The sequence below is a fragment of the Yokenella regensburgei ATCC 49455 genome (assembly GCF_000735455.1).
Lineage (GTDB): Bacteria > Pseudomonadota > Gammaproteobacteria > Enterobacterales > Enterobacteriaceae > Yokenella > Yokenella regensburgei.
In genome coordinates this window covers 1-57141 of the sequence record NZ_JMPS01000009.1, presented here as the reverse complement: position 1 = coordinate 57141, position 57141 = coordinate 1, and the positions used below count along the sequence as shown (strand labels likewise).

The 57141-nt window shown below is 53.2% G+C and carries 54 protein-coding genes, 1 tRNA gene and 1 pseudogene (1 of these 56 only partly in view); 27 read left to right on the top strand and 29 right to left on the bottom strand.

The genetic code is table 11. The annotated features are described in order from the left end of the window. Positions 1-620, bottom strand: the 5' end (the start) of a protein-coding gene (gene hpaG / locus GYRE_RS01390) for a 4-hydroxyphenylacetate degradation bifunctional isomerase/decarboxylase (protein ID WP_006816972.1). 682 nt of this gene lie to the left of the window's left edge; the window shows 620 of its 1302 coding nt (coding positions 1-620); the start codon lies at positions 618-620; its stop codon lies beyond the left edge, outside the window. A 274-nt stretch (positions 621-894) separates the two neighbouring features. On the opposite strand from hpaG, the gene hpaR reads away from it, so the two are divergent. After that, positions 895-1344 (top strand): homoprotocatechuate degradation operon regulator HpaR, encoded by a 450-nt coding sequence (gene hpaR / locus GYRE_RS01385; protein WP_006816973.1) that lies wholly within the window; start codon positions 895-897, stop codon positions 1342-1344. Here the strand turns inward: hpaR and GYRE_RS01380 are convergent. The 3 genes from GYRE_RS01380 to GYRE_RS01370 are packed head-to-tail and all read right to left on the bottom strand — an operon-like array spanning position 1341 to position 3510. Continuing rightward, positions 1341-1586: a putative Se/S carrier protein gene (locus GYRE_RS01380; protein WP_006816974.1), complete on the bottom strand. Its 246-nt coding sequence runs from the start codon at positions 1584-1586 to the stop codon at positions 1341-1343. The two genes, hpaR and GYRE_RS01380, sit on opposite strands and share 4 nt — an antisense overlap. Continuing rightward, positions 1586-2350 (bottom strand): putative 2-hydroxyacyl-CoA dehydratase activator YjiL, encoded by a 765-nt coding sequence (yjiL, locus tag GYRE_RS01375; protein ID WP_038252378.1) that lies wholly within the window; start codon positions 2348-2350, stop codon positions 1586-1588. Before yjiL ends, GYRE_RS01380 begins: the two co-directional genes overlap by 1 nt. Before the next feature lie 2 nt (positions 2351-2352). Beyond that, on the bottom strand, positions 2353-3510 hold the full coding sequence (locus GYRE_RS01370) for a double-cubane-cluster-containing anaerobic reductase (protein WP_038252376.1): 1158 nt from the start codon (positions 3508-3510) through the stop codon (positions 2353-2355). Positions 3511-4089: 579 nt separating this feature from the next. Between GYRE_RS01370 and GYRE_RS24360 the strand changes: the two genes are divergently transcribed. After that, a complete protein-coding gene (locus GYRE_RS24360; protein WP_156102660.1) occupies positions 4090-4248 on the top strand; it encodes a hypothetical protein in 159 nt (52 codons plus the stop codon). A gap of 40 nt (positions 4249-4288) precedes the next feature. Here GYRE_RS24360 and GYRE_RS01365 read toward each other — a convergent pair whose 3' ends face one another. Beyond that, positions 4289-4528, bottom strand: coding sequence for a DUF2164 domain-containing protein (locus tag GYRE_RS01365; RefSeq protein WP_038252375.1), 240 nt, complete (start codon positions 4526-4528; stop codon positions 4289-4291). Between the two features lie 4 nt (positions 4529-4532). After that, on the bottom strand, positions 4533-5423 hold the full coding sequence (locus GYRE_RS01360; RefSeq protein ID WP_006816979.1) for a LysR substrate-binding domain-containing protein: 891 nt from the start codon (positions 5421-5423) through the stop codon (positions 4533-4535). Between the two features lie 228 nt (positions 5424-5651). Between GYRE_RS01360 and btuC the strand changes: the two genes are divergently transcribed. The 15 genes and pseudogenes from btuC to cobO all read left to right on the top strand — a co-directional run bounded on the left by btuC (position 5652) and on the right by cobO (position 21698). Beyond that, a complete protein-coding gene (gene btuC / locus GYRE_RS01355) occupies positions 5652-6695 on the top strand; it encodes a vitamin B12 ABC transporter permease BtuC (protein WP_081874613.1) in 1044 nt (347 codons plus the stop codon). Next, positions 6692-7030 (top strand): ATP-binding cassette domain-containing protein, encoded by a 339-nt coding sequence (locus GYRE_RS24880; protein WP_248782254.1) that lies wholly within the window; start codon positions 6692-6694, stop codon positions 7028-7030. The genes btuC and GYRE_RS24880 overlap by 4 nt, the downstream gene beginning before the upstream one ends. Then, positions 6994-7449, top strand: coding sequence for an ATP-binding cassette domain-containing protein (locus GYRE_RS24875; protein ID WP_248782253.1), 456 nt, complete (start codon positions 6994-6996; stop codon positions 7447-7449). Before GYRE_RS24880 ends, GYRE_RS24875 begins: the two co-directional genes overlap by 37 nt. Positions 7450-7534: 85 nt before the next feature. Beyond that, positions 7535-9352 (top strand): TonB-dependent vitamin B12 receptor BtuB, encoded by a 1818-nt coding sequence (gene btuB / locus GYRE_RS01345; RefSeq protein WP_038252371.1) that lies wholly within the window; start codon positions 7535-7537, stop codon positions 9350-9352. Positions 9353-9411: 59 nt separating this feature from the next. Next, positions 9412-10233: a vitamin B12 ABC transporter substrate-binding protein BtuF gene (gene btuF / locus GYRE_RS01340; protein ID WP_051860901.1), complete on the top strand. Its 822-nt coding sequence runs from the start codon at positions 9412-9414 to the stop codon at positions 10231-10233. A gap of 297 nt (positions 10234-10530) precedes the next feature. Further along, positions 10531-10971 carry a methylaspartate mutase subunit S gene (gene glmS / locus GYRE_RS01335; protein ID WP_006816985.1) on the top strand — a complete coding sequence of 147 codons (441 nt, stop codon included), beginning with the start codon at positions 10531-10533 and terminating at the stop codon, positions 10969-10971. Beyond that, positions 10971-12380 carry a methylaspartate mutase accessory protein GlmL gene (glmL, locus tag GYRE_RS01330; RefSeq protein ID WP_006816986.1) on the top strand — a complete coding sequence of 470 codons (1410 nt, stop codon included), beginning with the start codon at positions 10971-10973 and terminating at the stop codon, positions 12378-12380. The genes glmS and glmL overlap by 1 nt, the downstream gene beginning before the upstream one ends. Beyond that, positions 12370-13817 (top strand): annotated as a pseudogene (locus GYRE_RS01325) (methylaspartate mutase subunit E). Before glmL ends, GYRE_RS01325 begins: the two are co-directional and overlap by 11 nt. Next, positions 13814-15064 carry a methylaspartate ammonia-lyase gene (locus GYRE_RS01320; protein ID WP_006816988.1) on the top strand — a complete coding sequence of 417 codons (1251 nt, stop codon included), beginning with the start codon at positions 13814-13816 and terminating at the stop codon, positions 15062-15064. The pseudogene GYRE_RS01325 and the gene GYRE_RS01320 overlap by 4 nt, the downstream one beginning before the upstream one ends. Continuing rightward, on the top strand, positions 15057-16421 hold the full coding sequence (locus GYRE_RS01315) for an acyclic terpene utilization AtuA family protein (protein ID WP_006816989.1): 1365 nt from the start codon (positions 15057-15059) through the stop codon (positions 16419-16421). The genes GYRE_RS01320 and GYRE_RS01315 overlap by 8 nt, the downstream gene beginning before the upstream one ends. Then, positions 16418-16738, top strand: a complete 321-nt coding sequence (locus GYRE_RS01310) for a DUF4387 domain-containing protein (protein WP_006816990.1) — start codon at positions 16418-16420, stop codon at positions 16736-16738. The genes GYRE_RS01315 and GYRE_RS01310 overlap by 4 nt, the downstream gene beginning before the upstream one ends. A gap of 55 nt (positions 16739-16793) precedes the next feature. Continuing rightward, positions 16794-18092, top strand: a complete 1299-nt coding sequence (locus GYRE_RS01305; protein ID WP_006816991.1) for a dicarboxylate/amino acid:cation symporter — start codon at positions 16794-16796, stop codon at positions 18090-18092. Positions 18093-18271: 179 nt separating this feature from the next. Beyond that, on the top strand, positions 18272-19285 hold the full coding sequence (gene glsA, locus GYRE_RS01300; RefSeq protein ID WP_038252369.1) for a glutaminase A: 1014 nt from the start codon (positions 18272-18274) through the stop codon (positions 19283-19285). A gap of 154 nt (positions 19286-19439) precedes the next feature. Beyond that, on the top strand, positions 19440-21089 hold the full coding sequence (locus GYRE_RS01295) for a FumA C-terminus/TtdB family hydratase beta subunit (protein WP_038252368.1): 1650 nt from the start codon (positions 19440-19442) through the stop codon (positions 21087-21089). A 6-nt stretch (positions 21090-21095) separates the two neighbouring features. Then, a complete protein-coding gene (cobO, locus tag GYRE_RS01290) occupies positions 21096-21698 on the top strand; it encodes a cob(I)yrinic acid a,c-diamide adenosyltransferase (RefSeq protein WP_038252366.1) in 603 nt (200 codons plus the stop codon). A gap of 46 nt (positions 21699-21744) precedes the next feature. On the opposite strand, the gene mdtM is transcribed toward cobO, so the two are convergent. The 7 genes from mdtM to GYRE_RS01255 form a co-directional block, all read right to left on the bottom strand. Further along, on the bottom strand, positions 21745-22986 hold the full coding sequence (mdtM, locus tag GYRE_RS01285; protein WP_038252364.1) for a multidrug efflux MFS transporter MdtM: 1242 nt from the start codon (positions 22984-22986) through the stop codon (positions 21745-21747). 297 nt (positions 22987-23283) lie between these two features. Beyond that, positions 23284-24564 (bottom strand): DUF445 domain-containing protein, encoded by a 1281-nt coding sequence (locus tag GYRE_RS01280; protein WP_038252362.1) that lies wholly within the window; start codon positions 24562-24564, stop codon positions 23284-23286. Positions 24565-24594: 30 nt separating this feature from the next. Continuing rightward, positions 24595-24930, bottom strand: a complete 336-nt coding sequence (locus GYRE_RS01275) for a SymE family type I addiction module toxin (RefSeq protein ID WP_038252360.1) — start codon at positions 24928-24930, stop codon at positions 24595-24597. A gap of 234 nt (positions 24931-25164) precedes the next feature. Beyond that, positions 25165-28413 carry a type I restriction endonuclease subunit R gene (locus tag GYRE_RS01270; protein WP_038252359.1) on the bottom strand — a complete coding sequence of 1083 codons (3249 nt, stop codon included), beginning with the start codon at positions 28411-28413 and terminating at the stop codon, positions 25165-25167. Further along, complete coding sequence (locus GYRE_RS24785; protein ID WP_038252358.1) at positions 28410-29702, bottom strand: restriction endonuclease subunit S; 1293 nt, start codon at positions 29700-29702, stop codon at positions 28410-28412. The genes GYRE_RS01270 and GYRE_RS24785 overlap by 4 nt, the downstream gene beginning before the upstream one ends. Then, positions 29702-32065: a type I restriction-modification system subunit M gene (locus GYRE_RS01260; protein WP_038252357.1), complete on the bottom strand. Its 2364-nt coding sequence runs from the start codon at positions 32063-32065 to the stop codon at positions 29702-29704. Before GYRE_RS01260 ends, GYRE_RS24785 begins: the two co-directional genes overlap by 1 nt. Before the next feature lie 105 nt (positions 32066-32170). Further along, complete coding sequence (locus GYRE_RS01255; RefSeq protein ID WP_038252356.1) at positions 32171-33340, bottom strand: restriction endonuclease; 1170 nt, start codon at positions 33338-33340, stop codon at positions 32171-32173. A 156-nt stretch (positions 33341-33496) separates the two neighbouring features. Here GYRE_RS01255 and GYRE_RS01250 point away from each other — a divergent pair, with 156 nt between their 5' ends. Continuing rightward, complete coding sequence (locus GYRE_RS01250; protein ID WP_038252355.1) at positions 33497-34855, top strand: esterase-like activity of phytase family protein; 1359 nt, start codon at positions 33497-33499, stop codon at positions 34853-34855. A 106-nt stretch (positions 34856-34961) separates the two neighbouring features. On the opposite strand, the gene yjiA is transcribed toward GYRE_RS01250, so the two are convergent. From yjiA to btsT, 3 genes are all read right to left on the bottom strand, one after another. Next, positions 34962-35915 (bottom strand): GTPase, encoded by a 954-nt coding sequence (yjiA, locus tag GYRE_RS01245; RefSeq protein ID WP_038252354.1) that lies wholly within the window; start codon positions 35913-35915, stop codon positions 34962-34964. A gap of 10 nt (positions 35916-35925) precedes the next feature. Continuing rightward, positions 35926-36129, bottom strand: a complete 204-nt coding sequence (locus GYRE_RS01240; RefSeq protein ID WP_006817000.1) for a YbdD/YjiX family protein — start codon at positions 36127-36129, stop codon at positions 35926-35928. 93 nt (positions 36130-36222) lie between these two features. Beyond that, entirely contained in the window at positions 36223-38376 is a 2154-nt protein-coding gene (btsT, locus tag GYRE_RS01235; RefSeq protein WP_038252352.1) for a pyruvate/proton symporter BtsT, read from the bottom strand. A gap of 390 nt (positions 38377-38766) precedes the next feature. Between btsT and GYRE_RS01230 the strand changes: the two genes are divergently transcribed. After that, on the top strand, positions 38767-39594 hold the full coding sequence (locus GYRE_RS01230) for a LysR family transcriptional regulator (RefSeq protein WP_072009024.1): 828 nt from the start codon (positions 38767-38769) through the stop codon (positions 39592-39594). Here the strand turns inward: GYRE_RS01230 and GYRE_RS24355 are convergent. Next, positions 39578-39868 carry a hypothetical protein gene (locus GYRE_RS24355; protein ID WP_006817005.1) on the bottom strand — a complete coding sequence of 97 codons (291 nt, stop codon included), beginning with the start codon at positions 39866-39868 and terminating at the stop codon, positions 39578-39580. The genes GYRE_RS01230 and GYRE_RS24355 overlap by 17 nt on opposite strands. Before the next feature lie 499 nt (positions 39869-40367). Here GYRE_RS24355 and GYRE_RS01225 point away from each other — a divergent pair, with 499 nt between their 5' ends. From GYRE_RS01225 to tsr, 3 genes are all read left to right on the top strand, one after another. Next, positions 40368-40751 carry a putative holin gene (locus GYRE_RS01225; RefSeq protein WP_006817006.1) on the top strand — a complete coding sequence of 128 codons (384 nt, stop codon included), beginning with the start codon at positions 40368-40370 and terminating at the stop codon, positions 40749-40751. Positions 40752-40767: 16 nt separating this feature from the next. Continuing rightward, positions 40768-41160: a M15 family metallopeptidase gene (locus tag GYRE_RS01220; protein WP_373896529.1), complete on the top strand. Its 393-nt coding sequence runs from the start codon at positions 40768-40770 to the stop codon at positions 41158-41160. A gap of 142 nt (positions 41161-41302) precedes the next feature. Then, positions 41303-42967, top strand: coding sequence for a methyl-accepting chemotaxis protein (gene tsr / locus GYRE_RS01215; RefSeq protein WP_038252343.1), 1665 nt, complete (start codon positions 41303-41305; stop codon positions 42965-42967). A gap of 39 nt (positions 42968-43006) precedes the next feature. On the opposite strand, the gene GYRE_RS01210 is transcribed toward tsr, so the two are convergent. Then, positions 43007-43540, bottom strand: coding sequence for a GNAT family N-acetyltransferase (locus GYRE_RS01210; RefSeq protein ID WP_038252340.1), 534 nt, complete (start codon positions 43538-43540; stop codon positions 43007-43009). A gap of 34 nt (positions 43541-43574) precedes the next feature. Here GYRE_RS01210 and GYRE_RS01205 point away from each other — a divergent pair, with 34 nt between their 5' ends. Continuing rightward, the gene (locus GYRE_RS01205; protein ID WP_038252338.1) at positions 43575-44387 is read left to right on the top strand and encodes a GNAT family N-acetyltransferase; all 813 of its coding nucleotides are present in this window, start codon (positions 43575-43577) and stop codon (positions 44385-44387) included. Between the two features lie 29 nt (positions 44388-44416). On the opposite strand, the gene opgB is transcribed toward GYRE_RS01205, so the two are convergent. The 7 genes from opgB to GYRE_RS01170 form a co-directional block, all read right to left on the bottom strand. Beyond that, entirely contained in the window at positions 44417-46708 is a 2292-nt protein-coding gene (opgB, locus tag GYRE_RS01200) for a phosphatidylglycerol--membrane-oligosaccharide glycerophosphotransferase (RefSeq protein ID WP_038252582.1), read from the bottom strand. A gap of 253 nt (positions 46709-46961) precedes the next feature. Beyond that, positions 46962-47462, bottom strand: a complete 501-nt coding sequence (locus GYRE_RS01195) for a YjjA family protein (RefSeq protein ID WP_006817012.1) — start codon at positions 47460-47462, stop codon at positions 46962-46964. Between the two features lie 70 nt (positions 47463-47532). After that, on the bottom strand, positions 47533-48270 hold the full coding sequence (gene dnaC, locus GYRE_RS01190; RefSeq protein ID WP_038252336.1) for a replicative helicase loader DnaC: 738 nt from the start codon (positions 48268-48270) through the stop codon (positions 47533-47535). Continuing rightward, positions 48267-48815, bottom strand: coding sequence for a primosomal protein DnaT (gene dnaT, locus GYRE_RS01185; protein ID WP_038252333.1), 549 nt, complete (start codon positions 48813-48815; stop codon positions 48267-48269). Before dnaT ends, dnaC begins: the two co-directional genes overlap by 4 nt. Positions 48816-48945: 130 nt before the next feature. Beyond that, positions 48946-49374, bottom strand: coding sequence for an organic hydroperoxide resistance protein (locus GYRE_RS01180; RefSeq protein ID WP_006817015.1), 429 nt, complete (start codon positions 49372-49374; stop codon positions 48946-48948). 84 nt (positions 49375-49458) lie between these two features. After that, complete coding sequence (locus GYRE_RS01175) at positions 49459-49932, bottom strand: threonine/serine exporter (RefSeq protein ID WP_038252331.1); 474 nt, start codon at positions 49930-49932, stop codon at positions 49459-49461. After that, complete coding sequence (locus GYRE_RS01170; RefSeq protein WP_006817017.1) at positions 49923-50699, bottom strand: threonine/serine exporter family protein; 777 nt, start codon at positions 50697-50699, stop codon at positions 49923-49925. The genes GYRE_RS01175 and GYRE_RS01170 overlap by 10 nt, the downstream gene beginning before the upstream one ends. Positions 50700-51034: 335 nt before the next feature. On the opposite strand from GYRE_RS01170, the gene GYRE_RS01165 reads away from it, so the two are divergent. Both GYRE_RS01165 and bglJ read left to right on the top strand, forming a co-directional pair. After that, positions 51035-51754, top strand: a complete 720-nt coding sequence (locus GYRE_RS01165) for a helix-turn-helix transcriptional regulator (protein ID WP_038252328.1) — start codon at positions 51035-51037, stop codon at positions 51752-51754. After that, on the top strand, positions 51715-52398 hold the full coding sequence (bglJ, locus tag GYRE_RS01160) for a DNA-binding transcriptional activator BglJ (RefSeq protein ID WP_050812332.1): 684 nt from the start codon (positions 51715-51717) through the stop codon (positions 52396-52398). Before GYRE_RS01165 ends, bglJ begins: the two co-directional genes overlap by 40 nt. Positions 52399-52434: 36 nt before the next feature. Here the strand turns inward: bglJ and GYRE_RS01155 are convergent, their stop codons facing one another. Next, positions 52435-52893 carry a YbaK/EbsC family protein gene (locus GYRE_RS01155; protein WP_038252325.1) on the bottom strand — a complete coding sequence of 153 codons (459 nt, stop codon included), beginning with the start codon at positions 52891-52893 and terminating at the stop codon, positions 52435-52437. A gap of 224 nt (positions 52894-53117) precedes the next feature. On the opposite strand from GYRE_RS01155, the gene GYRE_RS01150 reads away from it, so the two are divergent. Then, complete coding sequence (locus GYRE_RS01150) at positions 53118-54461, top strand: PTS sugar transporter subunit IIC (RefSeq protein ID WP_038252324.1); 1344 nt, start codon at positions 53118-53120, stop codon at positions 54459-54461. A 49-nt stretch (positions 54462-54510) separates the two neighbouring features. Here GYRE_RS01150 and fhuF read toward each other — a convergent pair whose 3' ends face one another. Both fhuF and GYRE_RS01140 read right to left on the bottom strand, forming a co-directional pair. Next, complete coding sequence (gene fhuF, locus GYRE_RS01145) at positions 54511-55299, bottom strand: siderophore-iron reductase FhuF (protein WP_038252321.1); 789 nt, start codon at positions 55297-55299, stop codon at positions 54511-54513. Positions 55300-55408: 109 nt separating this feature from the next. Further along, a complete protein-coding gene (locus tag GYRE_RS01140) occupies positions 55409-56473 on the bottom strand; it encodes a GGDEF domain-containing protein (RefSeq protein WP_038252319.1) in 1065 nt (354 codons plus the stop codon). Between the two features lie 212 nt (positions 56474-56685). Between GYRE_RS01140 and GYRE_RS24350 the strand changes: the two genes are divergently transcribed. After that, positions 56686-56964 (top strand): DUF1435 domain-containing protein, encoded by a 279-nt coding sequence (locus GYRE_RS24350; RefSeq protein ID WP_038252576.1) that lies wholly within the window; start codon positions 56686-56688, stop codon positions 56962-56964. 43 nt (positions 56965-57007) lie between these two features. On the opposite strand, the gene GYRE_RS01130 is transcribed toward GYRE_RS24350, so the two are convergent. After that, positions 57008-57091 (bottom strand) — tRNA-Leu (locus GYRE_RS01130). Positions 57092-57141: the final 50 nt, after the last annotated feature.

Here is a 57141-nt window from a genome sequence, read left to right as displayed (position 1 = left end):
CGCTCGGCGACCACGCGGTTTTCAAGTGGCGGAAAACCTTCAGCGAGAACGCGGACGTGGTCTCCTGGCTGAAGCGTGACCCGCTGCTGTGGCGTACCCAGCAGAATGACGTCGCCGGGCTGCAGCGTAGCGAATTCACTCAACGCGCAGAGCAGCTCGGCGGCGCTACGTTGTAAATCGGCGGTGCTCCAGCGGTCTGCCTCGCGGCCGTTGATGTCGGTGATGATAGTCAGATTATCGACGTGGCTGAGCGGAACCAGCTCCCCCAACGGGCAGAAGCCATCGCGGCACTTGGCTTTGATAGCCGGGCGATAAAAGCTCTCTTCCGGCAGACTGACCTCGTTTGCCAGTGCAAAACCGGCGATATAGTCTGCGGCTTCCGCCACGCTGACGCGGCTTGCTGTTTTACCCACGACAAGCGCCACCGTAGCCCCGCTCAGCAGCGTTTCTTCTTCCGGGTGAGGGATGGCCTCACCGTCACGGATCACGGTGTTGCGCGGCTTAATAAACCACACCGCCGTTTTCGGTGGTGTGTTGTAGGGGGCTTGCTGGAATGCCTGGTGCCAGGCGTCGATTTGGCTGCGATGGTTGAGCGCAACGGCGAAAACAGTGCCTTTCATTCACCACTCCTCAGATCCGCTGTGGGATTTCATTAATATGTTAATGATCATCTTTTATGCTGCTGGGGGATGTTTGGCAAATTTTGGTGAATGATTTGTGATCTAATTAACGATAATTTTACATTTATTTAAAATATCTATTTATTATCAATGTGTTAATGATTTTGTGTTAACTCTGTTAGAATTTATGCCGCAGAAACCGGTTGCTGAATAATTCATCAATGTTAAATTATTCACTTATTAATGATTGGCAGGATGTACGGGAAGGGCAGCAATGCATGATTCGTTAACCATCGCGCTGTTACAGGCGCGGGAAGCGGCGATGGGCTATTTTCGGCCGATCGTGAAACGACACAACCTGACGGAGCAGCAGTGGCGAATAGTCCGCGTGCTGGCAGATAACCCGTCGATGGATTTTCATGACCTGGCGTTTCGTACCTGCATTTTGCGCCCAAGCCTGACCGGGATCCTGACCCGCATGGAGCGCGACGGTCTGGTGCTGCGGCTAAAGCCGATTAGCGACCAGCGTAAACTCTATGTCTCGCTAACGCCCGCCGGTGTCGCGCTCTACGAGCACGCACAGGCGCAGGTGGAAGAGGCGTACCGGCAGATTGAGGTTGAGTTTACGCCTGAGAAAATGCAGCAGCTGACAGCGCTGCTGGAAGAGTTTATTGTGCTGGGCAATCGCCATATCGCCAGCCGTGGCGATGCGGATACCGACTAGCCCGCCGGGTAGCGGGCGACCGGCTGGTAGCCATCGACATCAACGCGGTAAATACTTTCCGTCAGCCCCGGCAGCACCCAGCGTTCCGGGCGCTCGCACTCCAGATGAATACACAACCCGCAGCCGCCGCGCAGCGCGCGTGGGATATCGGCAACCGTGAACGGTTCGCCCGCCGCCTGCAGCGTCCGGCGGGTTTGTACCACGCCAAGCGTCGAGTGAAACAGCAAGATGTAGTGCGCCACTATCGCCTCCGTTGCCGCTGGCCGATGAGCGCCGCGCCGATGGCCCCGGCAAACTGGGCATCGGGATGCGTCAGCACCGGTGCGCCGAGATGACAGGAAAGCATCTGCGAGAAGGTCTGGCAGTGGCTGACGCCGCCGGTAAACAGCACCGGGCCTTCGGTGGTCAGGCGTGAGATGAAATGCGCGCTGCGCCGGGCCATGGCGTTAATCACCCCGGCGAGAATCGCCTCCGGCGCGACGCCCGCCGAGCGCAGGCTGATGACCTCTGATTCGGCAAACACCGTGCACATGCTGGTGATCGCGTGCGGCTCCACGCCCGCGACGATGCTATCTAACTGCTCCACGCTGGCTCCCAGGGTACGGGAGATGACGTCAAGAAAACGCCCGGTGCCCGCTGCGCACTTGTCGTTCATCAGAAAATCGTTCAGGTTTCCCTCTTCATCGAGCTTAATCACTTTGCTGTCCTGGCCGCCGATATCGATGATGGTGCGGGTGTGTGCCATCAGCAGCCTTGCGCCAAGACCATGGCAGGAGATCTCGGTCACCTGCTTGTCGGCAAAATCCACCAGCTGGCGACCGTAGCCGGTGAGGGTGAGGAAGGGGACCTCCGTCAGTCCGTCGCGTAGCTCATGCCATGCCTGCTCAATGGCCTCGGCCGGGCGAAACGGTGTGGGGCAGAGGAAACGGCGCAGCAGGGTGCTGCCATCAAGCAGCACGCCCTTCGTCGCCGTGGAGCCGGAATCAATCCCTATGGTTAGCGCCATCCTTACTCCTGGAACATTTCGATAAACGCCGCCACGCGGGTGCTGAGCTGGCCGATGTCGGAAGTTGAGTAGTCGGTTTCGATAGCCATATACGGAATGTCGTGCTGCTGTCGGACGTGGCGTTTGATGGCCAGCGACTCGACGGCGTAGGTGTGGCAGGCCTGCAGGATCACATCAATCACCCCGTCGGCCTGGTACTCCTCGACCATCTCGCTGAGCAGCTTCAGCCGCTGGGTGTTGGGCGAGACGCAGGAACAACCGATGGCGAGGTATTTATCCGCCAGCGCCTCCCATACGTCGCCGGTTTCCGCGACGTTGTGCTCGGTGGCCTTCGCCCCGGTGCAGTTTTCATAGCCAACCACCCAGCCGCCGTTTTCTTCAATCGCCCGTACCACTTTTTCAGCGGCACCGCCGATAGGACAGCCGGTTATCAGGATGCGCGGGCGCGGGTCGAGGCGTTGACCGGTGAGCCAGCCCGCTTTGACCGTGGCGGTCATCGCCTCCAGTTCGGCGATAAGCGCTTCTTTATCAAAGCGGAACGTCGCACCGTACACCACTTTCAGCAGGTCGGTTCCGCTTAGCGCCGGTGGGTTGAGCTGGCCAAGATGGTAGAAATCCGCCAGCGCCTTACGTTCGCGGTTTCTCAAGGCAATCGCCTCGCGCAGCGCGGTTTCATCAATGGTGGCACCAAAGCGCGCTTCAACTGCCTCTTTCAGACGCTGCATTTCCGCTTTCCACAGCGCACGGGAGGCATCGTCGGTGGTGCTGTTGGGCAACTGCATGACGTGAACCGGTTTGAACTCCGCCATGTACTCGTACATTTTTTTCTTGCCGTCGCAGGTGGTTTCGCCCACCACCAGATCGGAAAAGTAGAAGTAGGGGCATTTATCGGTTTTGCCGAAGCCGTAGCTGCTTTTTATCAGCGGACAAAGGTTGCGGGGCAGGTCTTTTTCCGCCTCTTCGATGGTTTCATCAGAGGTGGAACAGAGTGATATCACCACGGCACCGGCGGCCATTGGGATCTCCTGCGGCATAAACGTGCAGTAGGTACCGACCAACGGCACACCGCGCTCTTTGAGTTCCATGACGGTGAGAAAACCTTTCTGACGCGCTTCGGAGAATTGACTGAACAGGCTGGGTAATTCGGTGATGAGGGACATGCGTTTTCCTTCCCCGTAACACGGGAGACAATGAACGATGTCGGCATTATAGCCACTATAAATATGTGGTTATGTTGATCTGGGCCGTAAAATGACGCAGGGGTAGAAAACAAAAAAGCCGCTGATTTCAGCGACTTTTTAATGGTGTTTGACGGGTTAGCAGCCCGTCTGTCCGGCATAGCAAGTACCTGACGTTAACTGACTCTGATGATCAAAGCCCACTTGAAAAGTCTACCCTTCTGGCGAGGATTTTCAACTTAATTACACTCGGTACTGTGAAGCTCATTCTGAAAATGCCCCTATGAATAAAGGGGATTGCAGGCAAAATATTGCAGTGAGCTGAAATCAACGCCGTATGCCGTTTGTGAGAGCTTTCACGCCAGTAGGGCGCATTTTCTAAGAGCGCCAGGCTGGCGAAGTCGCTCTCGCTGCGGGACTTTCAACAGGGTAGCTCCTGCCGGGTATGAAAGCCGATAAACTGCATACGCTCTGGTGATCAAAGCCCACACCTTTGATTGCACCTGTCATGAGCGCCCGGATTAACGACGGGAGAGTGTGGCAATGCAAGGAGGCTGGATAATGAAAATATCACTTCGTGATGGGATCATTATCGTTGTGATTGCACTTCTTCTGTTCGGGGGCGTTAGTCTTGAGGCTGATAGTCTTAAGTTTGACCAGCTCGAAGCTCAGCATATTGAGTTACAGGTGAAGGGCGTCATGCCACGCACTCAGCAGTAAAGAAACCGACGGGGCTGAAAGGCCCCGTCATCCGTTAAGTTCAGTAAATCTTCTTCACGTCCATCTCTTCCTGAATGCGGTCGCTCCATGCCATGTGGGTACGAATGGCTTCGTCGATTCCAGCGTTGTAGAAGGTGGGGCCTATCTGTTCGGCAATAAAATCGACGAAGAACTCGGCATCGAACTGCTCCAGCTCCAGCTCAAAATGCTCTTCACAGTACTTCTCAAGCTTACGACGCAGCAGCTCTCGCTGTTCGTGGCTTAGGGTTATCTCAGACATTCTCTTACTCCACCAGGTTCTTCGCCCAGTCCCGGAACAACTTTACTTTCATGGAGTTCATCGACTCCTGCTTCCACGTCATTATATATTTATTCCCGGTAAAAAAGGGTGCTTCGCAAGGGATAATGAGGTTGCCCTGTAATAGATCTTCTTTGATGGCAAATTTGGGTAATAAAGCAACACCTAAATTGGAACGTACGGCGGTAATTAGCATTGATAATAAATCGAAACTTGGACCTTTGTTCACATCTGGATTGGTGATATTAAATTGTCCAAACCACTCCTGCCAACCTTCAGGACGAGAGTTCTGGTGCAATAATGTGAATTCCGAAAGTAATTGATAGACGCTTATTTTTTTACTGTTGTCTTTTAAAAAGGTATTGCTGCAAACCGGAAGTAGCTCTTCCTCAAAAAGAGGCTCAACAAAAGCCCACGGAGTGCAAAAGTTTTCGCGCATGATCGCAATATCACTTTTACAATGCAGAAAATCATTGACGCAGGAAAGTGCGGTGATATTCACCACAATGTTATCGTTCAGTGCGGAAAACGCCTGCAGGTTGGGAATTAACCATTCTGTGCTCAGTGTGGGAGTTGTCGCAATTTCCAGCGATTGCTTCTTTTGATGGAAGCGGCGAATGTGATGAGTGTCATTTTCCAGTTTGACCAGCACGTCACGTACCAGTGGTAAGTAATGGCGCCCGGCGTCGCTCAAAAACAGCTTCTTCTTGCAACGTGAAAATAGCGGTACCTGGAGGAACTCCTCAAGCGTTGCTATTTGTCGGAAAAGCGCACCTTGTGTTAATGACAACTCCTCTGCCGCCCGGGCAAAACTTTGATGCCTGGCAACAACTTCGAATGTCACTAATAACTCTGATTTCGGGATCTTCTTTTTCATAAAATTCCTACAATCGCGCATTTATTACAACAAAATCACCATGTTATCCGCTTTATTTAAGTTAATTAATTGCTAATGCTAGCAAGAAAACTTAAATGTACAGTTAATAAAATGAGTTCCGGCGCGAATTTCAAGTTGTCTTCATTTTTTTTCAATTGCCTTATCATGTTGCTCAACATATATATATTCTGCGCTTGTAAGATTAATTCACAATTAAAAAAATAAGAGATGAGATATATGTCACAGATTCAAGCTGAAGGCGGAGAATATGCATCTTTTATTCAGCTTAATACTAATGAAAAAGCGATAGATAATTTTAAGTTAATTATAATGGCTATTTTTTTAGCATTAATGTTAATTTTTAGTTTATGTGCTGGTGATATTTGGTTAACGCCCGCGCAATGGTTTAGCCCCGAGGCTGAGCTTTTTGTCTGGAATCTACGGTTTCCCCGCGTGTTGAGCGTTATCGGTGTTGGCGCGGCACTGGCGCTGAGTGGGGCGGTGATGCAGGCATTATTTAACAATTCGCTCGCAGACCCGGGGCTGCTTGGCGTCTCTAACGGCGCAGGCGTCGCGGTGGTGATGGCGCTATTTTTGGCTGGCAACGGCCTGCATTTGGGTCTGCTCAGCGGATTCGCCATTTGCGGTGCTATGGCAATTACCCTGCTGCTGATTTTGTTTTCGATGAAGCAGGGGGTCAATAACACCCGGCTGCTGCTCTTTGGGATGGCGATGGGGATTGGCTGTAGCGCCTTTATGACTTGGGCCTTTTACTTCAGCAACAATATGGATATGCGCAAAATCATCGCCTGGACGCTGGGGGGATTTGGCGGCATCGACTGGAGTGAAGCCTGGCTGACGCTGGCGCTGATCCCGGCCATTGGCTGGCTCTCCTGTCAGGGGCAGACCATCAACATTATTGCGCTGAACGAGCTAACTGCGAAGCAGCTAGGGGTAAACGTTAAATACTGGCGCATTCTGCTGGTGGTATTTATTGGCTGGCTAGTGGGAGTCAGCGTGGCGCTGGCCGGTATGATCGGGTTTATCGGCTTCGTGGTACCGCATTTGCTGCGGCTGTGGGGGATAACCAACCATCAGCGTTTGCTGCCCGGCTGCGTGCTGGCGGGCGCGTCGGTGCTGCTGGCCTCCGACACCTTTGCCAGGCTAGCGCTCACTTCGGCCGAAATCCCAACCGGCGTAGTCACTGCCACCCTCGGCGCTCCCGTCTTTATCTGGATGCTGCTTCGCACACCTGGTGGAGTGGTGAAATGACGAACCTCAATATCCGCCAGCTTTCAGTGAAGGGCCGGCTCGCCCCCTTCGATGCCTGCGTAAACCCTGGGCAGCTGGTACACCTTATCGGTCCTAACGGTGCGGGGAAAAGCTCACTCCTGTTGCGCCTTGCCGGGCTTATCAACGGCGGCGGATCGATAAGTTTAGGCACGACCCCTTTCTCGGCGATGACCGCTCACGAACTCTCGATGTACCGCGCCTGTTTGATCCAGCAGGATCTCCCGGATTTGCTGATACCTGTTTTTCTTATCTGGGCTTTTTTATTCCTAAAGGCGCATTGCCAGACGCTGTTGATGCCGCCATCCACACGCTGAGTGAAAGACTGTTTCTGAGCGACAAACTCACGCGTCCCATTAATCAACTTTCTGGCGGAGAGTGGCAGCGGGTAAGGCTGGCATCGGTATTTTTACAGCTATGGCCAACGCTTAATCCTGCCGGAAAATTACTTATTCTCGACGAACCTGCCACCAGCCTGGACATCGTGCAGCAAATTGCGCTCGACAGGCTTATCGAAGAGATGTGCGCTCACGGAATATTAGTGATTTCCAGTTCCCATGAATTAAATCACACCCTGCATCATGCCAATGAGGTCTGGATGATTAAAAAAGGCCAGATGGTCATGCGTGGCCAGTGTAAAGAGATCATGCAGATCCATCAGCTAAATCATTTGTTTGACGCCAGATTTCATTGGGGAAAAAACGATACCGACAATTTACGGTATTCATTAACTTAGGAGTATTTTTTCAATGCCTACCGCGGGAATAGATCAACTTCACCGATTCTGCTGGGGAGTGCCGCTGTTATTTGCATTCCCCGTCATGGCAGAACAAACCATGACCGTCACCGCTAACCGTTTCTTGCAACCCGTCAGTACCGTCCTTGCCCCGATGAACGTTGTCACCAAAGAGGATATGGACAGGTGGCAATCTAAATCAGTCTCCGACGTTATTCGCCATCTACCTGGCGTCGACCTGTCGCAAAATGGCGGCATGGGGCAGAACTCAGCGCTCTATATTCGCGGCACCGAAGCCCGGCACGTCCTGGTGCTCATTGATGGGATCCCTGTGCCACGCCCGGGTATTGCTAACAACCCTGATTTTTCTCAGATCCCGGTCGCGATGGTGCAGCGCATCGAATATATTCGTGGCCCACGCTCGGCGGTGCACGGCTCCGGCGCAATGGGCGGCGTTATCAATATTATTACCCAGCATGATGACGATAAAACCCAGGTTGATACCGGCATCGGTTCAAATGGCTACCAGCAATACGGCGCCACCATCAATAAAAAAATCGACAAAACGGTGCTGACGCTGGCCGGCAATTATGAGCGTACTAAAGGGTACGAGGTCATGCCGGATTCCACTTACGCGGGCGATCATGAAAACAAAGGCCATCACGACAAATTCCTGTTTGGTAGCGTCTCGACGGAGTTTAACGATAACCTCAACGGCTTCTTCCGCGGCTATGGCCACTCCGGCAACACAGCTTATTCTCAGGGAGATTACGGCTACGACGGCGGTAATAACCACCTGCAAAACTACACCCAGTCCTGGGATGGGGCGCTGCATTACCACTCAGGTATCTACGCTTCACAGCTGACGGCAAGCTACCAGCGAATCAAAGACTACAACTACAACGACGCCGCAGGGCCTTATGCTTCTCCCGCCACGCTTGATGATATGGAGCAATATTATCTGCAGTGGGGGCATAACGTCGTGGTGGGTCACGGCATGGTAAGCGCCGGTGTCGACTGGAAGCGGGAAAAGCTGACCACTACCGGCGAAACCTTCGACCTCAACCCGGTATTTTCCAGCCAGAGCTACTCGCGGGACAACACCGGGCTGTACATGGTGGGTGTGCAACAGCTTCAGGACGTAACGCTCGAACTATCCGGACGTGAAGATCACGATGAGCAGTTTGGCTGGCACGGTACCTGGCAAACGGCTGCCGGATGGCAGTTTGCAGAAAACTACCAGACAACGCTCTCTTACGGCACCGCCTTCCTGGCCCCGTCTCTGGGCCAGCAGTATGGCGCCACGCGATTTAATATCGCCTCGAACCCGAATTTGAAGCCAGAAGAATCTCGCCAGTGGGAGATTGGTCTTGAAGGTCTGACCGGCCCGCTCGACTGGAAGGTCTCGGCTTATTACAACCAGATTACCAACCTCATCGACTACCAGATGGGCGGCGGTGATATGGGGATGAGCGGCGTCTACTATAACGTCAACAAAGCCACCATTAAGGGGATTGAGTTAACCGGGCAGTTTGCGACCGGACCAATTGCCCACAACGTCACGCTGCAGTTTATTGATCCGAAGAATGATGAAACTGGGCAACAGCTGCTGCGCCGCGCTAAGCAGCAGGTGAAGTACGAAATAAGCGGTGAAGTGGCGTCAATTGGCTGGAACGTGGTGTACAACTACGTGGGCAAGCGCAAAGACACCAGCAACAAGGATTACACCACCATCGACGTGGGCGGATCGTCGCTCTGGGACGTGGGGTTATCCTGGCCGGTAACGCGCCAGCTAACTCTGCACGGGAACGTGAATAATATCTTCGACAAAACCTGGCAGACGGCCAACGGTTACAACATGCCGGGCCGTGAATACACCCTGAGCGCCAGCTACCAGTTCTGAGTCATCCTGCCTGTCACGCAAGCCGGACTCTGGCTTGCGTGGTTCTCCGAGGAACCCACATGAAACCTTTCCTGTTCGCGCAAGCTCTGCGTTTTTTACCGATCGTTGTTTGCCTGCTGTGTTCACCACACGCCTGGGCATTACGCGTGGTAAGCCTGGCACCACACACCACCGAAATGGCCTGGGCCGCCGGTCTTGGTGATTCTCTCGTTGCCGTCAGCGACTATTCCGACTACCCCGATGCTGCGCAAAAACTGGAGCGCGTGGCCTCCGGTAACAGCATTAAATTCGAACGTATTTTGCTGCTCAAACCTGACCTGGTGGTGGCTTCCCGCGAGACTAACCCGCAGCGTGAGCTTGAGAAACTGCAAAAATATGGGATCCCGGTGGAGTTTGTCGATTCGCACCGGCTGGCGGAGATCCCGCAGGATATTGAGCGCCTGGCGCGTTTTAGCGCTAACCCGGAAGTGGGGGCTCGTAACGCCCGCGATTTTCGCCAGAAACTGGCGGCGCTCAGCAGGCAGTACGCCAGAGAGGATAAGATCCCCGCCGCGCTGCTCTTTGGCGTGAGCCCGTTGATGACGGCGAACGGTGAGTCGATACAAAACGACGTGCTGCGGGTGTGCGGTGTGGAGAACGTTTTTGCCGACAGCCGGGTGGCCTGGCCGGTGGTCAGTCGTGAGCAAATTATCTCCCGCCAGCCACGATTACTGATTACCGGTACCCATCAGGAAGGCGATGAGCAGGAGATGCAATTCTGGCAACAAAAAACGGGTTATCCGGTGATTAATTTAAATCCTGACTGGTTTAACCGTAGCGGCCCTCGAATTTTATTGGCCGCAGAAGACCTGTGCCAGAAAATAAAAAATGGTAGTTTTTAAGTTTGGCTGTGATTGATATCACATAACCCCTACTTAAATAAAATATTGAAAAATTACGTCAAGATCACAAATTTACGATGCCGATATTTATCATAGTGATAAAAAACAGTGCTGGTTGTATTTGTTCATTTTAACTATATGTTTTAACTGATTTTTATTGTGTGATGTTTATCAGGCAAACAACGTCAAGTTGTCTTCAAATTTTATCAATTGCAGAAATAAAATACGCGAAGCATATTGCCACCATCACAAAGGATTAATAAACGAGTTACCCCCTTCAACATAAAGGATAGTTAAATGAAGAAACCAACATTAGTTATCGGCGTAATTGGGGCAGATTGCCATTCTGTTGGAAATAAAATCATGGAGCGTGTTTTCACTGAATTTGGATTCCACGTCACAAATTTGGGCGTGATGGTGAGTCAGGACGAATATATTGACGCCGCGATTGAAACGGGTGCTGACGCCATTATTGTTTCCTCTATTTATGGTCACGGCGATACCGACTGCCTGGGCATGCGTGACCGCTGCATCGAGCGCGGCGTTGGCGATATTTTGCTGTACGTCGGTGGCAACCTGGTGGTGGGCAAATACGACTTTAACGAAGTTGAGCCTAAGTTCAAGGCGATGGGCTTTGACTTCGTAATGCCGCCGCATCAGGAACTGGAGCCCCTGTGCGACCAGATCGTCCAGGACGTTAAAACTCACAACGAGAAATTAGCCCTCGAGGTTTGCTGATGCGAACGTTATCAATTGATATTGGCTCAACGTGGACCAAAGCGGCGCTGTTTGCCGTTGAAGGTCACGAGCTGACGTTAATTAATAAAGGTCTGGTGCCCACGACCACAGAAAACTTAGCCGAAGGCTTTTTCCACTGTGTGGAGAATATCGTACAGGAAGATGTGCGCGGCTTACTGAGCCGGGGCGAGCTGTCAGTCAATTACTCTTCGTCGGCGAAAGGCGGGCTCGCGGTGGCGGCTCTGGGTCTGGTGCCGTGCATTACGCTTGAGTCTGCCAAGGTCACCGCGCATTCAGCGGGTGCCAAGATTGTTCACTATTACTCCTACAAGCTGACTCGTCACGATATTAAAGAGCTGGAAAGCTCACCGCCCGACATTCTGCTGTTTACCGGTGGAACCGACGGCGGCGAAGAGAAATATGGTCTGGTCAATGCCCGAATGCTGGGCGAATCGAGTCTCGACTGCGCGATTATCTTTGCCGGTAACCGCGACATTCAGGATGACGTGCGCCAGTTGCTGCGCGACAAAGATCTCACCATTGTCGATAACGTGCTGCCTGACCTCGATACCCCAAATCCTGGCCCTGCACGCAAAGCGATTTGTGACGTCTTTTTAAAGCGCATTGTGAAGGGCAAAGGGCTGGACAAGATTGTTGATGTGATTGGCAAAGAGCCGCTACCGACGCCGTACACCGTGTATGAGCTGGTGAATCATATCAGTCAGTCTTCTGAAGCCTGGCGCGAGTTTATGCTGTTCGACATGGGCGGTGCCACGACCGACGTGTACACCACCTGTGACAACATCCTGACTCCGGATACCTTCAAGCATGGTCTTGATGAGCCGTTCTTAAAACGCACGGTAGAGGGCGATCTCGGCATGCGTGTTTCTTCCGTCACGGCGGGCGACAGCGCGCGGGCGTTGGTGGAATCGGTATTCGCGAATAAGCCGGTCGAGAAAGCGGCGTTTTATGACTATCTGCGCCGGGTCAACGCCCAACCGGAACATACTCCTGTCAACGCCACAGAGGCGCATTTCGACACCGTGCTTGCCGGGTTGAACGTGGGGTATGCCAGCGAACGCCACGCGGGGACGAAACGGACGGTGGCAACCGTGGCGGGTAACCGCGAACTGCAAATTGGCCGAGATTTAACGCCTGTCCGCAAAATTATCGGCACCGGTGGGTGGCTATCGCGCGCGCAAGCCTTCGATATTCACCAATGGATCAAATACCGCGACATTGATGAGCAAGGTAAAAAGATCCTCTTACCCACTGAATTTGAATATTACCGGGATAGCCAGGGGTTAATTCCTTTACTGGCGAACGTTGCCCGTGAGTTTCCACAGCATGCCGCAATTACCAGTATTAAAAATTTAACTGACAACCGAGGCCGTAAATATGGAAATTAATAATAAAAAATAAATATCGATGCTTTTATGAAAGAACGTGAAACCGTGTTGACCACCTGGGAAACCGGTAAAGACGTTCAGAACATTGAAGACGGCATGGCGTATCAGAAATCCATTCCTGATTCCAAAAACTTTGCGTTAACGCTGCTCAAAGCCGATCAGGCCGGTATCACCTTAAGCCAGCCACGTGCCGGTGTTGCACTGATGGATGAGCATATTGCCCTGCTGAAAAAACTGGAGCCAGACTGCGACTTACTGCCGTCCACCATTGATGCCTATACCCGCCACAACCGCTATGAAGAAGCGGCAATCGGTATCAAACACTCCATCGAAGCGGGCACCTCAAAATTAAACGGTCTGCCGGTGGTTAACCACGGCGTGGCCGAGTGCCGCCGTTTAACCGAAGCGCTGGTGAAACCGGTGCAGGTTCGTCACGGTACGCCGGATGCGCGTCTGCTGATGGAAATCAGTATGGCTTCAGGTTTTACCTCCTTTGAAGGCGGCGGTATCTCCTACAACGTGCCGTACACCAAGCGTGTGACCATCGAGAAATCTCTGCGCGACTGGCAGTACGTCGACCGACTGTGCGGCATCTACCAGGAAAATGGTATCACCATCAACCGCGAACCGTTTGGCCCGCTGACCGGCACGCTGGTCCCACCGTTCATGTCTCACGCCGTTGCGCTGATTGAAGGTCTGCTGGCGCTGGAGCAGGGCGTGAAATCCGTCACCCTCGGCTACGGCCAGGTGGGTAACGTGGTGCAGGACGTGGCGGCAGTTCAGTCTCTGCGCGAACTGGGCCATGAGTACTTTACCGAGTATGGCTACTCCGATTACGAACTCTCCACCGTGTTCCACCAGTGGATGGGCGGTTTCCCGGAGCAGGAGCCAAACGCGTTTGGCCTGATCTCCTTCGGTGCGCTGGTTGCTGGTCTTGCTGGTGCAACCAAAGTGATCACCAAGTCACCGCACGAAGCCTTTGGGATCCCGACCGCGGCTGCCAACATTCAGGGTCTGCAGGCTTCTCGGCAGATGCTGAATCTGGTGCGCGATCAGAGCTTCCCGCAGTGCGCCGACGTGCAGCGTGAAGTGGACCTCATTAAAGCGGAAGTTCGCGCCGTCATGAATAAAGTCTTCGCGCTGGGCGAAGGAGATTTGGCTCGCGGTACCGTGCTGGCCTTCGAAGCAGGGGTGCTGGATGTCCCGTTTGCCCCATCAATGTACAACCAGGGCAAGATCCTGCCGGTCCGTGATAACAAAGGCGCTATCCGCCTGTTTGAACACGGCAATATCCCGCTGCCAGACGACATTCTGACGCTGCACCGCGACTTCATCGCCGAGCGCGCCACCGCTGAAAAACGTAAACCCTGCTTCCAGATGATCGTTGACGACATCATGGCAGTTTCCGATTCCCAGTTAATAGGACGTCCGCAATGAAAATTAAAAATGTGATTTTTACCCCGGGTTATTCGTCTTTTTATTTTGACGATCAGCAAGCGATTAAAAACGGCGCGGAACACGATGGCTTTACCTATACCGGAAAGCCTGTCACGGAAGGTTTTAATGCGATTCGCCAGGCGGGTGAGTGCGTGTGCATTCAGCTGATTCTGGAAAACGGCGCGGTAGCCGTGGGCGATTGCGCCGCGGTGCAATACTCTGGCGCCGGTGGCCGCGATCCGCTGTTCATCGCGAAAAACTTTATTCCACAGCTGGTGAACGACATTAAACCACTGCTGGTGGGTCTCGACGTGAGCGAGTTCCGCAAGAACGCTCAGTATTTCGATAAGCTCAAAATCGACGGCAAGCCGCTGCACACCGCGATCCGCTATGGCCTTTCTCAGGCGCTGCTTGATGCCACCGCGCTGGCTAACAACTGCCTGAAAGCGGAAGTGGTCTGCAAAGAGTGGGATCTGCCGGTGATCGCCGATGCTATTCCGCTGTTTGCCCAGTCTGGCGACGATCGCTACCACGCGGTCGACAAAATGGTACTCAAAAGCGTGGATGTTCTGCCTCACGCGCTTATCAACCACGTTGACAGCAAGCTCGGTCGTGAAGGTGAGAAGCTGCGTGAATATGTGCGCTGGCTGTCTGACCGCATCATGACCCTGCGGACCTCCGAAGATTACAAACCGACGTTGCACATCGATGTGTACGGCACCATCGGCCTTATTTTCAACAACGATCCGATCAAATGTGCGGCGTACATTGCAAGCCTGGAGCCGGAAGCGCAGGGCCTGCCGCTGTATATCGAAGGCCCGGTTGATGCGGGTAACAAACCGGATCAGATCCGTCTGCTGACCGAGATAACCCAGGAGCTGGCGCGCCTGAAATCTGGCGTGAAGATTGTCGCCGACGAATGGTGCAACACCTTCGAAGACATCGTTGATTTCACCAAAGCGAAATCCTGCCATATGGTGCAGATCAAAACCCCGGATCTCGGCAGCATCCACAACGTGGTCGACGCCGTGCTGTATTGCAACGATCACGATATGGAAGCCTACCAGGGTGGCACCTGCAACGAAACCATCAACAGCGCCCGCACCTGCGTGCACGTCGCCATGGCGGCACGTCCGATCCGTATGCTGGTCAAGCCGGGCATGGGCTTCGATGAAGGTATGAACATCGTTTACAACGAAATGCATCGCACCATGGCGTTACTGAAGGCGGAAGAGACTTATGCCTAAGACGTTCAAAATTCTGTCGCCGACGGCCATTCTTGGCTACGGCTTCCCGGAAGAAAGCTTTCATCGTGCGATGCTGGAAAAACCCGATCTGATCGCGGTTGACGGCGGATCGTCGGATCCGGGCCCGCATTATCTGGGTTCCGGTAAACCGTTCACCGATCGTGAAGGGGTGAAACGCGACCTGCGTTACATGATCCGTGCCGGTGTGACCAACAACATTCCGGTGGTTGTCGGTACCGCAGGCGGTTCCGGTGCTATCTCGCACCTTTCCTGGTGCCGCGACATCGTTCTTGAAATCGCGCAGGAAGAGGGGCTGACCTTTAAGCTCGCGACCATCCCGACCGATATCGATAAGGCCACGGTGCATGAAGCGCTGGACAGCGGCAAGATCCACGCCCTGGACTGTGTACCGGATCTGACCCACGAGGCGATTGACGATACCACCGCCATCGTGGCGCAGATTGGTCTGCAGCCGTTCCAGGCCGCACTGGCGGCGGGTGCGCAGGTGGTGCTGGCGGGTCGTGCCTACGATCCGGCCTGCTTCGCGGCGCTGCCGGTGATGCTCGGCTTTGATGAAGGCCTGGCGATGCACTGCGGCAAAATTCTGGAGTGCGCGGCCATCGCGGCGACGCCGGGCAGCGGGTCTGACTGCGCCATGGGCATCATCGACGACAAAGGCTTCACCCTGAAGGCGTTCAACCCGCTGCGTAAGTTCACCGCCACCTCAGCGGCAGCACATACGCTGTATGAGAAATCGAACCCGTACATTCTGCCGGGGCCGGGGGGGGTGCTGAATCTGGAGCACTGTAAATTCACCAACGTTAACGAAGGTGAAGTGTACGTGACCGGTTCGCGCTTTGAAGCCACGCCGTATCAGCTGAAGCTGGAAGGGGCGCGTCGGGTTGGTTACCGCTGCATCACCATCGCCGGGACGCGCGATCCCATCATGATCGCGGGCATCGACGGCATTCTGGAGAAGGTGAAAACCCAGGCCATCACCAACCTGAAGGTGGCGGAAGACATCATCAAACTCAACTTCCATCTCTACGGTAAAAACGCGGTGATGGGTAAGCAGGAGCCAAGCCAGCAGACGCCGCACGAGTTGGGCATTTTGCTCGATATCGTGGCGCCTACGCAGGAGATGGCCAACAGCGTCTGTTCGCTGGTGCGCTCAACGCTTCTGCATTACGGCTACGAAAATCGTATTGCCACTGCGGGCAACCTGGCTTTCCCGTTCTCACCATCGGATATTCCGACCGGGGAAGTGTTTGAGTTCTCGCTGTATCACTTGATGGATGTCGAAGGTTTAGATTTTGCCTTCAATATGGAAACCGTTTCACCGGAGGGCTGCCAATGACGACGCCGATTACCGATGTGGCGCTGGTGATTCGCTCCAAGAATGCCGGGCCGTACGAGCTGGTCCTCGATATTTTATTTAAAAGTCGGGAAGACTATCTGGCGGTTAAACAGTCCGGACAGTTCACCACTGAGTTAATTGCCGGTCTTTATAAAATGAAGCCGGAAGATGTTCTTAATATTGTTTGGTTTGAACCGGCCAATGCCGTCAAAGTCGTATTACCACGACTCATTGTTTCCGGGGAAGTTGGCGATTCAGATGTATATGGCGCACAGCAGCACGCACCGCTATTAGCCATTAAATTCAATCTGGATTAAATCCAAAAAGCAGGGGAGGTATCCCTCTCCTGCTTCTCATCAGGATAATTATAATATGTTAAAAAAGCTCAACTTGACGACAATGATCATTATCGCCTTAATACTGGGTAGTATTGTCGGCGTCATGATCAATGAAATGGCTGCGCCGGAGACGGCAAAAGTTTATGCGGATGATATTAACATTCTGACCGCAATTTTCTTACGTTTAATTAAGATGATTATCGCGCCGCTGATTATCTCCACGCTGGTCGTTGGGATTGCCAAAATGGGCGATGCGAAAACGCTGGGACGTATTTTCTCCAAAACCCTTACGCTGTTTATTCTGGCCGCGCTGATCTCTATCGCCCTTGGCCTGATTATCGTTAATATCTTCGGGCCGGGTCATGGCATTAACTTTGTGGCGACCGGTACAGAGCAAGTGGTTCAGGCACAGGCCTTTACCTTCAAATCCTTTATTCTTCATGCGTTCCCATCGAGCATCTTTGATGCGATGGCGAAAAACGAAGTGCTGCAGATTGTGGTGTTCTCGATTTTCCTCGGCGTGGCTTTAGCCTCCGTAGGGGAGCCGGCTGCACCTATCGTACGTGGTTTAGACGCGCTGGTTCACGCCATGCTGAAACTGACGGGTTACGTGATGCTGTTTGCTCCGTTAACCGTTTTCGCGGCGATTTCCGGCATGATTGCCGAGCGAGGCCTTGGGATCCTGGTCAGTACCGGGATCTTCATGGGGGAATTCTATTTCACCCTGGGCCTGCTGTGGGTGATCCTCATTGGTCTGTCCTGGATGCTGGTGGGGCCTTGTATCAAACGTCTGGTGCGCGGTATCGGTCAGCCAGCGGTACTGGCATTCACCACCTCGAGTTCTGAAGCGGCTTTCCCCGGCACCCTGAAAGCGCTGGAAAACTTCGGTGTGAGCCCGAAAATCGCCAGCTTCGTGCTGCCCATTGGTTACTCCTTCAACCTGGTCGGCTCGATGGCTTACTGCTCCTTCGCGACCATCTTTATCGCTCAGGCCTGCAATATCCACCTCAATCTGACCGAGCAGATAACCATGCTGCTTATTCTGATGCTGACCTCAAAAGGGATGGCCGGTGTGCCGCGCGCATCGCTGGTGGTTATCGCCGCCACGCTGAACCAGTTCCATATTCCGGAAGCGGGTCTGATCCTGCTGATGGGTGTCGATCCGTTCCTCGACATGGGCCGTTCTGCGACCAACGTGATGAGTAACGCGATGGGTGCTGCGCTGGTGTCCCGCTGGGAAGGTGAACACTTTGGTGAAGGTTGCCGTGGTGAACCGGCGGAGCCAAATGCCATTGTGCTGGAAACCGTGAAACCGGTTGAGCAAAACGCGTAATCCTTTTATCGGCCGATCGCTGTCGGCCGATTTTTCTATACCCTAAATAATTCGAGTTGCAGGAAGGCGGCAACGCAGTGAATCCCCAGGAGCTTACATAAGTAAGTGACTGGGGTGAACGAGGAAGCCAACGCACATGCAACCTGAAGTATGACGGGTATATTCACAGGAAAATAATCATGAAGACGAAGTTAATTGGCATCTGCGTCATGAGCTTTACCCTGCTGACAGGCGCTCCTGCGCATGCAGATACCACACCGGATTATGCGCAGTTGGTTGAACAGGCACACGAGAAATACAAAAACCTCAACGACGGCAAAGTCGCGGATTATATTCCGGCGCTGGCAAGCTACGACCCGAAAAATTTTGCCATCGTGCTCGCGACCGTTGACGGCAAAATCTACCAGGCCGGTGATGTGAATAAAGCGTTTCCGATCCAGTCTATCTCTAAAGTTTTCACTATGGGGCTGGTGATGCAGCAGAGCGGCCCGGAGACGGTTTTAGAGAAGCTCGGTGCGAATGCGACTGGCCTGCCGTTTAACTCTGGCGTTGGTCTTGAGGCCAGTAAAGGGACGCTGGAAAACCCGATGGTGAATATTGGCGCAATGAGCGCGGTAAGCCTGGTGCGCGCCGATAACAACGCCGACCGCTGGACCAAAATAAAATCCAACCTTGATGCCTTCGCTAACGCGAATTTAGCCGTGAACGAAGAGGTCTTTAAATCTGAGATGGATACTAACCAGCACAATAAAGCGCTGGCCCATCTGGCGAAATCCTTCAACCGTTTCTACAGCGACATTGACGGTGCGGTCGAAATTTACACCCGTCAGTGCTCGGTGGATGCCAATACCCTGCAGCTGGCGCGTATGGGGGCGGTACTGGCCAATAACGGTAAATCACCGTTTAACGGCCAGCAGCTGATAAGCCAGCAGTATATGCCGTACGTTCTGGCAGAAATGGCGATTGCCGGGCTGTATGACGGCAGCGGTAAATGGCTGTATCAGGTCGGTATTCCGGCGAAGAGCGGCGTCGGTGGCGGTATTCTCGCCGTGGTGCCGGGTAAATATTCCGTTGCGGTGTACTCTCCGCCGCTTGACGAAGCCGGGAATAGCGTCCGCGCGCAGGCTGCCATTAAATATATCGCCGATGCCACTCAGGCCAATATTTTCGTTACACCAAAACAAAACTTCTAAGTTGTATATACACAAAATCATTCGAGCTGCATCGCGGCGGCAAGGCTGTGAATCCCCAGGAGCTGACTCAGGTCAGTGACTGGGGTGAATAGACGCAGCCAACAAAGAGGCAGCTTGAAGGATGAAGTGTATATTTGCATTATACGGAGTATTTATGACTAATGTTTTCAGTTATCAACCCGATTTCCCGTTGTCTGCCGATGAGACCGAATATGAACTGGTCAGCAAAGATTTTGTTTCGACCATTCAGGTTGGCGAGCGGGAAATTCTTTCCGTGTCGAAGGAAGGTTTAACCTGGCTTGCACGTCACGCGTTTCACGCGGCATCGTTTTATTTACGCCCGGCACATATGCAGCAGGTTGCCAGTATTCTGGACGATCCCGAAGCCAGTGATAACGATCGTTATGTCGCGTTACAGCTATTGCGTAACGCAGCAATTGCAGCGGAAGAAGAATTACCGCTGTGTCAGGACACGGGGACATCCACCATTATTGCGGAGAAAGGCCAGCAGGTATGGGTGGATGGTAATGAACGGGAAGCATTGAGTGAAGGGGTGTTCCACGCGTTTCAGGAGAACAACCTGCGCTATTCGCAGAACGCGCCGCTCGACATGTACACCGAGGTGAATACCCAGACCAACCTGCCGGCGCTGATTGATATCAGCGCGGTGATGGGTAATGAGTATCGCTTTATGTTCATGAACAAAGGCGGCGGTTCATCGAATAAGGCCGCGCTGTTCCAGGAAACCAAATCGATACTGAACCCGACCTCGTTGAAGCGCTTCCTGGCGGAGAAGATGATAACGCTCGGTTCCTCGGCGTGCCCGCCGTACCACATTGCCTTCGTGGTGGGCGGTCTGTCGCCGGAGCAGGCGCTGAAAACCGCCAAGCTCGCGTCGACCAAATACTACGATGCGCTGCCGACGGAAGGGAATCAGTATGGCCAGGCCTTCCGCGACCACGCGCTGGAAGCGGAGCTGCTCAAGGTGGCGCAGGAGATTGGCATTGGGGCGCAGTTCGGCGGCAAGTACTTTGCCCATGATATTCGCGTGATCCGCCTGCCGCGCCATGGGGGATCCTGTCCGATCGCCATGGCGCTCTCCTGCTCCGCCGATCGCCAGGTGAAAGCGAAGATCAACAAAGATGGCATCTGGATGGAGAAGCTTGAACGTAATCCGGCGCGCTATCTGCTGAACCGCCACGATATGAACGCCGGAGCCGAGGTGGTGCATCTTGATTTAACCCGGCCGTTTAATGAAACGCTGGAAACCCTGAGCCGCCTGCCGGTGTCGACCCGCCTGAGCCTGACCGGACCAATCATTGTCGCCCGTGATATTGCCCACGCCAGAATCAAAGAGAAGCTGGATAAAGGCGAGCCGATGCCGAACTACCTGACCAATCACGTGGTGTATTACGCCGGGCCTGCAAAAACGCCGACGAATCATATCTGCGGTGCGTTAGGGCCAACAACCGGCGGGCGCATGGACTGCTATACCGAAGAGTTCCAGTCGGTGGGCGGTAGTCTGGTGATGCTCACCAAGGGCAACCGCAGCCAGCAGGTGACCGATGCCTGTAAGAAGTACGGCGGGTTTAGCCTCGGCAGCGTAGGCGGTGCCGCCGCCTTGCTGGCGAAAGAGTACGTGATGTCGCTGGAGTGCCTGGAGTATCCGGAGCTGGGGATGGAAGCCATCTATATGATGGAGGTTAAGGACATGCCTGCCTTTATCATGGTGGATGATAAAGGGAATAACTTTTATCAGTTCGTCGACCAGCCTTCCTGCCACGCCTGCATCAAGAATCTGTGAGGGAATATGCGTACAGACTATGAGGAAAATGAACACAAGAAGAGCCAGCAAACGCTGAAAACCCTGGTGGATGAACGCGTTAAAGGCGCGACCATCAGCAAAGGTGTGATGATGGTCTACACCGGCAACGGTAAAGGCAAAACCACGGCGGCGATGGGCACCGTGGTGCGCGCTATCGGCCACGGCAAAAAAGCCGGGGTGGTGCAGTTTATCAAAGGGAAGTGGGACAACGGGGAGTACAACTTCCTCAAAGCCCACAACGTCGATTTCTTCATGATGGGGACCGGGTTTACCTGGGAAACCCAGGATCGCGAGAAGGACATTGCGGCGGCGAACCTGGTCTGGGAAGAGGCCAGGCGTATGCTGGCCGACCCGACGTATGACCTGGTGGTTATGGATGAGATAACCTACATGACCACCTACAGCTATATTCCGCTGTACGACATCATCGCGGCGCTGCAGAACCGTCCGGCGCATCAGAGCGTGATCCTTACCGGGCGTGATTGCCATGAGAAGCTGACTATCCTGGCTGATACGGTGACCGAGATGCGCGCCGTGAAGCACGGTTTTGATAAGGGTATTAAGGCGCAGCGAGGGATTGACTGGTAACGCGTTGCCGGATGCGGCAATACCCGCATCCGGCACTATCAACACATCAGGACTCCGTCACCGCGATTGCCGCGTTATGCGTGCGCACCCGTTTCAGTAATCCCGCCAGCATCACCACCATCACCACGCCCGCGACCACTGCCAGCAGATGAAACGGCATTCTTCCGCCGTTAAACCACAGCCAGCGAGCGCCTTCAATGGCCAGCGCCATTCCGGTGAGGATGGTCATGTTCAGCGATGCCGAGACGGTACCTTTCGGCAGGTCGTTGGAGAACAGCGTAAAGCGGAACAGCGTCGGGAATATCAGCCCGATGCCGAAGGCGTACAGGCTGGTGCCCGCCACCGACCACAGCCAGACGTGCGGCCACAGCAGGTTACCAACGATGAGCAGCGCCAGGCCGGTGAGCTGAATGGGGACCGCCCGCCAGATATACGTCGGGCTGGTCGGATCCTTCACAAAGCGCGCCATCACCATGTTCGCTACAATTACCGCGCCGAATACCGGCACCTGCACCCAGGCAAACTCGGCGGTGCTGAGCCCTCCGGCGTCAATCAGAATAACCGGCGACACCGCAACCCAGGTCATCATCGGGATATAGCTGAGGGTGATGGTTGCCGCGCCGAATAGGAAGATACGGTTGCGGAATACGTTACGAAAATCGCGTACCACTCCCGTCACGCTTAACGGTATGTTACCGCGAACGACGGTTTCCGGCATGGCCCACAGCAGACCGAGAAAGGCGAACAGCCCCAGCACCGCAATAATGGCGAACAGCACCTTCCAGTGGACAAAATGCAGCAGCGCCGCGCCGGAGAGCGGGCCGATGACCGGAGCCATCAGCACCACCGAGGTGACGATCGCCATCAGCTTAATTGCCCGCGTCTGGCCGAACGCCTCCTGAATGGTGACGTAGCCAACGGTGGCGATAAAGCAGATGCTGGTGCCCTGCACGAAGCGGGCAACGAGGAACTGCTCCATGGTGGTGGTGAAGAGCGTTGCGGTGCAGGCGAGGGTAAAGATAAGCGTGCCCGCTATCAGTACCGGCCTGCGGCCAATGCGGTCTGACAGTGGCCCCAGCAGCCACTGCAGCGCCATGCCTCCCGCCAGGTAAAGGCTGACGGAGGCCGGGGCCATGCTGACATCGGCGTTAAATTCACGCACCACATGAATTATCCCGGGCTGGATCAGATCCGTCGTCAGATAAGCGGCAAAATCGTACACAATCAGCGCCATCGGGAAGAACAGCGACGTGGCGTGACGACGAAAGAAAGACAACATCCGTTGCATAAAAAACAGACTCCTTGTACGGAGAAAAAACGCTACAGCGAAATCCAATGGCGGCGCTTAACGGACAGGCGCGGGGCAGGGCGAAAAGAGATAAAGCGGACTGCAATGCATTGAATTTCGTGTAATCAAAATCGCCGCCGGAGCAAGCTCAGGCAGGTAAACACTCAGCTGACGCGTCGTCAGAAGGTGTTGTGATTACGCGCGGTATTCAACACATTGCACCTCGGAAAGAATGGCGGAGAAAAAAGCAGCATCAGTGTAAATCATATCCACAATGAATCAATGACTATTCGTCGCTCAGGCCAGGTGCGCGGCAACCAGTGACGGAATTTGTGACAGCGCCCAGAGAATGAGGCCAATGCTGCCGCCCACCAGCGTGCCGTTGATGCGGATGTACTGCAGATCTTTGCCGATGTTGAGCTCTATCTGCTGCGACATATCGCGGGCATCCCAGCTTTTGACCGTATCGCTGATGTGGTGGGTCAGGAAGCTCGCGAACTCCGGTGCCGCCCGGCGAGCGACCTGCTCCAGATGCTCGTTAAGCGAGGTACGCAGCGCGGCGTCTGCTACCAGAGTTTCGCCGAACCACTGTCCGGCTTCAGCGATACGCTGGCGCACGCGGGAGTCTTCGGCCTCAAGATCGGCTTTCAGCCAGCGGCGCAGATCGCCCCACAGCTCGCCGAGATAGCCGTTAAAGGCGGGATCTTCTTTCAGATATTGCTTGATACCGTTGGCTTTCTCCGCCATTTGCGGATCGTTTTTCAGCGCCTCGACAAGCTTTTGTACCGCCCGATCGAAGGCGTGGCGGATCTGGTGGCTCCGGTCGAGGGTGATGTCGTCGAGCAGGGTGTTAACCGCGTCGGTCACCAGCTCTGCGCTGTGCTCGCCGAGCCACTCGGTGGGCAGCACTTTGGCTTTGAGCGGGTGCTCGGTTTCGAGCCAGTGGACAATCTGCCGGGCGATAAAACTGCGGGTGCCGTCGCGATGGATAAGCACGATCAGCTGGGCGATGAGGGCATCGAGCAGCTTCTGGTGGCGGTTGTCTTTGGTCATGCTCTCCAGCATCAGCGCGCTGGTGCCGGTAAGATCGACCTTATCGATGGCTTTGTGCACCGCGCGCTTCAGCAGTCCCTGAATGCGCGAGTCGTCGGTCAGCTCAAGAAAGCCGCCCATCACCTTAATCAGATGATGTCCGACGCGCTCTGCGTTTTGCGGCTGGCTGAACCAGTTGCCGATGAGCATCGCCGGCTCGTGACGCTGAATGAGCGCCACCAGCGAGCCGGTATCGAGAAACTTCTCCTGCACAAAACGTCCGAGATTGTCGCCAATCCGGTCTTTATTGCGCGGGATAATCGCCGTATGGCGGGAGATAAAGGGAATGGGGATGCGGCGAAACAGCGCCACCACCGCGAACCAGTCCGCCAGCGCACCGACCATCGCCGCTTCCGACATCGCCTTCAGCGCGCCAACCCACCAGACCGGTGGCAGAAACAGCGTGGTCACGAAAATTGCCGCGGCTGCCAGCAGCAGCGACAGCGCCAGCCTTCTGGCGCGTTTTAGTTCAGCTAATTTGTCCATCCGCTAAGAATAGAGTCCTGAGAAGGGCTGTCAACGGAACGTGCTGTGCGGGTTCTCGACCATGGCGATAAACGCCATGATCTGCGCCTGCTTGCGCTTTGATAACCGCTGTACCCGCTTGTGCAGCGCCTCGTGCTCCGGCTCCGGCGCTTTGCTGGTGAGCACGATGCAGCCCTCCATCACCCGCACCTCCATCTTACTGCCGGTGGTAAAACCGGCTTTCGCCAGCCAGTCACCTTTTAAAATAATCGCCGGGCTCTTGTTCAGCGTCGGATATTTACTGACATAGGTCACGGTATAATGGCGCAGGGTGGCAGGAAGCACTACAGGTTCGGTGATTTCGGCGATATAATCCGGATTAGTCATGATCGCTATTCTCCTAAAATAGAGGTTGTGATTAGCGGGGTGAATGTGTTGGCGCACATTCACTTCGCGATAAAAGAACACTGTTAATTTAGCCAGCGGGGAAGGGAAAGTCCATCTGGAAAATAGAAAAACAGAAAATAAATATAAAAATAAAAACAATGAATAATTAATTGATAATATATATTTTATAAAAATAAAAAGGCACGCTAAATAACGTGCCCCTTTATGACATCATTACGCCCCTTTCAACATATCAAACACCACCCGGGCAAACCCGCGCGCAATTTCCGGGCTGGAAAGGTACTGCATCATCATCGCCTGATGCGCGTCGTTGCTGTCCATTACCGCATCATCAATCGCTTTCGGGAAATCGCCCAGCATCGCCTGCTCGCGCGTATTGTTGGCAATCTGGGTCATCACCGCCTGGTTTTCTGACAGCTTGTCGCGCACCGCGAAGGCATAATTAATCATGTCTTTATCGGTGAGATTATCGGTGACGAACAGCTCATTAAGCCGGGCCAGGATATTCGACAGGAACTCTTCTTTCTTGTCCTTCGGTTTTGCCGTACCGACATCATTACCCGGCGTTATTTTGTATTCCGCCGCATCTTCCTGCAGCTTCAGATGCTGCTCGTGAAGCTTCGACAGGCGATAATGGCTCATCTCCACGTTGCTTAAATCAATCTCATCTTCTTCGATGCGCTGCTCATGCAGCAACGGACGCAGATGGCGGGCAAACAGGCTCAGCTTTTCCAGATCCTTGTCATCGTAATTGACGATTTGCGACATAAACTCGTAAAAGCGGACAAAGCTGCCGAGATCTTTCTTGAAGATATCGAGCTTACTTTTTTCTTTTTCACACTCCTTGAAGGTGTTTTCCGCATTGGTGATCAGCACAATATCGCCGGTCTTTTTGGTGCGTTCAAACATCTCTTTGGCCAGCACATACGCCTCAATCGCCGAGGTGTAGCGATGCTTCCAGCGCTCCACCGCAGGTTTGCAGATATTACTAATGGCCGCGTTGGATTTGTTTTTGCTGAAGAACGCCTCGCAGAACTGCTCCACTTCGTTCCACAGGAAAATGCCGCTGGTACGCAGCTTTTCAAACAGTTCAAAGACGAGCTGCGGATCGCTGACGTCCGTCAGTTCCGCGGTCTGGTAGTACGGCTGGAAAGCACCCAAAATCTCGTCGGGCTCGTTCCAGAAATCGAGCACAAAGGTGCCTGACTGCGCCTTCCCCGGATAGGTCCGGTTCAGGCGCGACAGCGTCTGTACGCACTCCACGCCGCCCAGCTTTTTATCCACATACATGGCGCAGAGTTTGGGCTGGTCAAACCCGGTCTGGAATTTGTTGGCCACCAGCATCACCTGGTAGTCGTCGGTATCAAACGCTTTACGCATATCCCGGCCTTTGAGGCCAGGGTTCATATTGATTTCGGTGAACTTCTGGTTCAGCAGCGCAAGGCTGTTGTGGTCATCTTCATGGAACTCCACTTCCCCGGAGAACGCCACCATTGCGCTTATCCTGTCGTACTTTTGCTCGGCGATGTATTTATCGAACGCCAGCTTGTAGCGCACCGCCGCTTTACGCGAACTGGTCACCACCATCGCTTTCGCCTGACCGGCCAGCAGGTGCATCACATGCTTACGGAAGTGCTCAACAATCACCTTCACTTTCTGCGATACGTTATGATCGTGCAGCGAGACCCACTGGTTCAGCTTGATCTTCGCTTTTTTGCTGTCCACTTCCCGGTCAGGATCGTCCAGCTTCTGCAGCAGCTTGTACGCCACCTTGTAGTTGGTGTAGTTCTTCAGCACATCAAGAATAAAGCCTTCTTCGATGGCCTGACGCATGGAGTAAACGTGGAACGCTTCCGGTTTGTTCGTTTTCGACGCCGGTTCCTGCGGATGAGGACGACGGCCAAACAGCTCCAGGGTTTTGGCTTTCGGCGTGGCGGTGAAGGCGTAATAGTTGAGGTTGCTGCTGCCTTTACGCGCGGCGACGGTGGCATCCAGAATATCTTCTGAAGACATCTCTACGTCGTCATCCGCCTCTTCGGTCATCAGCACTTCTTTCAGCTGCCGCGCCGTAGAGCCGCTCTGCGAGGAGTGCGCTTCATCGGCGATCACCGCGTATTTGCGCTGCTTGAGGCTGACGCTGTTTTCAATCGCCTTCAGGACAAACGGGAAGGTCTGAATGGTGACGATAATGATCGGCTGCGAGTTTTCCAGCGCGCTGGCCAGCTTCTCCGATTTAGAGCCGTCGCCTTCTTTGTTATTGATGCGCCCGACCACGCCGTCCTGATGTTCAAACTGATAGATGGTGTCCTGCAGCTGATCGTCCAGCACGGTGCGGTCCGTTACCACAATCACCGAGTGGAACTGTTTTTCGCCATTTTCATCATACAGGCGGGAGAGCTGATGAGCCGTCCAGGCGATAGAGTTCGACTTGCCCGACCCCGCGCTGTGCTGAATCAGGTATTTATTGCCGGTGCCTTCCACCGTAGCAGCAACGATCAGTTTATTCACCACGTCCCACTGGTGGTAGCGCGGGAAAATCAGGCTCTCGCTTTTGTACTTCAGGCCAACGGCATTCTCTTTTTCAACGATTTGCAGATGCACGAAGCTCGCGAGAATTTTCAGCAGATTGTCCGGCAGCAGCACCTCATTCCACAGATAGCTGGTGGCGTAGTCGTTGGCATCTTCCGGGATATCGTTCCCCGCGCCGCCGTCATGGGTGCCTTTGTTAAACGGCAGGAAGAAGGTTTTATCGCCCTCGAGTTTCGTCGCCATAAACACTTCGTACTGGCTGACGGCAAAGTGCACCAGCGCGCCGCGTTTAAAGGTCAGCAGCGGCTCAGGTTTATTGGTGCCAGGATCTTTCGGCAAACGCGTTTTCTTATACTGCGTGATGGCGTTTTGCACCGTCTGCTTAAATTCAGACTTCAGCTCCAGGGTCGTAATCGGCAGGCCGTTGACGAACAACACCAGGTCGATACGCCATTTCTTCGCCTTCACGCCTGTTTCTTCAAATGCGGCGTTCGACGCATGCGGGCTGTAAACCAGCTCCGGCACGATGCGGCAGATATTGTGTTTGTAGCGCGTCAGGGTTTGCGGATTAAGATTATGTTCCGGCTTAAACTGGCACAGGGAAAAACGCGCGTTATGGCTTTTGATGCCATGACGCAGCACGCCCAGCGTACCGTAGGTACGTGAAAGCATGTCGGTGGCGTTGATATCCGCTTTTTTCAGCTGCGCCACCAGCGCATCGAGGAAATGACGCTCGGTATCGGTCGGGTAAATTTTGGCAAACTTCTCCCACTCCTGCGGCTGCGTGGTCTGCACAAAGGTCAGTGCATCCTGCGAGTACAGCGCTCGTTCGCGATCGTAGCCGTCGGTTTTGCCACAAATCCAGCCTTTTGCTTCCATCTGAGCAATCATCTCATTCTGGAAGATCAGCTCTTTGGTGCTGTCCATGCTCATGCGGTCGCCTCCTGTGACTCCTCTGCTTCCTGTGTATCTGGCGCAATCCAGTCACGGACGTCGATTTTTCCGGTGACGGCGGCGGAGATAAGGGCGGTGCGGCGTTCATGGAGAAGTTGAATAGCCTGCTCGGCCATTTCTTGATTTAATTCAATTTTCCCTATCTTTTCTAGTGCGTTTTTTGTTAAATAAAATTGGTCATCAAAAGGAATGTCTCTCACATAAAAATTGCTGATTTGCTCTGGACTAATATGCGGAACACTAACACCAGTCAAGTCCATTTCAGCATATTCTCTAAATTCATTGCTGCTAAGGCATAGTTTAATAAAAGGTTGATATGATTTAATGTTCGACCTTATTCTTGCAACTCGCTGCAATAAGAGACAAGGTAAATCCTGCTCTTTAATTTCTGAAACCCTTGCTCCAGAACTAATCCATGGTCGATCCATACCAAAAACAATATCGCCAGCCACTAATAAATATTCATTGAGCCTTTCGAGTGTGCAAACATCCCAATATACAACGTCATCCCATTTTATGCTATCAACACCGACATTAACTCCTCGTAAAAGAGGAATACTATTATCAGGTGAAAATTTGAATTTTGCACTTGGGAATGGGTAGCCAGTTTGAATGTTAACTAAATTTTTTAGCTTAGTTTTTCTCTCATTGTTTCGTATGTTGACGGCATTTGAGATCACTGTCTGACGTTTTTCTTTCAGCAGTTCAATCAGTTGCTGTTGCTTCTCGATCAGGTTATCGATTTTTGCGGTTTCGTGATCGAGGAACCAAGCTACCTTCTCTGATAAAGAATAAGAACAGGTTGGTACAGGTAACAGGCCAATAAACTCCCAACTTGCTCGTGGCATTTTGGAGCCATAAGTTGAGGAATTAACCTGCTCAATAAATTCATTCGTTAATGAATAATAATTAAGGTATTTTGGATGTAATTTAGCTGTACGAAGCACAAGAAATTCAGATGAGCATACCCCGGAGAAAGTAGCTAACCAAGATTTGGCAAGATAAGGCCGCAACTTCCCGAAAAGAACGTCATTCTTTTCAAACGACACTGATGCACCATCTGCTATGTTTTCTTCTTTTGATATATACTTTCCATCGCCACTCGATATATTTTCCAATCCAACAAATAAGTCATCTGAATTGGTAGATTTTGCGGTTAGCAAATCTGCGATGTACTTTAATTTAGTGACAGACCAATCCTCAGGAATCGCCCCCAGCCACTCAACCCCAGAATCCTTATACTCCGGATACGCCTTATATTTTGCCATCAGGAGTGTACCTCCTGCAGCAATTTCATAATCTCGGCGCTGACCGCATCCAGATCGGCATCAATCTCTTCCAGTGGGCGCGGCGGCTGGTAGACGTAGAAATGGCGGTTAAACGGAATTTCATAACCGACAATCCCGACTTCGTTATCTTTGGCATCGCGCTTATCGGCGTTGATCCACGCGTCATTCACGTGCGGCAGTACTTCGGCTTTAAAGTAGTTTTCAATCAGATCGCTGGTGGAGATGGCCGGGTTAAGCGGCACGTTTTCGTTATCGCGCAGCTCGCCGTCCTGCTCAAACTCGACCACCTTGCCTTTATACTCAAACGCACCGTACAGCGGCTGAGCGGCTTCTTTCAACGCTTTCTTCACCACCGGCTCGGCATCCGGGTTTTTGGTGGTGATAGCGTCGATAAACTGCTTGTTCTCTTTCGCGTCCAGCTTCACGTCAGCGGTTTTAATGGCCCCTTTCAGGGTCAGCTGGAACTGGTTGAAATCGTTGCTCACCAGCGTTTTTCCACCCGCCTGCGTACCCAGAGCCGTCTGAATCTGCTGCGCTTTTTCCATTAAGCTACGCTGCGCCAGCCACAGTTTGCTGTCGAGCAGGTCTTTGATTTGCTTCTCTTTCAGCTCGGCAAATTCAGCTTTGATAATGGCGCGGGCTTCTGCTTCCAGCCCGGAGAGGTCACCATAGGTCCCCTCCAGCCACTGGGATGCGAACTCTTCATACAGACGTTCCATCGGCGCGTTAAACGGCTTCGGCGCAAAGCGCAGAGTCGCAATAGCCTCATCCGTTACCTGAGCGGATAAACGCAGCGGGCGCTCAATGGTCAGGCGGCGATAGCCAAAATCGGTGCTGTTAAAGATTTTGCTGGCGAAGCTTTTCGGCGCTTCGGTTTTGGCGGTGGCAGGCTGACGACCACGGCTGGATTTTTGCTCGGCGGCTTTTTCCAGGCCTAAATCCTCAAGCGAGGTGGCGTTCAGCACTTCAAAATTGCCGAAGGTGCGGGTGATGAGCTGGATATCGTCATCGCCCATCAGGTTACGCTTGGAGCCCAGCGATTTACGCATTTTGCCGTACAGGCTGGTGCCATCGATGAGCTGGACTTTACCCTTGCGCTCCGGAGCCTTTTTGTTCGACAGGATCCACACGTAGGTGGCGATGCCGGTGTTGTAGAACATGTCGGTTGGCAGCGCGACGATGCCTTCCAGCAGATCGGCCTCGAGGATATAGCGGCGGATCTCACTTTCACCGCTGCCTGCACCGCCGGTAAACAGCGGCGAACCGTTAAGAATAATGCCGATGCGGCCACCGTTGTTCACCATGCCGTCGGCGGCACGGGTGTCGCGCATTTTGCTGATCAGATGCAGCAGGAACAGCAGCGAACCGTCAGAGACGCGCGGCAGGCCGGGGCCAAAACGGCCGTTAAAGCCTTTCTGCAGGTGCTCATCGTTAATGTCACCCTCGATCTTTTTCCAGTCGACGCCAAACGGCGGGTTCGACAACATGTAGTCGAACTGGTCAGCCGGAAGCTGATCGTTAGAAAGGGTGTTGCCCAGCTTGATGCGGCTGACGTCCTGGCCTTTGATCAGCATGTCGGCTTTACAGATGGCGTAGGACTCCGGGTTCAGCTCCTGACCAAACGCGCGCATCACGGCTTTCGGGTTCAGTTCGTGAACGTATTCCATCCCGGCGGAGAGGAAGCCGCCGGTACCCGCGGTCGGGTCGTAAATAGTGCGGATGATCCCTTCTTTGGTCAGGGCATCGTCATCTTCCATAAACACCAGAGAGGTGGTTAAGCGCACGATATCGCGCGGGGTAAAGTGCTCCCCGGCGGTTTCGTTAGAACTTTCCGCGAAGCGGCGGATCAGCTCTTCAAACACCAGCCCCATTTCATAGTTGGAAATGGCCTGCGGGCTGAGATCGGTGGTGGCGAACTTCTTAACGACCTTATACAGCAGGTTAGCGTCGTCCAGCAGACCAATAAACTCGCTGAATTTAAAGTGCTCGAAGATCTCGCGCGCATCTTTTGAAAAGCTTTGAATGTAGTTTTCCAGGTTGGCGCTGATGTCGTTCTGCCCCATTTTGCCGAGATCCATCGGCGAGGTGTTGTAGAACGACAGCGAGTTGGTGGCGCGCAGCAGAAACTTTTCTTTGGCTTCTTCCGGCAGCGGGCTGGTTTTGAGTTCCTGTGCTTTAGCCACTACCGCGTCTTTGCTTTCAGCCAACACGCATTCCAGACGACGCAGCAGGGTGAAAGGCAGGATCACGCGGCCGTACTGAGATTGTTTGAAGTCGCCGCGCAGCAGATCGGCAACGGCCCAGATGAAGGCCGCCGTTTGCGAGAAATTTGTGTTAGTCATGAAAGTTACCAAAAGCGGTTACAAAATAGGGTGATTATACAGCGTCATTCCGACTTCGCACGGCATTCATCCCCTCCGGTAACGGGATGAATACCGGCTAACGGGTTACTGTTCGATCTCCAGCTCATCAAACAGCTGCAGGTCGACGTCCAGCAGCTCAACGGCATTGCTGCGGCGGATACCGACGTTGTTCTCAATCAGCAGTTCGAGCAGGCGATCGCCGTCGATCAGGGTGATCGGCGCGGCTCCCGGGAACAGTGCGGCTTCGGCGCAGCTGGTGGCAAATCTGCCGGTGGTGATGAGCGTACCGCGAATGGCCTTATGGTACGGCAGCGCGCCGCGCAGCTGGTCGATAAGCGGGCGGTTGACGGTGTTCTGCATCCGCTTCACCTGCACCACTTCGGTGATGGTGGTGATGCCCACCTGCACCTTGCCAACAACGTCCACGCCCTTGTCACCGGAGGCTTTGGTGACTTCAACTTGTTCATAGCCCATTGCTTCCAGAAGCTGACCCACTAAGTGTTCAAACTTATACGGGTTCATGGTGCTGATTTGCTCGCGCAGCAGCTCTTTTTGCTGCTGATTATAGCGTTTGACCGCATCGAGCAGCTCTTTGCGCGGGTCGGTTTTCCGCGCTGGCAGGGCTTTACTCAACCAGGCGCGGCCGGTATCGGTAATGCTGTAACTCATGCCGTCGCGATCGACCATGTGCCTGTCGATAAGATTGTAGAGCCGCGAGTAGAGCGTGCTTTTGATGGAGCTGGCGGAAGCAAACTTTGAATGCTGGTGGAGGAAGGCCTGCCATTCAGGCAATAAATCGGCGCGTTTTGACATCTCACGGCTGGCCAGCAGCTCCAGTAGCTGCAGAATGCCTTCCTGATCGTCGAGCCAGCGCCACGTTGACTCATCAGCGTTGAGGAATTGATTGCCCCGCTCGGTGGCCTGCCAGAGCCCGTCGCTGCTCTCTTCCATCAGCTTAAACTGCTCGTTGTTGAGGAACAGGTAGCAGCCGTAGCTGTGGCGAGGGTTGAGGATGTGGTTATCGGTTTGCCAGATGCGGTGCGCGAGCTCTGCGTCCTCACCGGTCAGGCGCTCAATAATCCATTTGTCTGGCTCCGACCAGTCGACGGGTTTTTGCGGTGTGCCGGTTTGTTCATGGATCGCAGTGATCATATTACGTACCGACTTAGCGGGGTAGCCTGCGGAGGCTTTCATCATGGCCTGCGCCTGTGCATAAGTCGGAAAAAGTGGCGTTATGACTTTGTAGTTTTTCACGTTGTTCCCTTAACGATGATGTTGTGCATAGCATGCCAGTTTCGAGGGGAATTACTGTTGGATGAATCACTTATCGGAAAGATATCGCGACGAGTGTCATTTTTCTGACATCCACTCTCTTTATAGTGTCCTGCTCTTGCAAAGGATACTAACCACATGAAAATCAAAATAATCCCTCTGGTTATCGGCTGTACTCTCTCCTTCTCTGCGCTGGCGGCGGAACCTCACGCCGAGCGCTATATCGTGAGCTTCCCGGAAGGCTCAAACATTCCTTATCGCGGTGCATTCTCCAGCGCTTTCCCGAACGGGTTGCCGGTGGGAATTGGCTCCGGGCTGCTGTTTACCGGCAAAGAGGGCGATGCCCTGACGTTTGCCACCGTGACCGATCGCGGGCCGAACGCCGATTCACCGAACGTGGGCAAGCGCGAGGCGAAGATTTTCGTGGTGCCCGGGTTTACTCCGCAGATGATGACTATTCGGCTGGAAAACGGTAAAGCGCAGGCGACAAACGCCGTGCCGCTGCACGATGCGAAGGGCAACATCAACGGCCTGCCGCTTGAAAGCGACGTCATTGGCTCCACCAATGAAGTGGCGCTTAGCGACAGCATGAAGGTGCTGAAAGGGGATAACCGTGGGCTGGATACCGAAGGTATTACCCCGGATGGTAAAGGCGGTTACTGGCTTTGCGATGAATATGGCCCGTTCCTGGTGAACGTCGACCGCAGCGGAAAGATCCTCGCCATGCACGGGCCGCAGGCCGAAAACGGCGAGAAGTCTATCGCCGGTGGTTTGCCGAACGTTATCAAATGGCGTCAGCCGAACCGTGGCTTTGAGGGGCTGACCCGCATGCCGGACGGGCGGATTATCGCGGCGGTACAGAGCACGCTCGATATCGACGGTAAAAGCAAGAAGCAGGCGCTGTTTACCCGCCTGGTGAGCTTCGACCCGGCGACGGGGAAAACGGCGATGTACGGTTACCCGATAGATGCGGCGGCGTACAGCAAAAACAGCGATGCCAAAATTGGCGATATCGTGGCGCTCGATAATCAGCATATTTTGCTGATTGAGCAGGGTGGCGATAAAGACGGGGCGATGCGTAATAACATCTACAAAGTGGATTTGAGTAAGGCGAGCGATCTGGCTGCATTCGACAAAACCTGGAAGTATCCGGAGTTTGATGATGAGGAAAAACTGGCGAAACGCGGCGTCATGCTGGCGGAAAAATCGCTGGTGGTGGATTTGCGTAAGCTTGGCTGGCAGCAGGAGAAAGCCGAAGGGCTGGCGCTGATTGATGGTAAGACCCTGGCAGTGGCCAACGATAATGACTTTGGCGTGAAGACGGTGCTGAAAGATCCTGTCGCAGGGAAAAAGCTGAAGGATTACCGCCTGAACGAGCAGGGTGAGCTGACGGTGGACGATAAAGTTGTGGCAACGAGCATCGGCGTGAAGCCGCTGGAGAAACCTGAATCTGAGAGTGAGCTGTGGGTGGTGACGCTGCCTGAAGCGGTGATGTAAGCGTTGTGCGGTCTGCTCCCCTCACCCTGACCCTCTCCCGGAGGGAGAGGGGATGGTCAGTGCGGTCTGAATCCCTCTCCCTTTGGGAGAGGGGATAGTCACGGTATTACTTTTTCAATCCGGCGAACGCTGCGCGGATCTCTTCTTCCGGCAACTGAACGCCGATAAACACCAGCGTGCTGTGCGGTGTTTCTTCGCCCCACGGGCGGTCCCAGTCGGCGCTGTACAGGCGCTGAACGCCCTGGAACAGCAGGCGGTTTGGTTCGCCGTCAATCCACAGCATCCCTTTGTAGCGCAGCAGCTTCTCGGCAAATGACAGCAGCAGGTTCTCCATCACTCGCGAAACGTCGCTGATATCCACCGGGTAGTCCAGCTCGACGACAATCGAGCTGACGTCGTTTTGTTTGTCGGCCATGAAGTGGAAGCGCGGCGCGGTGGTGACTTTCTCTTCCAGCATAAAGCCGTTGGTATTAAACAGCAGGCCGAGGTCGATATCGCCGTGCGTGACGGTGTAAATTGGCGCACGGGCGTTAATGCGCGCCAGGCGTTCACGAAGCTGAGCGGCTTCACCTGCAACGTCGGTTTTGGTCAGCAGAATGCGGTCCGCGTAGCCCACCTGCGACTGGGCGAGGGTGAACTGATTCATTTGCTGATCCGCGTGGGCGGCATCGACCAGCGCAATGACGCCGTCGAGGAGGTAGCGCTGGCAGAGGATTTCGTGGGAGAAAAAAGTCTGAATAATCGGGCCCGGATCGGCCATGCCGGTGCACTCAATCACCAATCGGTCGAAGGTGATTTCACCGCGGTCGAGGCTGTCGAGCAGATCCAGCAGCGCGTCTTCCAGCTCGTTAGAACGGCTACAGCAGATACAGCCGTTGGTCAGGGTTTTGATCTGCGTGGCGCGATCGCCAATCAGCTGGTCGTCGACAGAGACTTCGCCGAACTCATTTTCGATGACGGCAATTTTGAAGCCATGCTGCTCATTGAGGATATGGCGCAGCAGGGTGGTCTTCCCGGCGCCGAGAAAGCCGGTGAGTAGGGTGACTGCAACAGGTGTCATGTTCTCTCCTTTAGCAACAGCGCATACCGCCTTTTCCGTCGCCGCCGTAGCGTGCCTGCTGGCGTTCGCGGAAGAATTCGTTATAGGTCATGTAAGGTTTGTCCGGATGGTTGGTCTTCATGTGCTCGACGTAGTTGTCGTAATCCGGAATGCCAATCAGCATTTTCGCCGCCTGACCGAGATATTTTTTAGCCTGACCTAAGTTACCAAACATTTTGCCATCCTGATAATGCGTAAAGCCCGGTGAAGTGAGTTCACCGGGCGTTTTCCCTTATCCCCCCGACTCTAAGGAGAGGGGATAAAAGGATTAGTGGTGGGAAGAGGTTTTCACGCCGCCTTCCGGTACCGGGACGTACGGGGTTTCTTTATCCGTACGTTTGTCGCTGTTACGCACATTGAGCCAGGTTTTGATGCCGTAGAAGATGATGCTGTAAACCACCACCAGGAACAGAATGCTGAGACCGGCGTTGGTGTAGTTGTTCACCACGATATGGTTCATGTTGGCAATCTGTTGTGCGGTCAGGTCGCCGCCACCGGCTGCCAGCTTCTCTTTGTACTGGTTCGCCATGAAGAAGAAGCCTTCCATTGACGGGTTAGTACTGAAGAGCTTCAGACCCAGTGCCCAGGTGGTGCAAATCAGTAGCCATACGGCTGGCAGCACGGTTACCCAGATGTATTTGGTGCGCTTCATCTTCACCAGGACCACGGTACCCAGTACCAGTGCGACTGCCGCCAGCATCTGGTTAGAGATCCCGAACAGCGGCCACAGGCTCTTCACACCGCCCAGCGGATCGACCACGCCCTGATACAGCAGGTAGCCCCACAGGCCAACGCAGCCCGCTGTACCCAGGATGCCAGCCACCAGAGAGTCGGTTTTCTTCAGGAACGGGACGAAGTTACCCAGCAGATCCTGCAGCATGAAGCGGCCAGCACGGGTACCGGCGTCCAGCGCGGTCAGGATGAACAGCGCTTCAAACAGGATCCCGAAGTGGTACCAGAAGCCCATGTCGGCCATCGGCAGCACTTTGTGGAACACGTGGGCAATACCTACCGCCAGCGTCGGTGCACCACCGGCGCGGTTCAGCACGGACGGTTCACCAATGTCCTTCGCCGTTTGCATGATCTGCTCAGGCGAAATCACGAAGCCCCAGGAGCTGACGGTCGCTGCCGCCTGGGTGCTGACGTCTTTCAGCTGCGCCATGATCATCGCCGCGTTCTCACCGCCCATTTCGTGCAGGTTCGGCATGGTGATGCCAAGGCCCGCCGGTGGGGTGTTCATCGCGAAGTAGAGGCCTGGCTCGATGATAGAAGCCGCAACCAGCGCCATGATGGCAACGAAAGATTCCATCAGCATCGCGCCGTAACCGATGAAACGCGCGTCGGTTTCGTTGGCCAGCAGCTTCGGCGTGGTGCCGGAAGAGATCAGCGCGTGGAAGCCGGAAACCGCACCACAGGCAATGGTAATAAACAGGAACGGGAACAGTGCACCTTTCCACAGCGGGCCGGTACCGTCGATGTACTGGGTGACCGCCGGCATTTTCAGATCCGGGTTGAGGATCACGATGCCGAGCGCCAGACCGACAATAACGCCAATTTTCAGGAAGGTGGCGAGGTAGTCACGTGGTGCCAGAATCAGCCAAACCGGCAGCAGCGCGGAGATAAAGGCATAACCAATCAGCGCGAAGGTGATGGTGGTGTCTTTAAAGGTCAGCGCCGGGCCCCAGTACGGGTCGTGCGCAATCACGCCGCCGAAGTAGATAGAGGCGACCAGCAGGACGATACCAATGACTGAGACTTCACCCACGCGGCCCGGGCGCAGGAAGCGCATGTAGATGCCCATAAACAGCGCAATCGGCACAGTGGAGCAGACGGTAAACACGCCCCACGGACTTTCTGCCAGTGCTTTCACCACGATAAGCGCCAGCACCGCAAGGATGATGATCATGATGAGGAAGCAGCCGAACAGGGCAATCGAACCCGGCACGCGGCCCATCTCTTCCTTCACCATCTCGCCAAGCGACGAGCCGTTACGGCGGGTAGAGATGAACAGTACCATGAAGTCCTGTACCGCACCGGCGAGCACTACGCCTGCCAGCAGCCACAGGGTACCCGGCAGGTAGCCCATCTGTGCTGCCAGCACCGGGCCGACCAGTGGGCCTGCGCCCGCGATGGCCGCGAAGTGGTGGCCAAACAGCACGTAGCGGTTGGTTGGCACATAGTTAAGGCCATCGTTGTTAATCACCGCCGGCGTGGCGCGTGTGGGGTCCAGCTTCATCACCTTCTGGGCGATATAGAGGCTGTAGTAGCGGTAAGCCACCAGATAAACCGAGACGGATGCCACGACTATCCACAGGGCGCTGACGTGCTCGCCGCGACGTAGCGCGACAACCGATAGACAAAAAGCGCCGATAATCCCGAGGATGGCCCAGGGTACGTGCTTAAATATTTTTTTCGTATCCATAGTAAGACCTGGTTGTGTAAACGAAAGTTGGGGTCAATGTGTGTTATTGGGGAGTTATTGATGGTGATGCTGGCGCTATCTTGCCTGAAAGGTGTCTTCCTTTATGAAGGAAAAACGGTGAGTGGTTGTATAACGTGCTCAGCGGTTGCTGGAATGACTGAGTGGTTGAGTAAAGTCTGATATTGGTTATTTATGTGATTTATGTCACGGAAAGTAGAGGAATATATTTTACAGCGCTAAGCTGGAATATATTTTAAGAAATTGCCAAATGTCTATAAATTGCACAGCAGTGTCTCTTTTTTAGTGCGTTGTTGAATAGGGAAAGCTGTCTTATATTCAATTCATACACACTGTAAATTGAGATAGTTATGGGATACTTATTATCAAAAAATGCGTTACTTTATGGTAACCATGGAGTTAAGGAATTTCTCCAAAGCCGCTGAAGCATTGTGCAAAACTCGTTCACCATTGAGCAAAGTTATTTGCGAGATGGAGGATTACCTTGGCGGAATGCTGTTTAAACGCAAATATAATGAACTGGAGCCGACTGAGCTTGCGCTGGAGTATTACGCTAAGTTTCGCTCGGTTTATAACGAGTTGCTTGAGCTTGAAGATGATATTCAGAATAATAGCAAGATAAAAGATCTTCTGGTCAAGTTCGATATTACTTTTCCTGAATTATTATATAAAAACATTAAGATTGCCCTGGAGTCTTCAAATGCGAAAGTGCAGTGTGAGCGAAAAATCATTGAGGCTGGAGATATTAATGAGCTGATTTATAACAAAAACAGTGTAATTTTCTCAATGCGAGATATTTCACTATCGTATAACGTTAACCATGAAGAGTGGTTTAGCGATGAGCTGGTGCTGATCTCGCCAAAAGATGCCGATCTTAACAAACCGCTCAAACTTTTTATCTGGAAGGATATGAATACCCATTATTATAAACAAATTTTCGGTAATTTACTGGGTGACATTAATAAAACGGTAGAGTTCGTTGAACATAACTGGGATATTCTTTCTGTTTTTTATAACGTTCACCTGGGTAAAGGCTCTGCGATTATAACACCTAAGCTGTCTCGGTTTTTGTCTATCGATGGTGTACAGAGTACGGTGCTCAAAAATAAAAGGCTTAAAATAAGAGGGTATCACTGCTTAAAGTCTGACTATACCGCAGAGAAGAATAAGGTGAAAAAGATCATCAACTCCTTTGTGTAGTTTTTTCCTTAATCATCAGGCAATGAAGTAGTGGATTCAAAAAGCTTTTTTGCCCGTCAGGAAAGCAATAGGTGAAGTTGATGTTATGATCATAGGCAGGAATGGTTATCTGCTGATTGTTAATCATTTTAACAACAAATGATAATGAATCTCTGTCCAGATCATGGCCATCTGTACCCATAAACAAGCCAAAATACTGATTATTAATCAGTATAATATCCTTTATTACGTGATTCAGCGTACCTCTTTCGTAATGTTCAGCGATTGATTTCATGAATAACTCTATCTTTTAAGTATTCTAAAATATCATCATTTTAGCATAAGTTGTTGATTATGATCGTTTTTTGATCTTGTTTTTAGTTTTTTATCGTAACTCATTGAAAAAGATCACTTTATTTTTACCGCCCCGTTTTTGTCATTTGTGTATTTTCAAATGAAGATAAAAAAACCTTTTTATTATCGCCTTCAATAAGGTGATTACCTCTTTTTATCTTTTCTCGATGGCAGGAGATGGGGTGTCTGACGGTAGTTCTACTTGTGAGTAATCCCAGAAATCTTTCTTCTTAACATGACAGAATAGTTTTTTTGTCAGAGAGGAATTTTGGTAACTCTCTGAGTTTTCACTATGACAGAGAAATCATGAACCTCTCATTTCAAGAATGATGCGAAAAAAGTCAAATGTGATTGTTTTTTGCTCCAGGTTCTCTGATTGCTCATTTAGAATTTTCTCAACGCAACTTCTCTGATGGCGTTTTTTCTTATTCGAGGTGGTTATGATTAGCGATGACAAAGTGCTGTCGGCAATGTCGACGGTGGAAAGCTACGTCGTGCAAACGGAGGCGCACACATTTCAGAGCCCGCACATTATTATGGCGGCTCTGGCAGGGAGCATTATTTTTTCGGTTACGGCAAAAGACTTTAATGCGCGTACGCGTATTTTACTTTTTGTTGCCTCCTTTATTGTCGGCGTACTCGCGGCCCACTTTATGTCGGGAGTGATATACGTGGTGTTAAAGGATTTTTTAAAAGTAACGGTGTCGGTTCCGGATACCATTGGTGCCTTAATCGGCGCGGTGGTTTCTGTCCGTCTATTAATGTTTTTCTGCGAAAAACCGGAAAAAACAACATCCATTTTTGATCTGCTGAAACGCAAATAAGGTAATTAAAGAGGTTATTATGCAACAGTTTACATTGAGTGAAAGAAGTCTGAAGAATTTGCAGGGAGTTCATCCTGATTTAGTCGCCATCTGTAAAAAAGCGCTGGATCTGACGCTGATTGATTTCGGTATTACCGAAGGGCTGCGTTCGCTGGATAAACAAAAAGAGATGGTGCGGACAGGGAAATCACAGACCATGAAAAGCCGCCATCTGACCGGCCATGCGGTTGATGTATTTGCTTATCCGACACCGGCCGGCTCCTGGGATTTTGCCGACTACGAGCTCATTTCCAATGCCTTCAAACAGGCAGCGAAAAGCCTGGGTCACAGCATTGAATGGGGCGGTGACTGGAAGAGTCTGAAGGATGGCCCGCACTTCCAACTGACATGGAGTGAATACCCGGTTTGATCCCCGCGTCGATCGCCTTTTTCTCCTGGACGGAGAGGGAGGCGACCTCTCCCTTTTTCTGCACGTTTTCAGCACGATTTGCCGTAAAGTTTTTCCTCCTCAGGCCGAAAACATCGTTATCTGCCTAAAGGAAAGCGTAAACATGTTAAACCGAATCAGGATTGTCACCAGCCTCGTGTTGGTGCTGATGTTATTTGGCCTTTTGCAACTGACATCTGGCGGGCTGTTCTTTAATGCCCTCAAACACGACAAAGAAAACTTCACCGTACTGCAAACCATCCGCCAGCAGCAGTCTTCGCTGAACGGCAGCTGGGTTGCATTGCTGCAGACCCGTAACACCCTCAACCGTGCGGGTATCCGTTACATGATGGATCAGAACCATATCGGTAGCGGTGCGACCGTGCAGGATCTGATGCAGATTGCGAGCAAAAGCCTGAGTGAAGCTGAAAAGCGCTGGGCCGAGTATGAAGCGCTGCCGCGCGATCCGCGCCAGAGTGACTCTGCCGCTGCCGAAATTAAGCGTAACTACGATATCTACCACGGTGCGCTTGCCGATCTGATCCAACTGCTGGGCGCAGGTAAAATCAACGACTTCTTTGACCAGCCGACTCAGAGCTATCAGGACGGTTTTGAGAAAGAATACGTGAGCTACCTTTCCCAGAACGATCGCCTGTACGAACTGGCGGTTCAGGACAGCAGCAGCTCCTACTCCCAGGCTATCTGGGTGCTGATCAGCGTACTGATCGCCGTGCTGGTGGTGATCATGGGCGTATGGATGGGGATCCACAAAACCCTTATCGCACCGCTCAACAGCCTCATTGGTAGCATTCGTCATATCGCCAGCGGCGATCTGGTGAAGCGTATTGATGTAGAAGGCACCAACGAAATGGGCCAGCTGGCGGATTCACTGCGTCATATGCAGGGTGAGCTGGTGCGTACCGTCGGCGAAGTGCGTAACGGCGCCGATGCGATTTACAGCGGCGCCAGCGAAATCGCGATGGGTAACAACGATCTCTCCTCGCGCACCGAAGAGCAGGCAGCCTCTCTGGAAGAGACGGCGGCGAGCATGGAACAGCTGACGGCAACGGTTAAGCAGAACGCCGAAAACGCCCGTCAGGCAAGCAACCTGGCGCTCAGCGCTTCTGAAACCGCGCAGAAAGGCGGTAAAGTGGTTGATAACGTTGTGCAGACGATGCGCGATATTGCCGGCAGCTCGCAGAAAATTGCTGACATCATCAGCGTGATTGATGGTATTGCCTTCCAGACCAACATTCTGGCGCTCAACGCCGCAGTCGAAGCGGCACGTGCGGGCGAGCAGGGCCGTGGCTTTGCGGTGGTGGCAGGGGAAGTTCGTAACCTGGCCCAGCGCAGTGCTCAGGCGGCGCGCGAGATTAAGAGCCTGATTGAAGACTCCGTAAGCCGCGTGGACGTTGGCTCTACGCTGGTGGAAAGCGCCGGTGAAACCATGGATGAAATCGTTAATGCGGTGACCCGTGTGACCGATATCATGGGTGAAATTGCCTCGGCATCCGATGAGCAGAGCCGCGGTATCGACCAGGTTGGCCTGGCGGTTGCCGAGATGGATCGTGTGACCCAGCAGAACGCCTCCCTGGTGGAAGAGTCCGCCGCGGCGGCGGCTGCGCTGGAAGAGCAGGCGAGCCGTCTGACTCAGGCTGTGGCGGTGTTCCGCATTCAGCAACAGCAGATGAAGGCGAAAGGTATGGGCGTGGCGGCGAAATCGCTCCCGTCTGCACCGCTGAAGAAAGCCGCCGTTGCCGAAGGCAACGACAACTGGGAAACCTTCTGATTGACTGACCGCCGGCGAGGTCTTTAACCCCTCGCCGGACTATAATTCACGGCGCATGGCGCACCGCAGTTCTCGCGGTAGCCCCTGCGCCGTTTCTTTATCTCGTTTGCCCGCAAGACCCGACTCCAGCTCGCTATCGTCGAGTATGATAAAACCCTGCCGCGCATAGAATGGGGCGTTCCACGGTACTGCTTTGAACGTTGTCAGCGTCAACGCCGGGTAGCGCTGTTCACGCGCATAGTCGGCGATAAACTGCAGAAATTGCTGGCCAATACCGCGCCCCTGCCAGCTCCGGTGTACCGAAATCTCCGCAATGAACAGGGCGTCATCCAGCGGCTGCGCCAGCATAAAACCAACCAGCTGCTGCCCGTGCTCTGCAACCCAGCTGTGTCCAAGCTCGGCCCACTCGCGATGAACCGCTTCAGGTACACCATCATCGGAGGAGATCCATGCCAGGTCCGGGAGAGCCAGAAAGGCACGTCCTGCAGAGCGTTCAATGGCCGGAAGTGCACTGATATCGTGGTTTTGCGTGCGGCGAAACAGAACCTCGTGCGCAAAGGTGTTAGTTTTCATTGTGTAAGTCCCTTTTAGCCTTACGGAGAATTCTATGCCATTTCGCGCTGTCCCTGCGACCCAATTCAGTAGTGAACAACTTACCGCTATGTTAGGGAAGTGCTTTGAAGGCTACAGCCAGCCTTTCTCGCTCCCCGTCGATGTATTTGCCCAGCGCTTCGCCGCCGAAGGATTGAGCCTGGTGGATTCGTGCGTGTGGATGGAGGGGGATGACCTGGTCGCCGTGGCGCTTATCGCCCACCGCGGGCAATCGGCCCGGCTGGCGGCTTTCGCGATCCGCCCGGCCTGGCGGGGGAAAGGCATCGGCAGAAAACTGCTGGCACCGTTGATGGACAGCCTGGGTGCGAAAGGGTTCCAGGAGATCTGGCTGGAGGTGATTCAGGATAATCATCCCGGCGTGGCGCTGTATCAGTCGCTGGGGTTTACCATCACCCAGAAGCTCTGCGGCTATCAGGGGATGCAGCCGGGCAAAATTACCGAGCGCGCCCTGCAGGAGACGGCGGTGATGCCGCTGCTGCGCCGGGCGATGGTAGAGCAGGCTCAGGGCACGCCGTGGCTGATGGATCCGGCTTCACTGATGATGCTGCCGTGTCGGGCGTTCATTCACCAGCAGGCGTTTGCCGTGGTATCGATGCTGACGGAAAAACCGCAGTTAAGAATGATTTATGTGGCGCCTGAGAAACGCCATCATGGGCAAGGACGGGAAATCCTCCGGGCGCTTAACCAGCAGTTTCCGGGGCTGGCGACGGTGGTTTCAGTACCCGAACCGCTCACCACGCTGTTCGCTTCCGCAGGATATATGACCATGGCGGTGCAGCAGTTTGAGATGCGGGCGGCGCTGGTCTGAATAAAAAGGGGAGCCCGGCTCCCCTCTGTTTAACCTTCGGTTTTCACCACTTTGATTTCGACCATGCCGATGCCTAACTTGCGTGGCGCGTGGCCAAGAATATTCCCTTCGTTAGTGAATTCCGGATCCGGAGGCGCGATGTGCAGCAGGTTGCTGCGCGCCGGATTCTCAAAATGCAGCGTGGTGGTCGAGAGTTCGTTGCTAAGTATTAGTAACTGCTCACTGTCTCCCACACGCACGGGGATAGGCTTATTGGCATTCGGACCCCAGGCTTTGGCAGTGATCACCAGGTCGAATTTCTCCGGCAGTGGCGCGTTATACTCAATCTTCACTTCATCATTCAGCTGAGCATTTGACCAGCGCCCCCATAGCTCCGGGCGCGAGATGCCGCTGAACTGTTTCACTTCTTCTGGCGCACCGGCGACGTTAAACAGGAAGCTGTCGGCCTTATAGCGAATATCGTTATCAACAATTTTCAGCGTATCAACGTTACCTTTATAGCGCGTCATATCGATGACGGTGTCCTTAAAGGCGGTTTTGCCTTTCCACAACGCTTTATCGACGTGCTGCACTTTTTGCTCACCGCCAAGCTGCCCCTGTGAAACACACCAGTCGGTAGAAAGCGCCACTTCGGGTGCCCATAGCTGACCCATTTTGTAGCAACGGTCAATCCAGACGAAGTTATCGCGCGGAGCAAAATCGGCCAACTGGAAGCGCAGCGGTGCCGAGTATTCGCTTTCCGGCAGCGGTTCAACGCGGGAATCGGACACCCGCAGCAGCAGCGGCAGGCGGAACTGGCTACCGGAGAAGGCAATCATGCCCTTGTTCGTATCGACGGTGAAATCCTTCATCTCTTTCGGGAAGTTCCACAGACGAATGACGTCTGGCTTCCACGCCAGCACTTTCTCTTTCATGTTGAGGAACACTTCCGAGAGGGATTCCGCCGACAGGCTGCTGCGCCCAAGGCCGATAAAGTTATCGCCGCCGAGAATATCCAGCACCGTCGCACCGTTATCCATGGTGCTGCGTTTCACGCCGGAAATCTCCTGCTGCGGCTGGTCGCCACGGATAATAAAGAACAGGTTGTTGCGATCCTGCTTGTTGAGCTGGTCCCAGGCGGTATTTTTCATCGCCAGATGGTCAGAAGAGACGACGATTACCGTGTTTTTGAAGTACGGCGAGGCTTTGATTTTTTCAATCAGCGCTGCGATATGTTCCTGGCTGCAGCTGACGGCGCTGAAGGACTGGTTGGCTTTACCGCCAATGTCGTAGCGCTTGCGCTTGCAGGTGCGCGAGATAAAACCGTCCGGGTGATGGGTATCTACCGTCAGCGCAAACAACGAGAAACGTTTCCCGGCCCGGGAAAGTTCTTCGAATTTTTTCCAGGTTTCATCCAGTACCGTATCGTCGTAGAAGCCCCAGTCGTTACGGTATTTCGGATCTTCTACCACGGTTTTTAGCTCTTCGGCCCCATACAAATAGTCAAAACCGTGGGATTTCAGGAACACGTCCTTTCCGGCAAAGCGCAGGTTGGCGCCCTGCACGAAATAGTTTTCATAGCCGGAATTTTTCAGAATATCGCCGAGGCAAATGTTTTGCGGGAAGAAGCTCGATACCGACGCCGAGGCGTTACCCTCGAACGGTGCAAATAGCGGGATGCCGCACTGTGAGGCGACCATTCCGGCAATGGTGTAGTCGGTACCCGGCAGCTGCATGGTATGGCTGAAATCGAGACTGTCGTCTTTCAGTTTGTTCAGCTCCGGGGCGAGGTCCGGAAACGCATTGTTATCGAAATAAGTGCGTTCGAGGCTCTCACCGTAGATATACACCAGATTAAGCTTGGGGTTCGGGATCGTCTTCGACGGTTCTTTGTAATAGACAGCGAAATCCGGGTCGCCTTCGCGTGACTGAGATTTCACCAGCTCACTAATCTGGCGAAATGCCGGGCTGGCGTCGACAGAGGCAAGCGCGAGCGCCAGCGCCAGTAGGCTGTAGCCAAAATGGTGCGGGTGATGGCGTCGGCGGCGCAGCACCCAACCCAGGGTGCCAAAGACCAGCACCAGAGCGGCTGCAATGCCAGCTCCTGGAAGTAGGTACTTACTAACACCGGCGCCGGTCAGACTGTTGGTGAGGGTATAGAGCACGGCATCATTGATACCGTCACCGGTGAAATAATCGCTGGCGTAGAGAGTGATGTTAAGAACAACAAACAGGCCCAGCACCGTCAGTGTGGCAATAAACCACCAACGGTTACGACCTGCTTTCAAAGCGTAAATCAGCACAGAGGCCAGAAAAAGCGCGATGGATAACAACTCTGACACAGCAAACCCTCGATAGCACCAGCCGCCGCTGGCCATTAAGCAACAATTTTTGAAGCCACACTGTAATGTCGTGTTCACTTCACTGCAATTGTACTGTCGCTTAAATGTGCAGTAATTCGGAGTTGGTTTAAAAAACGCATTTTTTGATCAAGCGGGTATCACACCTGGCGGGGCTTGAGCGGTGTAAGAGGGGATAAAACGGAACGAACACCGCGTTAAGGGCGCAGAGCGCGTAAACGCGGTGTTCTGTACATTACGAAAGGAAGCTGGCGCCCTGTTTCAGAACCATATCACAGGCCTTGGTCTTCACTTTTTCTGCCAGCGGCGAACTGCCGAGGCTGTTCAGGTCAAGCTGTTGGCCGTTCTGCGCGTTCAGCAGACCCTGGATACCATCAAGATAGTTGGTATCTTTCTTCTGTTCAGCGGCGCCCAGGCCCAGTTTATCCAGCACCTGGTTTTTCACGTTGTCGACGTTGGTGGCTGACGCCAGTTTTTGCTTCGCGCAGTACTGCAGAATACCCGCGGCGTTGTTCATGTTGTTGGCGCTCAGCGCCTGACCGTTGCCGTTCAGCAGGCTGGTCAGCGAAGAAAGCGACATACCACTCTGAGAAGTAGTGCCACTCTGCGCGGTGCTCTTGGTGAGCTCGTTGGCGGCGCTGTTGAGGGAATCCTGCCAGGAGGCGGCAAACGCGCCGGAAGAGAGCAATGCAGCGCCCGCAATAGCGCTGCAGATAAGACGTTGTACTGTATTCATAAGACCCAATCCCGTTAACTGTGAAGGTCGAAACCGCCACAGTATACCCCGGCAATGCGTCAGAAAGTTCTTAATACTCTTTACCGGTAACGCGCGGGCGGAAGCTCGGCCAGTCGAAGGTGACAAACAGGCTGTTGCCAAGGCGCATACGGTCCATCACGCGTTCGCCAAGCAGGCGGGTCATCTCCTGGGAGTTGTGGTTACTCAGCATACCGGTGGGGCGCTTTGAGGAGGAGCGACGATCGACAATCTGATTGATGATCACCTGCTCGTAGCGGGATTCGTTCTGCATCCCGATCTCATCAATGACCAGCAGATCAACGTTGCTGAGATCGCTCAGCAGCTGTTCTTCGCTGATTTCACGATTGCCGAATGTTCCTTTCATGGCAGACATGATATCGGCCACGGTAATGATCAATACCGACTTACCGCGCAGCAGCAGCTCGTTACAGATAGCGGCAGCGAGGTGGTTTTTACCGGTGCCTGGCTTACCGGAGAAGATAAAGCTTGAGATGCTGTCTTCAAACTCTTCAACATACTGGCGGGCGAGATGCAGCGCTTTGAGCTGTTCCTGACTCTCAACTACGTAGTTATCAAAGGAACAGTTCTGATGTAACGGGCGGATCCCGGAGCGGTTGAAGGTGCGCTGCATTTTCATCGCCCGGTTTTCACGTTCGATGGCCGCAGATCGCAGCTGGCCCTGTGCTTTCTGCCAGGCCAGTAGTTCTTCTCCCGTTTTAAACGCAGGTTCAATGTTTGCAGGCATCATTTTTTGCAAACGTTTCATGAGATCGCCGACGTTTTTCATTTTGCTCCTCGGAAGCCAAAGGGAATCGATTTATCGGGCTCTGACATCATGCTGTTATCGCGCGGTGGTTGTCCACCGTGGCTGGCGCGCCCCATCATTAAGCTACGAGCGAGTTTTTGCTGCCACTGGACGTGATGGAATACTTTCCCTTCCGCCTGCCAGTAGGTCACAAACGAGGCCAGCTCTTCGGCGGTGACCGGCGCATGGAGCGCGATGCCCCACAGGGCGGCAAGGCGCTGAAAATCTTCATCGGGACGCCAGTCGGGATACATTGCGAATTTCCCCATCGGCACCGAGACCGGTGTGGCAACCGTCGATTCTTCAAAAAACTGGTTATCCAGCGCGACGTCGCTGCCCGGGCGGGCGAGTTTCTCTTCCAGAGCCAGCAGCTGCGCCAGACGTTCCGGCGTGAGTGCGTAAAACGCAGGGGCATTGTTGGCAAAAACGGCCACAGCGCCGCTTTCGGCTCGCGACAGAATGGTGGCATGATCCTCCACCAGGGCGTCAATACCGATGACCTCGGAAGTTAAAATACGAGAAGACATAGCACTTTCTCAACACAGAATGACGACAGGAAAGACGCGGAAAGCCCGCGGGTATTCATGCCCCTATAGTAGCACAGGGTGAGCGGGAGAAGGGACATCCTCTCGGCGATGAGAGGATGTCGGGGAGCGGTTAGCTGATGATGTTCAGCGTGACGTCGATATTGCCGCGGGTCGCGTTAGAGTAGGGGCAAACGATGTGGGCGGCATCCACCAGTTTTTTCGCTTCGGCTTTGTCCATTCCTTCGAGATGAATATTCAGTTTGGCTTCGATCCCAAAGCCGGTTGGCAGCGGACCAATACCGACTTCCCCTTCAATAAAAGCGTCCTTCGGGATGGCGATTTTGTCGCGATTGGCGACAAATTTCATGGCACCCAGGAAGCAGGCGGAGTAGCCAGCGGCAAAGAGCTGTTCCGGGTTGGTAACGGCTCCGCCCATCCCGCCCATCTCTTTCGGCACGCCCAGTTTCACATCGAGAACGCCGTCAGAAGAGACCGCACGGCCATCGCGACCTCCCGTAGCTTTTGCTTTAGCGGTATAGACCACTTTTTCTAATGACATGTCATTTTCCTCATCATAAGTTGACCCTAACTTTGGTCATTGTGGCTGAAGTCATAACACTCAAGCATAGTCCGGAATCGACAATCAGACGCGCGGACGTTTGCGGTAAAGCCAGAGTCCTGGCACGGAAAGCCCCACCGACAGCGCCCCGACAATAGAAGACGCTTTAAGGAAATTACTGATAAGCAGCTCCATCAACTCCGGTGAAAAACCGAAGTGGCTGATTTTGACCGCCGAGACCATCGCGGTATACGCGGATATTCCAGGAAACATCGGGATCACCGCGGCGACGGTGAAGATTTTCGGATGCGCGAGATACCAGCGCGACCACTGGATCCCGATGCTGCCGACCAGCATTGAGGAGATAAACGTGGCCCATTCGATGTTGCATCCGGCGGTCATCATCACCATACGCGAGCTGTGGCCGATGGCTCCCAGCAGAGCACACCAGGGTAACGCGCGGGGCGGGACGTTAAACACCATGGCAAACCCGACGGCGGGAATAGCGGAAAGAAGAATGTCCTGGCCCAGAGCCAGAATAAAATCGATTACGCCCATCCCGGCAGCCCCCATAAGGTTAATGACATCACGACGCCAATACAGGTTGCGAGCGTTAACAGGCTGGCTATCGCCCAGCGGGCCAGCCCGGTGTTGATATGACCTTTGAACATATCAGCCACGGCGTTAATCAATGGAAAACCGGGTACCAGCAGGAGGACGCTGGCGGCCATTGCCACGGTAGAGGTGCTGGCAAACATGGGGAGACGCAGCATCAGACCGGAGATGGTCGTCGCCACAAAGGCGGTGATACAAAAGTTGAGCTGCGGATGTAACGAACGGTGTGTTAACACCTGGCGAATGTACATCGCGATAGTGCTGGCACAAAAGGTAATGAATGCGCCGTCCCAGCCACCTTTGTTCAGTTTACAAAAGCAGGCGCAGGACAGCCCAACCATCAACACGACCTGCCAGCGCGGATAACGCAGCGGGTGGATGTGCTGGAAACGTTTCTCAACGTCTTTGTAATCTAAAAGCTTATGCTCGGCCATGATCACGATATGCTGCACTTCAGTCACGACGTGCATATTGATGCCGCGATCGGCATTTTTCCGTGTTGAAGTCAGGCACTGACCGTCTTTGATGGTGGTCAGTACGATAGCATTCGATGAGATAGCGCTTTCCACGCTGTCCATACCCAACGCGATGCCGAGACGCGTTGAAAGCTCTTCCACCAGCGCGCTTTCTGCGCCGTGTTGGAGTAAAAACAGGCCACACTGAATACACAAACGGGTAATTTTCCGCTGAACGTCCTGATCTGCTGCCATGAATCGCCCTGCCAATAAACATCTGAAATCGCTGCTCAATACACTATTTGTACATGAAGCGCCGAGAGAGAGCTTCAGCCAGGATCAAACAAAGTGCAAAAAACGGGTTCTGCATCACGTTGCTGCTGCGCTGTTCAGGGGGGCATGCTGGTGGTTTAATTTTATCTAATTTTTGAAGTTATATTTTCTAATCCCGATGTGATTATTTTTCTCATTCCAATATGAGATATTTAACTCTCAATAAATGGCAATCATAACTTAATTGATGGCCAGTTCTTTTTATCACTCTATTTCAGATATTCAATTAAACATAATTGGTAAGAAAAGGAGATTTTATGCAAGCAGGATGCTGCAAAAATGGCATGATTATCAGTAAGTCACCGATCATTCAATTGGGACTTCACGGCATTATTAATCAACAGCTCCCTGATTACGAGATGGCGTATTGTCGTGCCCCTGACGAGCTGACGCTGCTGCAACTGCGTCGAACTGTACTGGTGGTGGCCGATCTTTCCGGTGATGTTCGCCAGGCCAGGACTATCTGCCAGCAGTATTATTCCATGATCATGCAATATCATGATATTCACTGGGTTTTCATGGTGTCGCGCGCGTTTTACCCTTTTGCGGTGGAGTTTTTACTCTGCCCTGAAAGTACATTGCTCTCCGACGCAGAGCCTGTTGAGCATCTGGTTGATGTCATTCGCAAGGGCGGAGCGAGTGAGCGGATAAGCTCGTCGTTGCTATGTCCATGGCAGGGAGGGCATAACGATAGCGATGTGGAAAAAGAGATGCTGACGTACTCCGAGCGGCAGGTACTTCGTTTGCTGGCTAAAGGCTGGTGTATTAATCAAATCGCTTCTCTGTTGAAGAAGAGCAACAAAACTGTCAGCGCGCAAAAGAACAGTGCGATGCGTCGGTTGTCGTTACGTGGCAATGCGGAAATGTACGCCTGGATTAACAGTGAGCAAGGGATGCAAGAGCTGAATCTGTTTTCAGCTTATGGGGAGCAAAATGAATGGAAAAAAACGCCACAATACGACATGTCGCCATTGTAGAGCGCTGTAGCCTGACCCTGGTGGGGCTGTGGCATTTGTTCAGGCAGGCAGAATACTCACGGTATGACGTACATTTCTTCCAGAATGTACGAGTACTGGAGGTTGCACTAGCACAGGCGCCTTTTGAGGCCGTGATCTATTCGCTGAGCGGGGAACGCGACCTGCGACAAGAGTGTCTGCTGTGCCTTAATAAGGTCTCTCATGCTTACCCCTCAATTAAAAGAGTGGTGCTGACTAATGACGTCAGAGAAGCTTCATTGATTCAGCATCTTTCACCTTCCCGGTTGCACGGTATTTTGAATAAAGCAGATTCCGTACCCAGTCTCAGTCAGCAACTGATGGCACTGCTCAATGAGACAGACAACGGCGGGCAAAACCCACTCAGCCAGTGGATGATGAACTCCAACGGCACTCTGAGCCCGACCGAGTTAGCCATCCTGCGCTATATGACTTACGGCTACTCAATGACGGATATTGCGGGCCATCTGGAACGTAATATCAAGACTATCAGGGCGCATAAATTCAATGCGATGACTAAGCTTGGTGTCAGTTCTGATATAGGCTTACTGACCGCTGCGGATATTTTGATGCATCTGGGAGCTGGGGGTGAACGACCAGGCCCCGGCGGGATCAGCTCTTATTAGGAAAGGAAAATGCCAGGACCAGGCCCGGCATTTTTGCTACAGGCACACGTCAATCCACGCGGCGTGGGTTAACTCCGCCATTTTCTCAGGCGAGATACGAACCGCGCTGTGGATCGCGCCAGCAGCGGGCAGTACTTCTTCATACGCTTTAAGCGAGATATCACAGTAAACCGTCAGTGGGTTCTCCAGGCCAAACGGGCATACGCCGCCGACCGGATGTCCCGTAATCGTGACCACTTCATCACTGCTGAGCATGCGGGCTTTTGCGCCGAATGTTGTCTTGAGTTTTTTGTTGTCCAGCCGGGCATCACCTTTAGCCACGACCAGAATCACCTGGTTTTTTACCTTCAGGGACAATGTCTTGGCAATTTGTCCCGGTGCTACACCATGAGCCTGTGCTGCCAGGGCAACGGTGGCGGTACTTTGGTTTAGCTCTATGATTTCTATTTCGGGAGCGTGTTCGGCGAAGAACTCCCGGACCGATTGCAGACTCATTGTTATCTCCAGATCAACATCCGGCACAATGTGTCATAAGCCGGTAGGGGCTGTAAATATCCCTTTTAATAATTCGATAACATGTCGATTTCTCGATCCTCTTCACATTCACTGCAACCGGTTACAGTAACCGGTTGCAGGCAGAGCAATGACGATGAATACTGCGTTGGTAACTTCCTCTGTATTCATAATAAAAGTGTGTATGGCCTGTCTGGAGGGCTGCTATGTCTACTAACCATGCCGCATTTAATTTGATCTTTCGCTTTGTTGAAAACTATGTCAGTCCCGTGGCCGGGCGTATTTCCTCGCAGCGCCACGTCATGGCGATCCGCGACGGCTTTATCTCCGCGATGCCATTCATGATTGTTGGATCGTTCTTACTGGTGTTTGCCTATCCCCCGTTTTCTCCGGACACGACGTGGGGCTTCGCGCGCGCATGGCTGGATCTGGCGAAGGAGTATGAAGGACGGATCCTGACGCCGTTTGATATGACGATGGGCATTATGTCTATCTATATCTGTGCGGCGATTGCCTATAACCTTGGCAAGCACTATGAGAAGAACCATCAGCTCGATCCCTTTATGTGCGCGATGCTGTCGATTATGGCCTTCCTGCTGGTCGCGGCACCGAAAACCAGCGGCGCGTTGCCGGTAGATAGCCTTGGCGGAACAGGGATCTTTACCGCCATTCTGGTGGCGCTCTACTGTGTGGAGATGATGCGCTTCCTGCGGGTCAGAAATATCGGTATTCGCCTGCCGGATCAGGTGCCGCCGATGATCAAAAACTCTTTCGACCTGCTGATCCCGGTGCTGGTGGTGGTATTAACGCTTTATCCGCTGAGCCTGCTTATCCAGAGCCAGTTTGGCATGCTTATTCCGCAGGCGATCATGGCTATCTTTAAACCGCTGGTGTCGGCGGCGGATTCGCTGCCCGCGATCCTGCTGGCGGTCCTGATTGGTCACCTGCTGTGGTTTGCGGGGATCCACGGGGCTGCTATTGTCTCGGGCATGCTGCAGATGTTCTGGCTGACAAATCTTGGGATGAACCAGACTGCGCTGGCGCAAGGGGCACCTTTACCCCATATCTTTATGGAGGCGTTCTGGACCTTTTTCATCGTCGTAGGCGGCTCCGGGGCGACCATGGGACTGGTGATTTGCTATCTGCGTAGTCGCTCGGTGCATTTACGCGCGATTGGCAAGTTAAGCGTGGTTCCCAGCATTTTCAACATCAACGAGCCGGTGATTTTCGGTACGCCGATAGTCATGAATCCGGTGTTCTTTATTCCGTTCCTGCTGGCCCCGATGGTAAATGCGGTGCTTGCCTGGGGAGTGATGAAGCTGGATCTGATTGGCCGGGTGATTTCCGTTGTTCCGTGGACCGCTCCGGCGCCGATTGGTGCCGCCTGGGCATTGGGCTGGGATTTCCGGGCCGCTATCCTGGTGGTGGTACTGGCCTGCGTATCCGCCATTATCTATTACCCGTTCTTTAAAGTGTACGAGAAGCAGCTGCTTGCCCAGGAAGCCGCCGAAGCTGAACGCGCTGAAGAAGAGAGCGAACAGGTGGCATAAACAAAAAACCCGATGCCATGGCATCGGGTTTATTTTAGTCGGCTGCAGATTACTTCAACGTGCAGTCACCACAGTGTTTGACGTCTGGCAGACGGTAGCGCTGGCAGCAGGTGCGTCGTACCAGCAGGCCGTCACGCGAGACAACGGTACGCCATAGCGGGTTGTCCTGGCCGTTGGAGAGCTGTTGTTCAAAGAAGCAGCGCTGGCGCAGTGTCTCTACGAGAGTATCTCCCAACAGCGACTTCATCTCTCCGAGGTACCAGTTAATCAGGTAGCCAGTGTTGTTCCAGATAAGCTTGGCATTGATTTCTCCGGTAGCTTCCAGTGCGCATACCACCGGCATCAGTGCGTTGGTTATCAGGCTTTCCAGACGGTCAGCGGCAGGAAGGTGCGTGGCAAAGCGATCCTGACGGACCTCTATCCAGAAGCAGGCCGCACGCCCGGTTTCATGGAACTCGACGTGAAAACGCTCTGGATTAACCTCAATCGCGATGTCTTCCGTCAATAATGCCAACAGCAGCGGTGGCACCAGCAGGCCAATATACCACTGCGCCCAGAGTGAAATGAGCGGCTTGCTCTCACGCACCTGGGTGGGATTATTGCGATAGATATGATCAGAGTAAATCGCTAAAAGTGAACGCAGTGCGTTGGGTTGAGTCCACTGCTCAAGCGTCATGGCCTGATGGGGAGGCGTTTCATTCAGCCGGAGAAAATCCAGCAGATGTGGGCGCAGGTTCTGGATCTTGTTCTGCACGGACGTAGCCAGCGCACTTTCCTTGTTCGGAAGCGGTGTGCGCCAGATGATGTCGTCAGCGATGATTGCAGAACGTAGTGCCATAGCGTATCTGGATACAAATCTAAATGATAATGATTGCTAATCCTAGCCATAGACAAAAACAATCGCAAGCCTTTTGTTGCGAGTTGGTGAGTCGGGGCACATACCCGACTCAGGTGGGAAGAGGGTGGTCGCTGGTGAGAATGTTGTTACGTCCAAGATGCTTGGCTTCATACAGTGCCTTATCGGCTTTTTCGAGCGCGCTTTCCAGGTCGTTTCCTTCGAGCGGCGCCACGCCGATGCTGACCGTCACATTGGTGGCGACACTTTCATTAAACATGTGTGGGATCTTGAGATCGTAAACCTGCTGACGAATACGTTCCGCCGCCTGTAGCGCGCTCTGTGCGTTACTGTTAGTGAGCAGAACCATAAACTCTTCACCGCCGTAGCGGGTCACAACATCACGTGAGCGCACTGCATTGCGGATGGCTGCGGAGACCTGGATCAGCGCTTTATCGCCCATCATATGACCATAGTGATCGTTATAGGCTTTGAAATGATCGATATCGAGCAGCAGAACCCAAATACCGGCGCTCTCCATAGCCAACAGCGCATCAAGCCGGTTATGTAGCCCGCGGCGGTTATACAATCCGGTGAGCGGATCGAGCATACTCAGATCGTTAAGCGTTTCACGCTCTTCCATCAGTTGGTACATCAACCCCTGCGCAAAACCATCGTTTCGCTTCTGGATCAGGTGTTGAATCGCAATCCCTATCATGGGGAGCACGAAACAGTAAGCCATCCGCGGCCACTGTTCGCCTCGGCTAACGACAAGACAAGTAATAACAATAGGTAATGAATGTAGGGTAAACGCAATAATATTATTAGAGAAAGCAATCGCGCCAATAAACAGCAACGTTAACAATGCGATGATCACATAGCTGCTATTGTCCTGATGGAGTTCCAGCGTTTTTACGCCAACATGCCACGCCCATAAACAACCAAATGTGAGAGAAATGAATGAGATATTTATTTTCTTTTGCGGAAATCTCCAGTGCCATAAAAATAACGCCGCCCCGCAAAGGGTGATGAGCACCACGGGTAGCATGCTGGCTGAGACGTTGTACAGCGGGTTCACCAGAGCGAACAGCGCTGAAAATAGATTAAGGAACAGAAATAACTGCAATGAAAGCTGATATTTCTTTGTGCGAAGCGATCGCCAGGATTGTGCCGTCATAATGGTAATTCGTTATTAATCTTAGGATTACAGAATACAAGTCGCCAAAATGAAAAAAACATGTGTCAAAGACAGACACGGAAATATCAGAATCAGGAATGTTATTGTTTTGCGCGGCACAATCTATCACCTTCATGAATGCAAGTCATTACCACCTGAGTAAAGTTAAATCAGCGTTTCCCGGCATACTGACAAATGATAAAATTTATCATATGATATTGGTTATCATTATCAATGAAAGAGATAAGATCATGTTGCAGCGCGCGTTAGGAAGTGGTTGGGGAGTGCTGTTTCCGGCAGTGGCCATTATCGTGCTTGGGTTTGCTGGCCTGTCGGTTGACGCCTGGCGCGGCATGATTGTCGCGGGGTTATTGCTGACGGCATTGATGATTTGGCATCGTCAACTGCGTCATTACGTGCTTCTGCCATCCTGCGTCGCGCTGATAAGCGGTATGGTGCTGATGATGATGAATTTGAAACTTATGGGATGAGAAGAGTACATCAGGAGTATTGCCGGGAAGTGAATAAGATAATTGGTGCGAGGGGGGGACTCGAACCCCACATCCTAAGGACACTAACACCTGAAGCTAGCGCGTCTACCAATTCCGCCACCTTCGCACAGTCATCTTATTTTTGATATCGTCCTCGTGGTGCGAGGGGGGACTCGG

What these genes read in the sequence shown, in the direction of transcription:
- hpaR (WP_006816973.1), top strand. Translation starts at nt 895, where the DNA reads ATGCATGATTCGTTAACCATCGCGCTGTTACAGGCGCGGGAAGCGGCG.
- yjiL (WP_038252378.1), bottom strand. Translation starts at nt 2,350, where the DNA reads ATGGCGCTAACCATAGGGATTGATTCCGGCTCCACGGCGACGAAGGGC.
- GYRE_RS01370 (WP_038252376.1), bottom strand. Translation starts at nt 3,510, where the DNA reads ATGTCCCTCATCACCGAATTACCCAGCCTGTTCAGTCAATTCTCCGAA.
- GYRE_RS24360 (WP_156102660.1), top strand. Translation starts at nt 4,090, where the DNA reads ATGAAAATATCACTTCGTGATGGGATCATTATCGTTGTGATTGCACTT.
- GYRE_RS01365 (WP_038252375.1), bottom strand. Translation starts at nt 4,528, where the DNA reads ATGTCTGAGATAACCCTAAGCCACGAACAGCGAGAGCTGCTGCGTCGT.
- GYRE_RS01360 (WP_006816979.1), bottom strand. Translation starts at nt 5,423, where the DNA reads ATGAAAAAGAAGATCCCGAAATCAGAGTTATTAGTGACATTCGAAGTT.
- btuC (WP_081874613.1), top strand. Translation starts at nt 5,652, where the DNA reads ATGAGATATATGTCACAGATTCAAGCTGAAGGCGGAGAATATGCATCT.
- GYRE_RS24880 (WP_248782254.1), top strand. Translation starts at nt 6,692, where the DNA reads ATGACGAACCTCAATATCCGCCAGCTTTCAGTGAAGGGCCGGCTCGCC.
- btuB (WP_038252371.1), top strand. Translation starts at nt 7,535, where the DNA reads ATGGCAGAACAAACCATGACCGTCACCGCTAACCGTTTCTTGCAACCC.
- btuF (WP_051860901.1), top strand. Translation starts at nt 9,412, where the DNA reads ATGAAACCTTTCCTGTTCGCGCAAGCTCTGCGTTTTTTACCGATCGTT.
- glmS (WP_006816985.1), top strand. Translation starts at nt 10,531, where the DNA reads ATGAAGAAACCAACATTAGTTATCGGCGTAATTGGGGCAGATTGCCAT.
- glmL (WP_006816986.1), top strand. Translation starts at nt 10,971, where the DNA reads ATGCGAACGTTATCAATTGATATTGGCTCAACGTGGACCAAAGCGGCG.
- GYRE_RS01320 (WP_006816988.1), top strand. Translation starts at nt 13,814, where the DNA reads ATGAAAATTAAAAATGTGATTTTTACCCCGGGTTATTCGTCTTTTTAT.
- GYRE_RS01315 (WP_006816989.1), top strand. Translation starts at nt 15,057, where the DNA reads ATGCCTAAGACGTTCAAAATTCTGTCGCCGACGGCCATTCTTGGCTAC.
- GYRE_RS01310 (WP_006816990.1), top strand. Translation starts at nt 16,418, where the DNA reads ATGACGACGCCGATTACCGATGTGGCGCTGGTGATTCGCTCCAAGAAT.
- GYRE_RS01305 (WP_006816991.1), top strand. Translation starts at nt 16,794, where the DNA reads ATGTTAAAAAAGCTCAACTTGACGACAATGATCATTATCGCCTTAATA.
- glsA (WP_038252369.1), top strand. Translation starts at nt 18,272, where the DNA reads ATGAAGACGAAGTTAATTGGCATCTGCGTCATGAGCTTTACCCTGCTG.
- GYRE_RS01295 (WP_038252368.1), top strand. Translation starts at nt 19,440, where the DNA reads ATGACTAATGTTTTCAGTTATCAACCCGATTTCCCGTTGTCTGCCGAT.
- cobO (WP_038252366.1), top strand. Translation starts at nt 21,096, where the DNA reads ATGCGTACAGACTATGAGGAAAATGAACACAAGAAGAGCCAGCAAACG.
- mdtM (WP_038252364.1), bottom strand. Translation starts at nt 22,986, where the DNA reads ATGCAACGGATGTTGTCTTTCTTTCGTCGTCACGCCACGTCGCTGTTC.
- GYRE_RS01280 (WP_038252362.1), bottom strand. Translation starts at nt 24,564, where the DNA reads ATGGACAAATTAGCTGAACTAAAACGCGCCAGAAGGCTGGCGCTGTCG.
- GYRE_RS01275 (WP_038252360.1), bottom strand. Translation starts at nt 24,930, where the DNA reads ATGACTAATCCGGATTATATCGCCGAAATCACCGAACCTGTAGTGCTT.
- GYRE_RS01270 (WP_038252359.1), bottom strand. Translation starts at nt 28,413, where the DNA reads ATGAGCATGGACAGCACCAAAGAGCTGATCTTCCAGAATGAGATGATT.
- GYRE_RS24785 (WP_038252358.1), bottom strand. Translation starts at nt 29,702, where the DNA reads ATGGCAAAATATAAGGCGTATCCGGAGTATAAGGATTCTGGGGTTGAG.
- GYRE_RS01260 (WP_038252357.1), bottom strand. Translation starts at nt 32,065, where the DNA reads ATGACTAACACAAATTTCTCGCAAACGGCGGCCTTCATCTGGGCCGTT.
- GYRE_RS01250 (WP_038252355.1), top strand. Translation starts at nt 33,497, where the DNA reads ATGAAAATCAAAATAATCCCTCTGGTTATCGGCTGTACTCTCTCCTTC.
- yjiA (WP_038252354.1), bottom strand. Translation starts at nt 35,915, where the DNA reads ATGACACCTGTTGCAGTCACCCTACTCACCGGCTTTCTCGGCGCCGGG.
- GYRE_RS01240 (WP_006817000.1), bottom strand. Translation starts at nt 36,129, where the DNA reads ATGTTTGGTAACTTAGGTCAGGCTAAAAAATATCTCGGTCAGGCGGCG.
- btsT (WP_038252352.1), bottom strand. Translation starts at nt 38,376, where the DNA reads ATGGATACGAAAAAAATATTTAAGCACGTACCCTGGGCCATCCTCGGG.
- GYRE_RS01230 (WP_072009024.1), top strand. Translation starts at nt 38,767, where the DNA reads ATGCGTTACTTTATGGTAACCATGGAGTTAAGGAATTTCTCCAAAGCC.
- GYRE_RS24355 (WP_006817005.1), bottom strand. Translation starts at nt 39,868, where the DNA reads ATGAAATCAATCGCTGAACATTACGAAAGAGGTACGCTGAATCACGTA.
- GYRE_RS01225 (WP_006817006.1), top strand. Translation starts at nt 40,368, where the DNA reads ATGATTAGCGATGACAAAGTGCTGTCGGCAATGTCGACGGTGGAAAGC.
- tsr (WP_038252343.1), top strand. Translation starts at nt 41,303, where the DNA reads ATGTTAAACCGAATCAGGATTGTCACCAGCCTCGTGTTGGTGCTGATG.
- GYRE_RS01210 (WP_038252340.1), bottom strand. Translation starts at nt 43,540, where the DNA reads ATGAAAACTAACACCTTTGCGCACGAGGTTCTGTTTCGCCGCACGCAA.
- GYRE_RS01205 (WP_038252338.1), top strand. Translation starts at nt 43,575, where the DNA reads ATGCCATTTCGCGCTGTCCCTGCGACCCAATTCAGTAGTGAACAACTT.
- GYRE_RS01195 (WP_006817012.1), bottom strand. Translation starts at nt 47,462, where the DNA reads ATGAATACAGTACAACGTCTTATCTGCAGCGCTATTGCGGGCGCTGCA.
- dnaC (WP_038252336.1), bottom strand. Translation starts at nt 48,270, where the DNA reads ATGAAAAACGTCGGCGATCTCATGAAACGTTTGCAAAAAATGATGCCT.
- dnaT (WP_038252333.1), bottom strand. Translation starts at nt 48,815, where the DNA reads ATGTCTTCTCGTATTTTAACTTCCGAGGTCATCGGTATTGACGCCCTG.
- GYRE_RS01180 (WP_006817015.1), bottom strand. Translation starts at nt 49,374, where the DNA reads ATGTCATTAGAAAAAGTGGTCTATACCGCTAAAGCAAAAGCTACGGGA.
- GYRE_RS01175 (WP_038252331.1), bottom strand. Translation starts at nt 49,932, where the DNA reads ATGGGCGTAATCGATTTTATTCTGGCTCTGGGCCAGGACATTCTTCTT.
- GYRE_RS01170 (WP_006817017.1), bottom strand. Translation starts at nt 50,699, where the DNA reads ATGGCAGCAGATCAGGACGTTCAGCGGAAAATTACCCGTTTGTGTATT.
- GYRE_RS01165 (WP_038252328.1), top strand. Translation starts at nt 51,035, where the DNA reads ATGCAAGCAGGATGCTGCAAAAATGGCATGATTATCAGTAAGTCACCG.
- bglJ (WP_050812332.1), top strand. Translation starts at nt 51,715, where the DNA reads ATGGAAAAAAACGCCACAATACGACATGTCGCCATTGTAGAGCGCTGT.
- GYRE_RS01155 (WP_038252325.1), bottom strand. Translation starts at nt 52,893, where the DNA reads ATGAGTCTGCAATCGGTCCGGGAGTTCTTCGCCGAACACGCTCCCGAA.
- GYRE_RS01150 (WP_038252324.1), top strand. Translation starts at nt 53,118, where the DNA reads ATGTCTACTAACCATGCCGCATTTAATTTGATCTTTCGCTTTGTTGAA.
- fhuF (WP_038252321.1), bottom strand. Translation starts at nt 55,299, where the DNA reads ATGGCACTACGTTCTGCAATCATCGCTGACGACATCATCTGGCGCACA.
- GYRE_RS01140 (WP_038252319.1), bottom strand. Translation starts at nt 56,473, where the DNA reads ATGACGGCACAATCCTGGCGATCGCTTCGCACAAAGAAATATCAGCTT.
- GYRE_RS24350 (WP_038252576.1), top strand. Translation starts at nt 56,686, where the DNA reads ATGATATTGGTTATCATTATCAATGAAAGAGATAAGATCATGTTGCAG.